We start from the raw sequence: 42,584 nt of genomic DNA, 5'->3' as shown, positions 1-42,584 counted from the left end.
GAGTCCGCGATCTGCTGAGACGCCCCCTCACCCGGATCGCTGCGCGATCCGACCTCTCCCCGCGCGCGGGGAGAGGTTTGGGCGGTCGTCTGCGACAGCAGCCGCAGCCACAGATACTGCGCGACGTTCGTGTCCTGATACTCGTCGACCAGGATGAACTTGAAGCGGCTTTGATACTGCCGCAGCACGTCGGGGTGCTCGCGGAACAGCCTTATGTTTTCCAGCAGCAGATCGCCGAAATCGGCGGCGTTGAGGACCTTCAGCCGCTCCTGATAGGCGGCGTAGAGCTTGCCGCCGCGGCCGTTGCCGAAGCTCGCGGCTTCGCCGGCCGGCACCTGCGACGGCGTCAGGCCGCGGTTCTTCCAGCCGTCGATCAGCCCGGCCAGCATCCGCGCCGGCCAGCGCTTGTCGTCGATATTGTCGGCGGCGAGCAGCTGCTTCAGCAGCCGGATCTGGTCGTCGGTGTCGAGTACGGTGAAGTTCGAGGTGAGCTGCACCAGCTCGGCGTGATAGCGCAGGATGCGGCCGCCGATCGAATGGAAGGTGCCGAGCCACGGCATGCCCTCGACCGCCTGGCCGAGCATCTGGCCGAGCCGCAGCTTCATCTCGCGCGCGGCCTTGTTGGTGAAGGTCACCGACAGGATCTCGGCGGGGCGGGCGCGGCCGGTGGAGAGGATGTGGGCGATCCGCGTGGTCAGCACCCGGGTCTTGCCGGTGCCCGCGCCGGCCAGCACCAGCACCGGGCCGTCCAGCGTCTCGACCGCCTCGCGCTGCTCCGGATTGAGCCCTGACAGATAGGCCGGCGCCGCCGAGGCACGCGCCCGCGCGGCGATGCCGCCGGCAGCGGGCTGATAGCCGGAGAGGTCGAGATTGGCGCGCTTGTTCGGTTCAGTCATGCGAATCGTCTTTGACCCACGTTGGCACCGCGGGCATGCGATGGGGAGCCTTCATAACAGGATTATCGGCGGATATGGGGTCTGCGAGCCCGAAACGACAGGTTGTCCCGCGCAAGGCGGCTGCGCGAACCGGCGCGGCCGCGCGCTTTTGTTCCGCGAAACGGCTGCAAATTAAGCCCTTGCGGAGGCTGGAACACGCCGGAACTTTCGTTCCAGCGACGGATTGGTTTGCCAGATGGCGCGGCTTCTCGCAGCCGAGCCAAGGTCCTCGGGGACGTCGTTCACGGTCACGTCCCAAGCGAAAGGAGAGCGTCCATGCTGGGTTGGGTTGTCACTTTTCTGGTCGTCGCACTGATCGCGGGTATTCTCGGCTTCGGCGGCATCGCCGGCGCCTCGATCGAGATCGCCAAGATCATCTTCTTCATCGCGATCGTGCTGTTCCTGATCTCGGCCGTCGTCGGGCTGGTCCGCGGTCGCACACGAGTCTAGCGCACGGGCTCCGCGCGCTTCGAGGGCATCGCGATGCTACGTCCGATGCCCTCGGGCCGCGGCGCCGCGCGATGCGCCTCGGCGACGCGCTCGATCCGGGCGCGGATATCGGGCGGAAACGGCGCGACCTTGCGGACGCCCATGTCGACATGCATCGTCATGTTCTCCGACGTCGCCGACAGCCAGCCTTCGTCGGCGTGGCGTAGTTCCTCGAAGGTGTGAATCCGCTTCTCGTCGGCAGCGACCAGATAGACGTGCACCCGCACCGGGTCGCCGAGATGCACCTCGCGCAGATAGCGGACGTGGCATTCGGCCGTGAAGGTCGAGCCGCCGCGGGTTTTCAGATAGTCCGGCCCGATCCCCAGTTCGAGCCACATCTGATCGATCGAGCGATCGAACAGCACATTGTAGTAGGCCATGTTGAGATGGCCGTTGTAGTCGATCCAGGCCGGTTCGATCTGCATCACCGTGGTGACGAAAGGCGCGGCGACGCTGCCGGCGTCGATGCTGCGATCTGCTTCCAAAGTCAAATGCTCCTCCCTTGACCCCTCCGGTATCCTTTGCCACGGTCGATCCGATCCGGAGGATTTTTATCGTGGGCCTGACCATCACCAACACGCCGAAGCGCGCCGAGCCGCAGGACGTGGCGAGCGCCATTGAAGCGCTCGCGGCGCGGTTCGGCAACCGTCTCGTCACATCGCTGGCGGTGCGCGAACAGCACGGCCACACCACCACCTGGCTGCCGAACCAGCCGCCGGACGCGGTGGTGATGGCGCAGGAGACGGCCGACATCCAGGACGTGGTGCGGATCTGCGCCAAATACAGCGTGCCGGTGATCGCATTCGGCACCGGCACCTCGCTGGAGGGCCACGTCAACGCCCCGGCCGGCGGCATTTCGATCGACCTGCGCGACATGAACAAGATCCTCAGCGTTCATGCCGAGGATCTCGACTGCGTGATCCAGCCCGGCGTCACCCGCAAGGCTCTGAACGAGGACCTTCGCGACCAGGGCCTGTTCTTCCCGATCGATCCGGGCGCCGACGCCTCGATCGGCGGCATGGCGGCGACGCGCGCCTCCGGCACCAATGCGGTCCGCTACGGCACCATGCGCGACAACGTGCTGGCGCTGAAAGTCGTTCGCGGCGACGGCGAGATCATCACCACCGGCACCCGCGCCAAAAAGTCCGCCGCCGGCTACGACCTGACGCATCTGTTCGTCGGCAGCGAGGGCACGCTCGGCATCATCTCGGAACTGACCATCAAGCTGCGCGGCATCCCCGAGGTGATCGCGGCCGCCTCGTGCTCGTTTTCGTCGGTCACCGACGCCTGCCAGGCGGTGATCCTGGCGATCCAGACCGGCATCCCGCTGGCGCGGATCGAGCTGCTCAGCCAATCCCAGGTCAGGGCCGTCAACGCCTATTCCAAGCTGACGCTGCCGGAGACGCCGCTGCTGCTGCTGGAATTCCACGGCAGCGAGGTCGAGGTCGGCGAGCAGTCGAAGAATTTCGGCGCGATCGCCAAGGATTGCGGCGGCGGCGACTTCACCTGGACGACGCGGCCCGAAGACCGCAACAAGCTCTGGCAGGCCCGGCACGACGCCTATTGGTCGGTGCGGGCGCTGCGGCCCGGCGACGGCGTCGGCGTGGTCGCCACCGATGTCTGCGTGCCGATTTCCCGGCTGGCCGATTGCGTCGCCGAGACCGAGCAGGACATGGCGCGGCTCGGCCTGCTCGCGCCGATCGTCGGCCATGTCGGCGACGGCAATTTTCATTGCTCGCTGCTATGCGACGTCAACGATGCCGACGAGATGGCGCGCGCCGACGAATTCATGCACCGGCTGGTCGAGCGGGCGCAGGCGATGGACGGCACCTGCACCGGCGAACACGGCATCGGCCAGGGCAAGCAGAAGTACTTGAAGGCGGAACTCGGCATCGAGGCGTTGCAGGCGATGCGCGCGATCAAACAGGCGCTTGACCCGCAGAACATCTTCAATCCCGGCAAGATCCTGCCGCAAGCGCTTTGAACGGCTGAATTTTCCGCCGCCCGGGCAGGCGCGGCGGAAAATGCTGTGAGTTCGCCATCATTCGTTGTTATGCGTTGAAAATACGGAGCTATTGATCGTTGGCCGGGGCGGCTGATCGCCCGGGGGGAAACCGCGTTGCAGACGACCTTGCTCGGCCTGGCCATTGCGCTGATTCTGGCGCTGCTCGCCGCCCTGGTGGGGCCGTTCGTGATCGACTGGAACCAGTTTCGTGATCAGTTCGAGGCCGAGGCGACGCGGCTGGCCGGCGCGCCGGTGCGGGTCGCGGGCGAACTCGACGCCAGGCTGCTGCCGACGCCGACGCTGCGGCTGCGCGACGTCACCATCGGTGGTGCCAATGATCCCGGCCGGATTCGCGCCGCCAAGCTCGACGTCGAGTTCAGCCTCGGCGCGCTGATGCGCGGCGAGTGGCGCGCCGACGAGCTCTCGATCAACGGCTTTGCGCTCGACCTCGGGCTCGACGCCGATGGCCGGCTCGACTGGCCGGCCTCCGGCCTGTCCGACCTCGCGGCGCTGTCAATCGACCGGCTCAACCTGACAGGCCGGATCGCGCTGCACGACGCCGCCAGCCGCTCCACCTTCGAGTTCAACGATATCGCCTTCGCCGGCGATCTGCGGGCGCAGGGCGCCTCGCTGCGCGGCGACGGCAATTTTCTGATGGACGGCACGCGCTATCCGTTCCGGCTGTCGGCCGGGCGCGCGGCGACTGGCGATGGCACGCGACTGCACCTCACGGTGGATCAGGCCGGGCGCGGCGTGTCCGCCGATCTCGACGGGGTGTTGGCGTTCGCGGAGCGCTCGCCCCGGTTCGATGGCGCCGCCCTGCTGTCGGCGACTGCCGGCCCCGACGGGGGGCGCACGCCATGGCGGATCGCCGCCAAGGTGAAGGTCGATCCTGCCGCGGCGGCGCTGGATCAGGTCGAAGTATCCTGGGGCGCGGACGAGCGTGCCTTGAAGCTGGCCGGCTCCGGCGATGTCCGGTTCGGCGCGTCGCAGCTGCTCTCGGCCAATTTGTCCGCCCGCCAGCTCGACGCCGACAGGCTGCTGGCGAAGGATGGCGACGACCCTGCGGCCTGGCTGCCGCAATTGCGCGAGCGCATCGGCATGATGCCGCGGCCGCCGCTGCCGATGCGGATCGTGCTCGGCGCCGAGCAGATCATGCTCGGCGGCCGGCCGCTCACGGAGATCGCCGCGGAGCTGCGGTCGAACGGCGACGCCTGGCGGATCGACCGCCTCGCGTTGCGGGCGCCGGGCGGTTCGCGGCTGGCGCTGAGCGGCGGCGCGGAGCCGGCGGGCGCGTCGGATCGGTTCAACGGCGCGCTGACGATCGAGTCCGCCGACCCCGATCTGCTCACCGCGTGGCTGCAGGGGCGTGCGCCGGTCTCGGCCGGTCCGGCGAAGCCGCTGCGCGTGCAGGGTCGTGTCGTCGCCTCCACCGAGAGCGTCACGATCGAGCCGCTGACCATCGAGGCCGATGGCGGCACGCTGCGGGGCCGCATCGCCAGCAGCCGGACGGCAGATCGCGGCGGACGGATCGAGGCGGTGCTCAGTGGCGATCGGGTCGATCTCGACGCCGCCACGGAGCTGTGGAGTTCGCTCGCCGGACCGCGTGACAATTGGCCGGAGCAGGCCAGCGTCGCGCTCGATCTCGCGGAGGCGAGGTCCGGTGGCCAGACCTGGCGACCGCTGCGGACGCGGTTCGGCTATGGGCCGGGCACGGTGTCGCTCGACCAGCTCGAAGCAAAGAGCGCGAGCGGCGTCACGCTGCAGGGCGACGGCGCGCTCGATCGCCGCAACGCCACCGGCAAACTCAATCTCGCGGCGCTGGCGCCGTCGCTGCGGCCACTGGTCGACGCGCTCGACCCGCTTGCGCCGACGATGGCCGCCCGTCTGAGGACGATCGCGGACGGCTCCGGCGGCGCGCAGGGGGCGACGCGGCTGTCGCTCGCGCTGACGCTGGCCGCCGACAAGACCAGGGCCGGGCAGGTCAACGCTGGCGCGGTGGTGCAAATCGACAGCCGACCGCTGAAGGGCACGGTGACCCTGACGGCGACGCCGAACAGCGCCGACATCGGCGACCTCAGGACGGACGCGTTCGGGCGCAGCGACATCAGCCTGAACGGCAAATTGTCGGCAGAGCGAGGCGCATCGTTGCTGACCTTGCTGGGGATCGAGGGGGCGGTCGCTGCCGGCGAGGGCAGTGGGACCCTCGACGCCTCGGCGACGGGCGTGTGGGGCGCGCCGCTGAAGCTGAAGGCGCGGCTTGCCGGGGCTGCGTTCGATATCGAGGCCGACGGCCGGATCGAGCCTTGGGCGGACCAGCCGAAGGCGGCGCTGGCGCTGAATGCGCGCCGGATCGATCTGGCGCCGCTGTTCGACCTTGCTGCGGCAGGCTCCGACGCAGCCAGGATCAGCGCGAGTGCGCGGCTCGCGGTGGCTGGCCGGCAATGGACTTTCAACGAGATCGACGCCGGCCTCGGCGGCGCCCGGCTGCGCGGGCGGCTGGCGCTGACGCTCGGCGACGAGATCGCGGTCGACGGCGAGGCCGGGCTCGACGCGCTCGCGCTCGGGCCGACGCTGCAATTGGCGCTCGGTGTTGCCGGCCATGATCCGACCGAGCCGCTCGGTCGCGGGTTGCTGCGCGGCTGGCGCGGCAAGCTGGCGTTTCAGGCATTGCGCGCGTCGCTGCCGGGCGGCGCCGAATTGCAGCCGTTCGGCGGCGTGCTCCGACACGACGGGCAAACGCTGACGCTCGACTCCAAAGGCAAGCTCGGTGGTGGCGACGCCAAGGTGGTGCTGCACGCCAGGCCGGGCGACGCCGGCGTCGCCTTCGATGCCAATGTCGCGCTGACGGGTGCGGACGCGGCCGCGCTGCGCTACGGCGAGCAGAGCCTGCCGGCGGCGAAGGCGTCGCTGCAGATGACGCTGGACAGCGTCGGCCGCAGCGCCTCCGCCTTGAGCGGGGCGCTGGCGGGCGGCGGCACGCTGACACTGGAGCGCGCGCAGATCCCGGGGCTCGACCCCAGGGCGTTCGAGGTCGCGTTGCGCGCCGGCGAGTCGGGCAGGCCGATCGATGATTCGAGTCTCACCAGGATGATCGAGCCCGTGCTCGCGGGCGGGGCGCTTTCGGTCGACAATGTGCAGTTTCCGATCAGCCTGGCCGATGGGCGCCTGCGGGTGGCGGCCACGACACTGACCACCAAGGCTGCGCGGGCGGTGATCTCGGGCGGCTACGACATTCCCGCCGGGCAGGCTGATCTGCGCGCCACGCTGGCGCTGACCGGCACCGGCTCGGGCTTGCCGCCTGAGATCCGGATATTTGCGGCCGGGCCGCCGGAGCGGCTGACGCGCAATGTCGATCTGTCGTTGCTGTCGTCCTGGCTCGCGGTGCAACGGATCGATCGCGAGACCAAAAAGCTGCAAAGCCTGGAGCAGGAGGCGAAGCCGCCGGTGATGCCGGCCTCGCGGGCGGCCGACAATCCGTCGCCGGGGCCGCCGGTCGACAGAGCGGGCAAGGACACGCTGCCGGCAGGACGGCCGGTTGGATCAGCGGCGACGCCAGATGCGTCGACGCTGTCGCCGCCCGATAGTCCTGGAGCCGGCAATGGCGCGACCTCGACGCCACGGTCGGGGATGCCCGGGTCGGCCGGAACCGCGGCCGGCGGAGTAGGGCCGGCTCCGTCCGCCTCGACGAATCCCGCACCGAACGGCCCAGCACCGACAGCGCCGTTGAGTGGCGACGCGTCGCCCGAACCGCAGCAGGGCACGGCGCCTCCGCTCGTGCCGCTGCCGGACGCCGACCCGCGCCGCGGCGCATCGCCGCCGCCGCGCGCTGCCACACCGAAGCCAGCGCCCGTTCCGCCGCCGCCCCAGACCTTGAACAACGACAAGCCGGGCGCACCCGAGAAGCTCGCGCCGCTGCCGCCGGCTATGGAAATCAGGCCCGCACCGGGCGACGCGCGACCGTCTCGCCCGCGCCCGCCGTTGGTCCTCACGCCCCCGACAAACTCGCGGGCCGCCCACTGAGCGTGATCCCGAAAAGTGGATACCGGCCCTCGGAAAAGTCGATGCTCAACCGAGAAACCAGAGCACGAGAAACGAGCACGAGAAACCAGAGCAGCTGACGATTTGAAGATAGCTACTCTGCTCTCGAGCCATTCCGGGTCTGAACAAATCCGAACCGGAGCTGCAGCATCCTGAATCGATGCGTTCCCGTCACGCGAACCGGTAGCCGCTTCGCTGGAAAACGCCTGATCTGCGCACCAATCAACAACGTCGATCAGTGCGCCACGATGCTGCTATCGACCTTGGTTTCAACCGCGGGCTGCTGCTGCGGTTGCTGCATCGCGCGGCTGCGGAAGTAGTCCAGCACGAACAGACGGATCGCCGACGACAGGTTGCCCTGCTGACGATTGCCGTCGATCTCGCCGACGAGCTCGGACAAAGTCATGTCCCGCACGCCGGAGATTTCCTTCATGCCGTTCCAGAACGCCTCTTCGAGGCTGACACTGGTCTTGTGGCCCGCGACCACGATCGATCGTTTGACGACCGGCGACTTCATGACGCGTCCTCGCCACCAAATACATGTTGATCGAGCAGTTCATTGGCGCGGCTGACCCGATGATCGTCGACCGCACGCTGCGATTTGGTTCTGCCAAATCGCGCACGATTGACGTCGGCGTGCTTCGCGGCTGCTTCCCGCTCCGCCCGTTTCTTGAATCGTCTCAAATTGACCACATCCACCATAACGGGCACCATTATCGACTAAATCGGCAACGGGCGTCGCTTAGGGTCGGGCACGAATGCACGAAGCCATAGGCGGCTCGATCACCGTCAAGAATACAGTCCTCACCGCTACAGGTTACTGCTGACTTCCTTCCGCCGACGGCGGAATAAAATTAGCAAATCGCAACACTGCGAGATCAAGTTGATCAATCTGCACGCGCAAGGGATATGATTTACATCAATTTCCAGAAGGGCATTTTTGATCAGTCTGCGCGACGGTGCGGCTCAGCCGGGATGCGTCATATTGTCCGGACGGACCAGCCGGTCGAACTCGACTTCAGTCACCAGACCGAGCCGCAGCGCTTCCTGTTTCAGCGTGGTGCCGCGCTGATGGGCGGCTTTGGCGATCTTCGCAGCGTTGTCGTAGCCGATCTTCGGCGCCAACGCGGTGACCAGCATCAATGAGCGCTGCATCAATTCGCCGATCCGGACTTCGTCGGCGCGGATGCCGTCGACGCAATGGGTGGTGAACGACCGCGCGGCGTCGGCGAGTAGTCCGATCGATTGCAGCATCGCCTGCGCCATCACCGGCTTGTAGACGTTGAGTTCGAAGTGACCCTGGCTGCCGGCGACGGTGATCGTGGTGTGATTGCCGAACACCTGGCAGCACACCATGGTCAGCGCTTCGCACTGCGTCGGGTTGACCTTGCCGGGCATGATCGACGAGCCGGGCTCGTTCTCCGGCAGAATCAGTTCGCCGAGGCCCGAACGCGGCCCGGAGCCGAGCAGGCGGATATCGTTGGCGATCTTGAACAGCGCGGTCGCGGCGGCATTGATCGCGCCGTGCACCGAGACATAGGCGTCGTTACTCGCCAGCGCCTCGAATTTGTTCGGCGCGGTGACGAACGGCAACCCGGTGATCTCCGCCGCGCGCTTGGCGAAGGCTTTGGCGAATTTCGGATGGGTATTGAGGCCGGTGCCGACCGCGGTGCCGCCCTGCGCCAGCGGATACAGTTCCTTCACAGCGAGCTTCAGCCGGGCCAGGCTGCTCGCGACCTGCGCGGCGTAGCCGGAAAACTCCTGGCCGAGCGTCAGCGGGGTGGCGTCCTGGGTGTGGGTGCGGCCGATCTTGACGATTTTCGCGAACGCCTTTTCTTTGGTGCGCAGCGCATCATGCAGCGTCGTCAGGCCGGGGATCAGGTCGGCGGCGATCGCCTGCGCCGCGGCGATGTGCATCGCGGTCGGGAACGAGTCGTTCGACGACTGGCTCATATTGACGTGGTCGTTGGGATGGACCGGCTTCTTGGCGCCGCGCTCGCCACCGAGCATCTCGTTGGCGCGGTTGGCGATCACCTCGTTGAGGTTCATGTTGGTCTGGGTGCCGGAGCCGGTCTGCCACACCACCAGCGGGAAGTGATCGTCGAGCTTGCCGTCGATCACTTCGCGGGCGGCGCGAACGATCGCGCCGGCGCGGCGGGCGTCGAGCAGGCCGAGTTCGCGGTTGGTCTCGGCGGCAGCGAGCTTGACGATGCCGAGCGCGTGCACGAGGCCGATCGGCATCCGCTCCAGGCCGATCCGGAAGTTCTGCCGCGAGCGCTCGGTCTGCGCCCCCCAGTAACGGTCTGCGGCGACCTCGATCGGGCCGAAGCTGTCGGTCTCGCTACGGGTCGTGCCGGAGCCGGCGGCATTGGATTTGGCGGCGCCGGGTTTGCGGGCCATGGCGGTCGTCCTGTCGGTCTGTGATGGGCTCTCGAACGAGTTCCGCGGGTCGCGCCGGAGGAGCGGACTCGCCGCCGGTCGCGTGAACTCTATTTCTTGCGGAAGCGATCGAGCCGGACCACCTCGGCGCCTTCCGACTTCACCGATTCGTCGGCGGCTATTTCGGCCGGACCGGACTCGACCGCTGCGGGCAGAGCGGGGCTCGGCGCCGGCGGCGTGATCTCGGCTGCGCCGGCGTCGGCGGTTTCGGCGGCGCCGTCATTGGCCTCGAACTGCAGGCCGAACTGTACCGAAGGATCGAAGAAGCTCTTTATCGCCGAGAACGGCACCACCAGCCGCTCCGGAATGCCGCCGAACGACAGCCCGACCTCGAAACGATCCTCCGTCACCACCAGATCCCAGAACTGATGCTGCAGGATCACGGTCATCTCTTCCGGATACTGCGCCAGCAGACGCGTCGACAGTTTCACGCCATCGGCCCTGGACAGGAAGGTGATGAAGAAGTGGTGTTCGCCGGGCAGGCCGTGCTGGGCGACGTCGGTCAGGACCTGTCGCAGCACGCCGCGCAATGCTTCCCGCGCGAGGACGTCGTATCGGATGTGATCGGTGGCCATGACCTGTCCTGTGCCCGCCTTGTCCTGTGCTCGCTGGTGCCGTCGCCGGGCCTTTCGATACTGACCGCCACCGGCGTCAGGGTTCGACTCGCGCCGACCGGGCGGATCGTAACCCGGCAATGGTCCGGGGTCAGCAGGCATCACGGCTGAATATTGTGCGCCCCGGCGCCGGCGGAAGGGCATCAAGGGACGCGGTTGAAAAGTAAAGTGGAGGCTTCTGTTGCCAGGTGCCTCCGAACCCCGCCAAACGGAGCTTAACCCGTCAGGACTTCAGACTTGGTCTTTCAAACTGCGTTACGCAGCCTGAGCAACCGGAGCATAGTTGTCGTTGGCAACTATTGCATAGCCCGATAACGGCGGAACAATACCGGGAAAAAGCAAGCCCTTTACGCCCTCGTCGATCCTATTTCGCCCCCGCCGAAACCCGCGTTCCCGAAACTCCGAGAACCCACAGGCTTTGGTGGAGGCGCCGGGTACTGCCCCCGGGTCCGAATGGTTTATTACGACGGCCATTTATTTCCATAGTCGGGTTGCCCCGACGATTCCAATATAGGGGGCAATCGCTTGCGGCGGAAGGGCGATCGCCGGCAAAACGTCCATTATCCGGTCAGCCCGGCCTGACGGGAAAAGGCGGCCGGCAAAAATGCCGGTGGTCGGTGGTATGGAGCCGTTCTACAGCTCCCCTATGGCACTCGACCATTCCGCCTCTGTCGCACACTCTGTCGCACACTCTGTCGCACACAGCGCTGCAATTCGCCGACGCCTATGCGATCGCTCAATTGTCGCCCGGTCCGAACGTCCTGATCGAGACGCTGATCAATTATCATGTGGCGGGGATCGCCGACGCGATGGTGACGACGCTGGCGATGCTGTGGGTGCTGATCGCCGGCGGCGTTCTGGGTTTCGCTGGCGTTATCTGAGGAAACTGGGTAGGCAGAACGGCCACGCTGCGACAACAGAAACGGGCCACGAAGCCCGGCAACGGGGAGGAAACGATGAGCGACACGCCGAGCCGCCTCTCGGACAAATCCGTCTTTCCGACGTGGATTCGCGGACCGCAGGACTTCATCGGCGGGCTCGCGCTGGTGGCGGTGGCGGCCTTCGCGCTGTGGGCGTCGAGCGATCTTCAGGGCATGCAGGGCTTTTCGTTCGGCGCGGGGACCGCGCCGCGGATCTTCGCGCTGCTGCTGCTCGGAAGCGGCGTCGTCCTGATGGTGACCGCCATCCTCGTCGACGGCGAGCCACTGGCGAAATTTCACTGGCGCGGGCCGCTTTTCGTCGGCCTCGCGATCCTGTCGTTCGCCGTGTCGATCCGCCCGCTCGGACTGATCTTCTCCGCCTTCACGAGCTTTCTGATCGCCGCGCTCGCAACCCCGGAGACGCGCTGGAAGGAAACGATCATCGTCGGCATCGCGCTGACCATTGGCTGCAGCCTGCTGTTTCCCTATGCGCTGGGGCTGCCTATGCCGCTGTATCCGTCGTTCCTGATCCGGTGAGCGCCCGCGATGCTTGATCTGTTCTCCAATCTCGCGCTGGGCTTCCAAGTCGCCGCCTCGCCGATGAATCTCGGCCTCTGCCTGATCGGCGCTCTGGTCGGCACGCTGATCGGCGTCCTGCCGGGGATCGGCACCATCGCCACCGTGGCGATGCTGCTGCCGATCACCTTCGGCCTGCCGCCGGTCGGCGCGCTGATCATGCTGGCGGGCATCTATTACGGCGCCCAGTATGGCGGCTCGACCACCTCGATCCTGGTCAATATTCCGGGCGAGGCGACCTCGGTGGTCACCACGCTCGACGGCTTCCAGATGGCGAAGCAGGGCCGCGCCGGTCCGGCGCTGGCGATCGCGGCGATCGGATCGTTCGCCGCCGGCTGTTTCGCCACCGTGCTGATCGCGGTGCTGGGCGCGCCGCTGTCCGAGCTGGCGCTGAAGTTCGGACCCGCGGAGTATTTCTCGCTGATGGTGCTCGGCCTGATCTTCGCGGTGGTGCTGGCGAAGGGCTCGGTGCTCAAGGCGGTCGCGATGATCCTGCTCGGCCTGCTGCTGTCGATGATCGGCTCCGACATCGAAACCGGCGCGTCGCGGATGACCTTCGGCATTCCGGAATTCGCCGACGGCCTCGGTTTCGCGACCGTGGCGATGGGCGTGTTCGGCTTCGCCGAGATCATCCGCAACCTCGACGGCGGCACCGAAGCCGACCGTCAGCTGGTCCAGCAGAAGATCACCGGCCTGATGCCGACCCGCAAGGATCTGCGCGACGCCGCGCCTGCGATCGCGCGGGGGACGGTACTCGGTTCGCTTCTCGGCATCCTGCCGGGCGGCGGCGCGGTGATCTCGTCGTTCGCTGCCTACACGCTGGAAAAGAAGATCTCGCGCACACCGTACCGGTTCGGCCGGGGCGCGATCGAAGGCGTGGCGGGGCCGGAAAGCGCCAACAATGCCGCTGCTCAAACGTCCTTCATCCCGCTGCTGACGCTCGGCATTCCGCCGAATGCAGTGATGGCGCTGATGGTCGGCGCAATGACCATTCACGGCATCGTGCCGGGACCGCAGGTGATGCAGAATCAGCCGGAACTGGTCTGGGGGATGATCGCCTCGATGTGGATCGGCAATCTGATGCTGCTGATCATCAACCTGCCGCTGGTCGGAGTCTGGGTGCGGCTGCTGCGCGTGCCGTACCGGCTGATGTTTCCGGCGATCGTGGTATTCTGCGCCATCGGCATCTACTCGGTGAACAACGCGCCGACCGACGTCGTCATGGCGGGGATCTTCGGACTGATCGGATACTGGCTGGTCAAACACGATTTCGAGCCTGCTCCCCTGCTGCTGGGGATGGTGCTCGGGCCGCTGATGGAGGAAAATCTGCGCCGGGCGCTGCTGATCTCGCGCGGCGATGCTACAATCTTCGTGACCGAGCCGCTGTCGGCGGCGCTGCTTGCGGTGGCCGCGGGACTCCTGGTGCTCGCGGTGCTTCCCTCGCTGCGGCGCAAGCGCGACGAGGTCTTCGTCGAGTCCGAGAACTGATCGATTTGCGCTCGGCGCGGGCGCGCCGGGCGTCGTGATTGTCTGATATATTCGATCGGGGCATTCGTTCCCGATCATCTCGATACTGGTAAGGAATTTCTGCCGGAGGCGGGAAAATGCATTGCATTGTGCGGGCGGTCGCGTTCAGCCGCGTCGCCGCTGTCATTGGTCTTGTCGTCGCGGTTTCGACATCGCTGCCGTACGATCCTGCGATTAGTCAAACCCGGATCAGCTACCCGTCGCGTCCGATCACGGTGATCGTTCCGTTCGCCAAAGGCGGCCCGACCGACGTCGTGGCGCGGATCGTCGCCGTCGAAATGTCGAAGACGTTGGGGCAGCCGGTCGCGATCGAGAACGTCGTCGGCGCCGGCGGGACCACCGCGACACAGCGGGCGGCGCGGGCCGAGCCCGATGGCTATACGCTGATCGTGGGCCACATGGGGACCCATGCGGCGGCGGTCGCGCTTTACCCCAATCTCGGATACCGACCGGATGCCGATTTCGCGCCGGTCGCGCTGTTGTCGCGGATGCCGGTGCTGGTGGTGGCGCGTCAGCATTTCCCGGCGGCGGATTTCGGCGAATTCGTCTCTTACGTGCGAGGCCACACCCATCTGCTCAATATGGCGCATGCGGGGGTGGGGTCGGTGTCCTATGCGTCGTGCACGCTCCTCAATCATCTGCTGGGCATCGATCCCACCGGCGTTCCGTTCAATGGGACGGCGCCGGCGATGGAGGCGCTGGCTGCCGGGCAGGTCGATTATATGTGCGACCAGATCGTCAACGTGGTGGTCCCGCTGCGCGACGGTGCAGTCAGGGCCTATGTCATCGCCAGTCCCCAACGCGATCCTGCTCTGCCGACAGTGCCGACAGCCGCCGAAGCCGGCCTGCCGGCTTTCGAGGTCGAGGCCTGGAACGCGCTGTTCGCGCCGAAAGGCACGCCCGATTGGATCGTCGCCATGCTGAACACGGCGGTGGTGCGGGCGCTGGACCAGCCCGAGGTGCGCAATCCGCTCATCGGCCTCGGCGGCATCGTTCCATCGCCGGATCAACGCACCCCAGACGCGCTGCGCGCGCGGGTGCAGGCGGAACTGCAGAAATGGGGGCAGGTTCTGAAGCGCTCGAGCCATTGAGAAAGCGGTTGACGGCGAGAAAGCGGTTGACGGCGGCGACGCGGCCGCGATCAAGCCTTGTTGTTTCGACCGGCAGGGGTATTTTCGGCATGGATTCCGCATATCCGCAGCCTTGCGCAGCGGCCGCTGCCCGCGGCTGCGACGCCGGCGTCATTCCGGGCACCGCCGACCGATGATCCAGTATCACGACCTGCTCGAACGCATCCTCAGCGACGGTGCCGAGAAGCACGACCGCACCGGCACCGGTACGCTGTCGGTGTTCGGCCATCAGATGCGGTTCGATCTGGCCGCCGGCTTCCCGATGCTGACCACCAAGCGGCTGCCGCTCAAGGCGATCGTCCACGAACTGCTGTGGTTCCTGCAAGGCGACACCAACATCAAATATCTGCACGACCACGGCGTCACGATCTGGGACGAATGGGCGGATGCCAACGGCGATCTCGGCCCGGTCTACGGCGCGCAGTGGCGGTCCTGGCCGACCGCCGACGGCCGCAGCATCGATCAGATCGCCCATGTGGTCGACATGATCAGGCGCAATCCCGACTCGCGCCGGCTGATCGTCACCGCATGGAATCCGGCGGATGTCGAGAAGATGGCGCTGCCGCCGTGTCACTGCCTGTTTCAGTTCTACGTCGCGAACGGCAGGCTGTCGTGCCAGTTGTATCAGCGCTCGGCCGACGCGTTTCTCGGCGTGCCGTTCAACATCGCGTCCTACGCGTTGCTGACGATGATGGTGGCTCAGGTCACGGGTCTTGCGCCCGGCGACTTCATCCACACGCTCGGCGACGCGCATCTGTATTCCAACCACCTCGAACAGGCGCGACTGCAGCTGACCCGCGCGCCGCGCGCGCTGCCGGTGATGACGATCAATCCCGCCGTTACCGAGATCTTCGGCTTCCGCTACGAGGACTTCACCCTGCAAGGCTACGACCCGCATCCGCACATCAAGGCGGAGGTGGCGGTGTGAGTAGCCCGGGAGTTAGCTCGCGCCTGTCGATCGTCCTCATCGTCGCGGTCGCCGACAATGGCGTGATCGGGCAGGGCAACGCGATTCCCTGGCGGCTCAAATCCGATCTGCAGCGCTTCAAGCAGCTGACGCTGAACAAACCGGTGATCATGGGCCGCAAGACTTATCAGTCGATCGGCCGGCCGTTGCCGGGACGAACCAACATCGTGGTGACCCGTGACCCGTTTTTTCAGGCGGACGGCGTGGTGATTGCGCCGTCGTTCGATGCAGCAGAGCAGGTCGCAGCCGGCGATGCGCTGCGGCGTTTTGCCACCGAAATTGCGGTGATCGGCGGGGCGGAAATCTACGCGCATTGGCTGCCCTACGCCTCGCGTCTCGAATTGACCGAGGTACATGCGAGCCCGCCAGGAGATACCACTTTTCCAGCGATCGACCCGGCGCAGTGGGAGGAGGTCGGGCGGACACGCCACGCCGCTGGACCGCAGGACAGCGCCGATGTCTCGTATGTGACCTATCGACGCTGCACTGCACGTTAACCTTGGGCACCCCGCGCGCCACATTGACAAAATTGCGTCAGGGCTTAGCTCGCGACAAGTGACGACGCGCGTTGTGCCTGCCGGGCCTGTCCCCTATAAAGCCGTTCACGAATTGGGGTCCGCACGATCGCCGGACCGCTGAGGAGACTATTGATGCCGTGGAAGAATCAAGGCGGAGGACCGTGGGGTTCTGGCCCGAAGGGGCCCTGGGGCTCCGGGCCGCAATCATCGGGATCGGGACCGCGGCCGCCTGACCTGGAAGATCTGCTCCGTCGCGGCCAGGACCGGCTGCAGCAATTGCTTCCCGGCGGTTATTTCAGCAGCCTCGGCATCGCCATCGCGGTGCTCGGCGCCTTGACGATCTGGGGCCTGTCCGGCTTCTTCCGGGTGCAGTCCGAAGAGCTCGGCGTCGTCCTGCGTTTCGGCAAGCACGTCCGCACCGTGCAGCCCGGCCTGAATTATCATTGGCCGTATCCGATCGAGACGGTGCTGCTGCCGAAGGCGCTGCGCGTGTCGACGATCAGCATCGGCATGACGCTGATCAACGATCCGGCCCGGCGCGGCACGACGGCACGCGACGTGCCCGAGGAAAGCCTGATGCTGACGGGCGACGAAAATATCGTCGACGTCGATTTTGCCGTGTTGTGGCGGATCAAGCCCGACGGTGTCGGCAACTTCCTGTTCAACATCCAGAACCCGGAAGGCACCGTGAAGGCCGTGGCCGAAAGCGCCATGCGCGAAGTGATCGGCCGCTCCAACATCCAGCCGATCCTCACTGGCGCCCGGACCACGATCGAAAGCGGCGTGCAGGAACTGATGCAGAAGACGCTCGACGGCTACGGCGCAGGCGTGCTGGTGCAGCAGGTTCAGATGCAGAAGGTCGACCCGCCGCAGCAGGTCATCGACGCGTTCCGCGACGTCCAGGCTGCGCGCGCCGACCTCGAACGTCTGCAGAACGAAGCGCAGACCTACGCCAACCGCGTCATCCCCGACGCCAGGGGCCGCGGCGCGCAGATCATCCAGGCCGCCGAGGGCTACAAAGGACAGGCGGTCGCCGAGGCCAAGGGCCAGAGCGCGCGCTTCCTCGACGTCTATGAAGAATACAGGAAGGCGCCCGACGTGACCCGTCAGCGGATCTATCTCGAAACCATGGAGCGCGTGCTCGGCCCCGCCGAGAAGCTGGTTTACGATTCGGGGTCGGGCCCCGGGGGAGGCCAGGGCATCGTGCCGTATCTGCCGCTGAGTGAGTTGAGCCCGCGCCGCACGGCGCCGGCCACCCCGACGCAGCCGCAGAACCAGCAGACCCAGGGCGGAGGCAACCGATGAAGACCGGAATCGCAGGTATCGTCGCCCTGATCGTCCTCCTGGTCGCGATCATCGTCGGCTGGTCGTCGCTGTTCACCGTCCGCCAGACCGAGCAGGTACTGCTGGTCCGGCTCGGCGAGCCGGTGCGGGTCGTCACTGAACCGGGGCTTCACTTCAAGGCGCCGTTCATCGACACCGTGATCAGCATCGACAAGCGGATTCTCGACCTCGAAAACCCGTCGCAGGAAGTGATCGCTTCGGATCAGAAGCGGCTCGTGGTCGATGCGTTCGCACGCTACCGCATCAACAATGCGCTGCGCTTCTACCAGAGCATCGGGTCGATTCCGGCCGCCAATATCCAGCTCACCACGCTCCTGAACTCGGCATTGCGCCGTGTGCTCGGCGAGGTCACCTTCATTCAGGTGGTGCGCGACGAGCGCGAGGGCCTGATGCAGCGGATTCGTGCCCAGCTCGACCGCGAGGCCGAAGGCTACGGTATCTCGGTCATCGACGTCCGCATCCGCCGCGCCGATCTGCCGGACCAGAACAGCCAGGCGGTGTATCAGCGGATGCAGACGGAACGTCAGCGCGAGGCCGCCGAGTTCCGCGCTCAGGGCGGACAGAAGGCGCAGGAGATCCGCTCGAAGGCCGACCGTGAGGCCACGGTGATCGTCGCCGAGGCCAATTCGCAGGCCGAAGAAATCCGCGGTTCCGGCGACGCCGAGCGCAACCGTCTGTTCGCGGCTGCCTACGGCAAGGACCCGGAATTCTTCTCGTTCTATCGGTCGATGACGGCTTACGATCAGTCGCTGAAGAGTTCGGACACCCGCTTCCTGCTGCGGCCGGATTCGGAATTCTTCCGCTTCTTCGCGAATTCGTCCGGCAGGCCCCCGGCAAGGGCGACGACGACAGCGGCGCCGACTCCCGGCATTCCAGGACAGGCAACGCCTGAACCGGCTGCTGCGCCGCGCTAGCGTTTCCGGTTCTGATTCCATCAGGACCGGAATTGCTCTAGAACATAGCCGAAATCAGAAGCGCGGGCTGTGGCCTGCGCTTCGTCGATAGTGGCTGTCGGGCGATACGCCCGGCCGGGGGATACAGTCGAATGGGGTCTTTCGCGTTCGCCGACCTCCTGATCGGGGTGGGTGTGTTGTTTGTGTTGGAAGGCCTGATCTTCGCTGCGAGCCCGAGCTGGATGCGGCGCGCCATGAAAAGCGCGATGGCTACTCCCGACAATGTGCTGCGCGTGGTCGGCATCGCCTCGGCCGTGCTGGGCCTGATCCTGATCTGGATGGTCCGTCGCTGAGCTCGCGGTTTGCATGCGATCGGATGGTTTTCAACGGCATCGTGAGCAGGGACGTCCGTTTTTCGCCGCAATCGATGCGGCGGATGGGATAGTTTCGAACGATTACGATGCTTGCCCCGGTTCCCGGATCGGGCGCAGGGTTTTCAAGCGGCAGCGCCCAAGGCGCCCGGCCTCGATGCAGGAGACGCCCTTATCATGCCCGTTGCGATCACCGCCTTGAGCTTCCGGATCAGACCTTTGCTGGCGGCATTGTGCCTCGGCGCTGCCGCCTTGACCGCGGCGCCGGCGCAGGCCCGCGGCCCCGATGGCATCGCGGACGTCGCCGAGAAGGTCATCGACGCCGTGGTCAACATCTCGACCACCCAGACGGTCGAGGCCAAGAGCGCGCCCAGCGAGGGCAACAGCGCCAAGCCGAATCTGCCGCCGGGCTCGCCGTTCGAAGAATTCTTCGAGGACTTCTTCAAGAACCGCCGCGGCGAGAAGGGCGGCGGCCCGCGCAAGACCAATTCACTCGGCTCGGGTTTCATCGTCGACACCGCCGGCATTGCCGTGACCAACAATCACGTCATCGCCGATGCCGATGAGATCAACCTGATCATGAACGACGGCACCAAGATCAAGGCCGAGCTCGTCGGCGTCGACAAGAAGACCGATCTCGCGGTGCTGAAGTTCAAGCCGCCGGCGAACAAGCCGCTGGTGGCCGTGAAGTTCGGCGACTCGGACAAGCTGCGGCTCGGCGAATGGGTGGTCGCGATCGGCAACCCGTTCTCGCTCGGCGGCACGGTCACCGCCGGCATCGTCTCGGCGCGCAACCGCGACATCAATTCCGGGCCGTATGACAGCTACATCCAGACCGACGCGGCGATCAATCGCGGCAATTCCGGCGGCCCGCTGTTCAACCTCGACGGCGAAGTCATCGGCGTCAACACGTTGATCATTTCGCCGTCCGGCGGCTCGATCGGCATCGGCTTCGCGGTGCCGTCGAAGACCGTGGTCGGCGTCGTCGATCAGCTTCGGCAGTTCGGCGAGCTGCGCCGCGGCTGGCTCGGCGTGCGGATCCAGCAGGTCACCGACGAAATCGCCGAGAGCCTCAACATCAAGCCGGCGCGCGGCGCGCTGGTTGCGGGCATCGACGACAAGGGTCCGGCCAAGCCCGCCGGCATCGAGCCCGGCGACGTCGTCGTCAAGTTCGACGGCAAGGACGTCAAGGAGCCGAAGGATCTGTCGCGCGTGGTCGCCGACACCGCGGTCGGCAAGACCGTCGACGTGGTGATCATCCGCAAGGGCAAGGAAGAGACCAAGCAGGTCACGCTCGGCCGCCTCGACGACGGCGCCAAGCCGCAGCCGGCCTCGGCCAAGTCGCAGCCCGAACCGGAAAAGCCGGTGACGCAGAAGGCGCTCGGGCTCGATCTCGCCGCGCTGTCGAAGGATCTGCGCGGCAAGTACAAGATCAAGGACAGCGTCAAGGGCGTGGTGGTGGTCGGCGTCGACACCGGCTCCGATGCCGCCGAGAAGCGGCTTTCGGCGGGCGACGTGATCGTCGAGGTGGCGCAGGAGGCGGTCACCAGCGCCGCCGATATCAAGAAGCGGGTCGACCAGGTCAAGAAGGACGGCAAGAAGTCGGTGCTGCTGCTGGTCTCGAACGGAGCCGGCGAACTGCGCTTCGTGGCGCTCAGCCTGCAATAGACGATGGCCGCGGCCGGCCGATCCGCGCTCGCCATCGACTTCGTCGGCGGCGCGGTCGGCTACAAATTGCGCTCCGGCGCCGCCCGCAGCCACGCGCTGCTGAAGGCGACCGGCATGGCGCCCGGCCGCGCGCTGCAGGTCATCGATGCCACCGCGGGGCTCGGTCGCGATTCCTTCCTGCTCGCCTCGATGGGCGCAAGCGTGACGCTGATCGAGCGCTCGCCGCAGGTCCACGCGCTGCTGGCGCAAGCGCTCGCGGCCGCGCGCGCCGAGAGTGAGGACATCGCGGCGGTGGTGGCGCGGATGACTCTGATCCACGGCGACGCCCGCGACCTGCTTCCGACCCTGCAGGCCGATGTCGTGACCGTCGATCCGATGCATCCGGAGCGGACCAAGACGGCATTGGTCAAGCAGGAGATGCGGCTGCTACGCAATCTGGTCGGCGCCGATCCCGACGTCTGCGAACTGCTGCAGGCGGCGCTGACGGCGCGCTGCGGCCGCGTCGTGCTGAAATGGCCGCTGCGTGCCGAGCCGCTCGTCGGCGTGCGCAAACCGTCCTACCAGATCGCCGGCAAGACGGTGCGTTACGACGTGTTCGTGATGCCGCGCGCTGCGGCCGAGGACGCGCCCGGCGGCGACGTCGTACTCAATCCTTGAGCGGCTTTTCCAGATAGATCTGCGTCGGCACGAAGCCGACGCGGGCCAGCACGCCCTTCATCGGCTCGTTGGTGGCGCGGGTGCGGAACACCACATGATCCAGCTTCTGCGCCTTGCACCAGTCGAACACCGAATTCATCAAGAGGTTCGACAGGCCGGAGCCGCGCTGCGACGGGTCGATGTAGATGCTGTGATAGTCGCCGTAAGGCTGCTTGGTGATGAAGTTGCGGCGGATGCTGACATAGGACCAGCCGACGATCTCGCCGTCGCGTTCGGCGACGAAGGTCGCGGCTTCCTTGTCGCCGAACAGCTTCTCCAGCTTCTTCACATAGAAGCCGACGTCGGTGATCGGATCGTCGGGGAACGAGATCTTGGCGATCTCGGCTTCCATCCAGCCGATCTTTTCGAGGTCCGCGCGCTCCAGCGGGCGCAGCGTATGCAAGGGCTTGTCGTTCATCGTTCAACTCCAGAATTCAGCCGCCGCGTTCGCACGAACGGCTGCGGCGGGCAAGTCCGTCTTTCCGCTGGCCGGTCAGGTCCCGCCGGTCTTGCGGCGGAAGCTGTGCCCGCCGCAATTCGCGCATCCCTGATCCTTCAACGCCTCGATCGTCTCCGGCGTCGAGCCGCGCCCCAGCACGGCCTCGCGGCCGCATGACGTGCAGACATAGGCGCGGACCCGCGGATTGATCTCGGCGGTGTACAGCGGCCCCTGCCACGCCGGCAGCGCGGCGGCTGCGGGGCCGGCGGCGGCGAGTTCGATCAGTTGCCCGACATTGCCGAGCACGGTCGCGCCCGCATAGGCGTTGAAGCCGGGCCGGATCGTCTGCACCGCGAGGCCGAGATCGAGAAACACCCGCTGCAGCGCCAGCATCTGCCGCGGCGGCCATTGCGCGAACGAGAAGTAGCACAGCCCGTCGCCGGCCAGCGCCTCGCGGCCGCGCGTCAGAAACAGCTTTGCGCCTTCGAGCGTGTAGGGCGGGTCGGTCTCGATGGTGTCGAACGCGCCCTGCAATTCGGCGGGCAGCGGCTGGCGCAGATCGTGATGCAGCGTGCGCAGCGCGATGCCTTCGCGTTCTGCATTGTCGCGCAGGAACGCGAGCCGGCGCTCGTCGGCATCGATCACCACGACGCCGCGGGTGAGGTCGGCCTTGCCCAGCGCCTGGCCGATCAGGCCGATCGCCAGTGACACCGAATCGTCGTCGCCGAGCAGCAGCACGCGGCGGCCTTCCAGCGCGCCGGCCTGCAGCATCAGGAGCGCGCGCAGCAGCGACGTCTCCGGCGTGCACGGCGCCTGATCGAGCGTGACGTCGACCGATGGCGCCTGCGCGATGATGGCGGCCAGCCGCGCGACCTGCGGGTGGAAATTCTCCGGGATCACCACGCCATGGCCGGTGCAGGCCGGGCAGGTGACGTCGATGGTGATGCCGAGCCCGAGTTCGCGCTCGACGAAGTCGCGGCCCTCGGGGCTCAGCGCCAGACCCTGCCTGCGCTCGAGCAGCCCGGCCTTTTCCAGCTCGCGGCGGACCGCGGTGGCGATTGGCATCGGCAGCCGCGCTTCACGCGCGACGTCCTGCAGCCGCAGCGAACCCGAGCGGTACACCGCGCGCAGGATCGCCTCGACGCCGGCCGGACCTTCGCGCAGCCTTGTCGCCTCGGCGATGGTTCGCAGGATTGCGGGGTCAGCCATTGCGGCGCGCCCCGCAAAAGGACGGGCCGCGCCGCGGTTGGCCCGCGCCGCTATCCGTGCCAAACAGGCGCTGAAACTGAACCGCCATTGAGGACCGATCGCCGATGTTGATGACCCACGCGCTGGCGGAACTGTACGACTGCCTGCCGGTGATCGAGGATGAAGCCGCCTTGGTAGCGGCCGCGCGCGCCGCGGTCCAGAGCGTCGGTGCGACCATTATCGGGTCCTACGAGGTGCGCTACGTCCCGCACGGGCTGACCATCGCGCTGTTCCTCGCCGAGTCGCACATCGTGCTGACCACCTGGCCGGAATACCGGCTGCTGCTGCTCGACGTGCTGCTGTGCAATCCGGAGATGGATTTCAACCGTGTCCTCGCCGAGGTGAAGCGCAGTGTCTGCCCCGACGGCGAAATGACGGTGCACCACGTGCCGCGCAAGATCGCCGCGAGCGCCTGAGCCGTTCGCGGCGGTCGTCCAGTCCGGCTTGCCTTAGGCCGCCGGAGGATCGGCGAAGGCCCGCCCGCGGGCGGATGCAATTCCCAACGTCTTGATCCGCGACGCCAGCGTGGTCGGCTTGATGTCGAGCATCGCGGCGGCGCCGTCGTCGCCGAACACCTTGCCGCTGCAAGCGCGCAGCGCCGCGACGATGTTGGCGCGCTCGAGATCGCGCAACTCGCCAGCCGTCATCACCGCCGGCCTGGTTTCCGCCTTCTGCCGTCCGGCGTTCGGCGCCGGATGGTGGCCGGACGGCTCCGGCAGGTCGATCCGCAGCCGGCCGTTCTGCGCCAGGATGGTGGCGCGCTCGATCACGTTCTGCAACTCGCGGACGTTGCCCGGCCAGTCGTAGCGCATCAGCCGCCGGACGTCGCCCTGCGATAACCGCAGTCCGGATTTCAGCTCGCGCCGTTCGCTGGCGAGGAAGTGCTGCGCCAGCAGCGGAATGTCCTCGCGGCGATCGCGCAGCGGCACCGACTCGATCGGGAACACGTTGAGCCGGAAGTACAGATCCTCGCGGAAGCGGCCACGCTGCACCTCCTGCTTCAGGTCGCGATTGGTGGCGGCGATCAGCCGGACGTCGACATTGCGGGTGCGCTCGTCGCCGACCCGCTCGAAATTGCCCTCCTGCAACACGCGCAGCAGCTTGCCCTGCAACTCCAGCGGAATCTCGCCGATCTCGTCGAGAAACAGCGTGCCGCCGTCGGCCAGTTCGAACCGGCCGATGCGGTCGCGCACCGCGCCGGTGAAGGCGCCGCGGGCGTGGCCGAAGAATTCGCTCTCGAACAATTCGCGCGGGATCGCGGCGCAATTGACCCGGATCAGCGGCCGGCCGCTGCGGGTGCTGGCATCGTGGATGGCGCGCGCGATCAGCTCCTTGCCGGTGCCGGATTCGCCGGTGATCAGCACCGCGGCGGTGGTCGGCGCCACCAGCTTGACCTGGCGCAGCGTGGTCTGGATCGCTTCGCTCTGGCCGATGATGCCGCGCGGATTGGTCTCGATCCGGATTTCTTCCTGCAGATAATCGTTCTCCAGTTGCAGGCGCTCGCGCAGCCGGTCGACTTCGGTGAGCGCGGCGTGCAGCTTCTCGTCGGCCTCGCGCCGCTGGCTGACGTCGCGAAACACAACGACGGCGCCGACGATCACGCCGCTGCGGTCGCGGATCGGCGTCGAGGTGTACTCGACCCATACCGGCCTGCCATCCTTGCGCCAGAACACCTCGCCGTCGACCGTATGCACCGCGCCGTCGCGGAACGCGGCGTAGATCGGGCAGTCGTGATCCGGGTAGGGCCGGCCGTCGTGATGGGTGTGATGCATCACCGCGTGGATCGACTGACCGACCAGCTCCTCGGCCGACCAGCCGAGCATCCGCTCCGCCGCCGGGTTGACGAAGGTGGCGCGACCCTCGGCGTTGACGCCGTAGATGCCTTCGCCGGCGGCGCGCAGGATCAACTGGTTCTCGCGCTCGATATCCTCGAACACCCGCTCGACCCGCTGCCATGCCGGCAATCCGTCGCGCATGTAGTCGTCGGCGGCGGCGTCGATATGGCGGCGGCGGCGCTGCTCGAGGTCGCTCATCGTCAGCAGCAGCAGCGTGCGCCCGTCAAGGCGGAGCGCCCGGCCGGCATATTCGACACGCAACGGTGTGCCGGCGCTGTTGTTTGGCGTCAGCGCGTGGGTCCAATAGCTGCCGCGGTCGAACACCGCCTGGGTGAACACGATCAGCGCCGGAAATTGCCGGTCGTGCAGGGCGCTGATCCGGGTCTGCAGCAGCGTGGCCCGGTCATAGCCGAGCAGGGCGCAGGCCGCGGGATTGACGTCGAGGATCCGGTCGGCGGCCGGATCGAGCAGCAGCGCCGCCTCGATCAGGCCGTCGAATACCCACGCACGCAGATCGGTGTCCATGGCGGAACAAGATACCGAAAGGTCCATGGAATTCTCCGAAATTTCGTAATTCGACTACGAAAATTCGTATACTACGAGATTTCGTAATTCGCAAATGCGCAAACTGGACGGCGTCCATTGGCAAAGTTCGCCGCGCCGAGCTGGCATGCTCCTTGCGTTAACGAGGGTGAAATCGCGCAGGAGGTCCCATGTCCACGTTCGACAATCCGTTTGATCCCAACCGCCGCCTGACTGCAGGCGGATGTAGCTGTGGCCGGCATGTCAGCGAAGCCGAGCATGCCGCAGACCCGTCCTCGTCGCTGCAGCCGGCGATGCTGGAGAGCGAGGACAAGCGGTTCGAGGGCGTGGTCGCCTCGGCGGTGATGCGGGCGATGTTTCCGCACGACGCCTCGCGGCGCGCCTTCCTGAAATCGGTCGGAGCGGCCACCGCGCTTGCTGCGGTTTCGCAGTTCTTCCCGCTGCAGACCGCCACCGAGGCGTTCGCCGCCAGCGGCCCGCTGGAGAAGAAGGATCTCAAGGTCGGCTTCATTCCGATCACTTGCGCCACGCCGATCATCATGGCCGCCCCGATGGGGTTCTACTCGAAATACGGTCTCAACGTCGAAGTCATCAAGACCGCGGGCTGGGCGGTTATCCGCGACAAGACCATCAACAAGGAATACGACGCGGCGCACATGCTGTCGCCGATGCCGCTCGCCATCACCATGGGCGTCGGCTCGAATCCGATCCCCTACACCATGCCGGCGGTCGAGAACATCAACGGCCAGGCCATCACCCTGGCGATGAAGCACAAGGACAAGCGCAATCCGAAGGACTGGAAGGGATTCAAGTTCGCGGTCCCGTTCGACTATTCGATGCACAACTATCTGCTGCGCTATTACCTGGCCGAGCACGGCCTCGACCCCGACGTCGACGTCCAGATCCGCGCGGTGCCGCCGCCGGAGATGGTCGCCAATCTGCGCGCCGACAACATCGACGGCTATCTCGCGCCCGACCCGATGAACCAGCGCGCGGTCTATGACGGCGTCGGCTTCATCCACATCCTGACCAAGGAGATCTGGGACGGCCATCCGTGCTGCGCCTTCGCCGCGTCGAAGGAATTCGTCACCACGATGCCCAACACCTACGGCGCGCTGCTGAAGTCGATCATCGAGGCCACCGCCTACGCCCACAAACCGGAGAACCGCAAGGAGATCGCCGCAGCGATCGCGCCGGCCAACTATCTGAACCAGCCGGCGATCGTGCTGGAGCAGATCCTCACCGGCACCTATGCGGACGGCCTCGGCAACATCGTCAAGCAGCCCAACCGGATCGATTTCGATCCGTTCCCGTGGCAGTCCTTCGCGGTCTGGATCATGACCCAGATGAAGCGCTGGGGACAGGTCAAGGGAGACGTCGACTACAAGGCGATCGCCGAGCAGGTCTATCTGGCGACCGACACCGCGAAGCTGATGAAGGAAGCGGGCCTCACCCCGCCGACCACGACCTCGCGGTCGTTCTCGGTGATGGGCAAGTCGTTCGACGGCTCGAATCCGGAAGAGTATCTCGCGAGCTTCAAGATCAAGAAGGCCTCGTGATGCCCGGGGATGCGTGCGCCTCTCGAACGTCCTTCCCACGCAGGGAGGGCGCCGTATCGCGGAGCGGCATGGTGAGGCGCCGCATCCTCGTTGCGAAATCATCGTTCCATTCCTTCATTCCACCTCTCTCCCGGCGAGCGGGAGAGAGCAGAGAGTCGTCATGACGAAATCTCTTCGCATTCGGGCCGCCATGGTCTCCTTGGTGATCTTCGCGGCCTTCATCGGCACCTGGCATCTGGCAACGCGCGGCACCGGCGCCGTGGCCCAGATGAGCCCGGAATACGCCGCGCTGATGGGCGCGACCGCGACCCAGGGCAAATCGGCGATGCCGGGCCCGCTGGATGTCGGCGCCAAACTGTGGGAGCACATCCAGCAGCCGTTCTACGACAACGGTCCGAACGACAAGGGGCTCGGCATCCAGCTCGGCTATTCAATCGCGCGGGTGGCGATCGGCTATCTGATCGCGGTCGCGGTGGCGATCCCGCTCGGCTTCCTGATCGGGATGTCGCCGCTGATGAACAAGGCGCTCGACCCTTTCATCCAGGTGTTGAAACCGATCTCGCCGCTCGCCTGGATGCCGCTCGCGCTCTACACCATCAAGGACAGCAGCCTGTCGGCGATCTTCGTGATCTTCATCTGCTCGGTGTGGCCGATGCTGCTCAACACCGCGTTCGGCGTCGCCTCGGTGCGCAAGGAGTGGATCAACGTCGCGCGCACATTGGAGGTCGGCAACGTGCGGCGCGCCTTCACGGTGATCCTGCCGGCCGCCGCGCCGACCATCCTCACCGGCATGCGGATATCGATCGGAATCGCGTGGCTGGTGATCGTCGCCGCCGAGATGCTGGTAGGGGGTACGGGTATAGGGTACTTCGTCTGGAACGAATGGAATAATTTGTCGATCGTGAATGTTATTATTGCGATCCTGGTGATCGGGGTGGTGGGGATGCTGCTCGACCAGATCCTGGCGCGGTTCACCCGCATGGTCACGTTTCCGGAGTGAGCGCGATGATCGACAAGTTCATTTCGATCGAGGGCATCGCCAAGCGCTATCCCGGCGCGGCCGGCGGTGGCGACACCACGATCTTCGAAAACCTGTGGCTGTCGCTGCCGCGCGGCGAGTTCGGCTGCGTGATCGGGCATTCCGGCTGCGGCAAGACCACGGTGCTCAACATCCTCGCCGGGCTCGATCAGCCGAGCGAAGGGGCGGTGATCGTCGACGGCCAGGCGATCGAGGGCACCAGCCTCGACCGCGCGGTGATCTTCCAGAGCCACGCGCTGCTGCCGTGGCGCACGGTGATGGGCAACGTCGCCTATGCGGTGACGTCGAAATGGCCCAAATGGGACAAGGCCAAGGTCCGCGCCCACGCCCAGCAATTCATCGACCTCGTCGGCCTGACCGGCTCGGAGCACAAGCGGCCGTCCGAACTCTCGGGCGGCATGAAGCAGCGCGTCGGCATCGCGAGAGCCCTGAGCATCACCCCGAAGATCATGCTGATGGACGAGCCGTTCTCGGCGCTCGACGCGCTGACCCGCGGCTCGCTGCAGGACGAGGTGCGCCGGATCTGTCTCGAGACCGGCCAGACCACCTTCATGATCACCCACGACGTCGACGAGGCGATGTATCTCGCCGATAAAATCTTTCTGATGACCAACGGCCCCGGCGCCGTGGTGGCGGAGATCGTCGAGAACCCGCTGCCGAAGGATCGCGCAAGGATCGATCTGCACCGGCATCCTTATTACTACGCGCTGCGCAACCATATCGTCGACTTCCTGGTGACGCGCAGCAAGACCTTCGCCACCGCCAACCCCGGTCACGATCCGCTCAACGTGCCGGTGGTGCGCCCCGGCCTCGGCGAGCCAGCGCTGGTGCCGGCCGCGAACGGCGCGGCCGCGTCGGCGCCGGCGCAGCTCCGCGCGCGCTGACGCCATCGTCTTTCATCATCACCACCTCACGGAGAACTCATCATGAAGCGTGCGCAACTCACCGAAAAGCTGCTCGACCTCAAGCGCGAGAAAGGCTGGACCTGGAAACACATCTGCGAAAAGATCGGCGGCCATTCCGAAGTGCTGGTGGTCGGCGCGATCCTCGGCCACATGAAGCTGACCAAGCCGCAGGCCGCCAACGCCGCCGAACTGTTCGGCCTCAGCAAAGTCGAGACCGCGATGCTCAACGAAGTGCCGATGCGCGGCGAGGGCATCCAGATGCCCCCGACCGATCCGTTGATCTATCGCTTCTACGAGCTGGTGATGATCAACGGCCCGGCCTGGAAGGCGCTGATCGAGGAGGAATTCGGCGACGGCATCATGTCGGCGATCGATTTCGACATGGTGATGGACCGCCTGCCCAACCCCAAGGGCGACCGCGTCAAGATCACGATGTCCGGCAAGTTCCTGCCCTACAAGTATTACGGCGCGACCGGCAACAACCAGGAATACGGCTTCAAGGAGGAGTGAGGCGGACGCGCTGCGCGACGTTCCACCTGCCGCAGACTCCGTCATGCCCGGGCTTGTCCCGGGCATCCACGTCTTTGCCGCCTCGATGCGCGGCAAGGCGTGGATGGCCGGGACAAGCCCGGCCATGACCTGCGGAGATGCCGAGGACGAAAATGCCCGGCTGATCGCCCCAGGGCCCGAGTCTGCGAAAATTGCATGACCCTGCGTGGTCGAGCCTACATCTCGGCGCCGGCCGGAACTGTATGTTGGGTACTGGCGACCCCTGCGGTCGTGAGGCAGAGCAACCGTCAGCATCGCGCAGACGATGCGGTGAGGGAGGAAGCACGCATGAGACTCGTTCGGCGAATGTCGACCACGCGAGCGGCGAAGCTATGACCGAACCGACCGGGCCGCTCGCCGGCATCCGCATTCTCGATCTGACCAGCGTGCTGTTCGGCCCCTATGCGGCGCAGATTCTCGGCGACTGGGGCGCCGACGTGATCAAGATCGAGTCGCTGGCCGGCGACATGTGGCGCTATGCCGGCGCGTCGCGCCATCGCGGCATGAGCGGGCAGTTCATGGCGGTGAACCGCAACAAGCGCAGCCTCGCGCTCGACCTCAAGCATCCGCACGGCAAGGCGGCGTTGCGGCGGCTGATCCCCCGGGCGCCGACGTGCTCATCACCAATGTGCGCCCCGCCGCGATGGCGCGACTCGGCTTCGGCTACGAGGATTGCCGCGCACTGAATTCGCGGCTGATCTATGCGGCGGCGACCGGCTTTGGCCAGGATGGGCCGTGGGCGGCGCGGCCGGCGTTCGACGAGATCATCCAGGCCGCCTCGGGCCTCGCCTCATCGATCGGCTCGGACGACGAACCGCAATTCGTGCCGAGCCTGATCGGCGACAAGATCTGCGGCCAGGCGCTCGCCGGCGCGGTGTCGGCGGCGCTGTTCAGCCGCGAGCGTTCGGGCCGCGGCCAACTCGTCGAAGTGCCGATGCTGGAGACGATCGCGGGCTTCAACAGCATCGAGATGCTCGGCGGCTACGCGTTCGATCCGCCGATCGGCCCCGCCGGCTACAAGCGGATGAAGGAGCGCAGGCCGGTGCGTACCAAAGACGGCTGGATGACGATGCTGCCGTATTCCGGCGACAATTGGTGCGCGTTCTTCACGGCAGTCGGCCGACCCGAACTGATCGACGAATTGCAGGTGCGTGACCCGGTGGCGCGGGCGGAGAACATCGACAGGATCTACGCGCGGATGGGCGAGATCGCGCCGAGCCGCACCACCGCCGAGTGGGAAGATCTGCTGCTGCGGCTCGACGTGCCGCACACCGCGTTCGCGCGGATCAGCGAGATCGGCGAGCAGGAACATCTCAAGGCGGTCGATTACTTCGCCGCGATCGACCATCCGAGCGAAGGCCGCATCCGCCAGGCGCGCCCCGCGACCAAATTCTCCGACGCCCCGCCCAGCCTGCACCGCCCGACCCCGCGCCTCGGCGAGCACTCGCGCGAGGTGCTGCTCGACGCGGGCTACAGCGCCTCAGAGATCGACGCGATGATCGTAGCGGGCGCGGTCGGGGAGGGGTGAGAGACGGGACTGTCGCTTGCGGTGAAACGTTCAGGCGCTGCATCCGGTGCCTGTCGTCCCCGCGCAGGCGGGGACCCATAACCCCTGGCTGTTCGAGTCGAGGAACGGCCTCTGCTGCAGTGCCTGAAACGAGATACTGCGGCGTATGGGTCCCCGCCTGCGCGGGGACGACATGCCGACAGATAAGGTCCACGTCGACACGCTTCGCTGAGTCCATCCTACGCGCTGAATGCCGGGCAGCACACGCCATCGTCATCCTGAGGTGCGCGCGCGTGAGCCTCGAAGGATGATTGTCGCGCGTGCCTTGTCCATCCTGCGATTAGTTTCGTCATGGCCAGGCTTGTCCCGGCCATCCACGCCTTTCTTACGACTCCATCAGCAAGACGTGGATGCCCGGCACAAGGCCGGGCATGACGGGTTGAAACGAAAGTGCCTTGCTCCGTCAGTCGCCCGCTGCCGAGCCGCGATGCGGCTGGGACTTTGTCTGCCGCCAGTCGCGCGGCGAGGTGTGGAAGCGTTTCCGGAACAGCGTGGAGAAATGCGAGAAGCTGCTGAAGCCGTTGCGCAGCGCGATGTCGCTGACGGTGAGCCCGGCCTTGCGCCGGTCGGTCAGTTCATCCGCCGCCATCTGCAGGCGCGTTTCGCGAATGACGTCGCTCGCGGAGGTCGCCTGCGTGGCGAAGATCTCGTTGAGCCGGCGCACCGAGACGCCGACGGCCTCGGCGAGTGCGACCCGATCGAACTGCGCTTCCCGGAAATGGCGCCGGATCGCCGACTTCGCCCGCAGCAGAACAAGTTGCGTCGACGACGACAGCTCGCTTGCGCCGGTGGTCGACGTGCTGGAGAGGGCGGCGGAGAACAGGCTCGCCAGAATATCCGCGACGTGATCGTTCAGCAGATCGTTCGGCGCCGGCGTGTACTTGCCGAACTGCATGATGCTCTGGCCGATCAGATGCCCGGCGCCGGTGCTGCCGTCGATTCGCCTGCCGAGCGCCAGTTCCGCGTCGGGCATCCGCAGCAGCAGCGATGCCTTGGGGATCTGCAGCACGATCTGGCGGAAGCCGCTCGCCATGCTGAGTTCATAGGGCTCGGTGCTGCTGTAGGCGGCCATGTCGCCGGGGCGTAGCGTGGTGATCTCGCCGCGTTGGCTGACCGTCGTCACCTGTTCGAGCTGCAGGCTGAGCAGGAAGAAGTCTTCCGTTGCACGCCGGATATCCCGCGCGCGGCGCCGCACCTTGCCGCCGGTTCCGCTGATCTCGGAGACCGAGACGTTGGCGAGGCGTCTGATCTCGATGGCCCCGCGAACGTCGCTGGTGTCCGCGATCTCGCATTCGAGCTGAACATAGTTGGCGCACACCACATCGTGCCAATAGGCGACGCGATCCTGGGGTGGGACGAGGGCGGTATCGTATCGTGCGAGCATCGCCGGGATCGCCTGCAACAGACCTCTGCCACGATATCCGGCTCCGCGCGGATTCACAACAAATCACGCTCAAACGCGAAAGCCCGGCGTTGCGGCCCTCGCTAGACTTCTCGGCATCCCGATCATCCATGGAGGCTGACAATGCAGATGTCGAAGCAATTCAAGGTCGCGGCCGTGCAGGCCGCGCCGGCGTTCCTCGATCTTCAGGCCGGCGTCGCCAAGGCGGTCGGGCTGATCGAGCAGGCGGCGCGGCAGGATTGCAAGCTCGTGGTGTTTCCCGAAGTGTGGCTGCCGGGCTATCCGAACCACATCTGGCTCGGGCCGCCGGCCTGGGCGATGCAGTTCGTCGGTCGTTACTTCGAGAACAGCGTGCAGGCCGGCGGCGACGAGGATCGGGCGCTCGCCGAGGCCGCGCGCCGCAACGGCATTCAGGTCTCGATCGGGCTGTCGGAGCGCGACGGCGGCAGCCTGTATATCGCGCAGTGGCACTATGCCGAGACCGGCGAGGTGATCAAGCGCCGTCGCAAGCTGAAGCCCACCCATGTCGAACGCACCGTGTTCGGCGAAGGCGACGGCAGCGACCTCGCCGTGCTCGATACTTCGCTCGGCCGCGTCGGGCAATTGTCGTGCTGGGAGCACCTGCAGCCGCTCAGCAAATACGCGATGTACAGCCAGAACGAACAGATCCATTGCGGCGCCTGGCCGGCGCTGTCGCTGATTGCCGACGAAGCCTATGCGCTCGGCCCCACCGTCAACAACGGCGCCAGCATGATCTACGCCGTCGAGGGCGGCTGCTTCGTCGTCGCCGCGACCGCTTTGGTCGACAAGGCCCAGCGGGATCTGCTGTGCCAGGGCGATCCGATGCTGGAAGCGATGTGCCAGCTGGGCGGCGGCTTTTCCCGGATCTACGCGCCCGACGGACGCTCGATCGGCGCCAATCTCGATCCCTTCGAGGAAGGGCTGGTCGTCGCCGACGTCGATCTCGGCCTGATTGCGTTCGCGAAGGCATCGGCCGATCCGGCGGGCCACTATTCGCGTCCGGACGTGACCCGGCTGCTGTTCAACAACAAGCCGGCGCGCCGCGTCGAGTATTTCTCGGTGCCGGCAGAGAGCTCGGTGGTCTCTTCGTTCGAGCTGACCGAAGATCGGTAAGGCACAGCGCGCTCCCTCTCCCGCTTGCGGGAGAGGGTTGGGGTGAGGGTGACGCGGGCACCGTGCCTGTGGACCCCCACCCCCGACCCCTCCCCGCAAGGGGGAGGGGAGAACAGCGCCGCATGCCGCCGTTGTTATCACCGCCGCCGCTTCCTCGCCTTCGGCGGCCGCAACGCCGGGTGATCCTCGGCCGGACGTTTGGCGGCGATCAGCAGATCCATCGCCTGCGGCGGGACGTGGTCGAGGTCGACGCCGAAGCTGCGCATCTCTTTCAGGGCGGTGCGGATGGCTTCCTCTTCGGACAGCCAGTCGTTGCCGGTGCGTGCACGGAAGGCGGGGTCGCGGCGGCGGCGCCGGCGGCCCATCGCTTCCATCCGCGCCATCTTCAGCACCTGCAGCGCCTGCATCAGCCGGTCGACATCGGTGCCGGCGTCGGCTTCGAGTTTCTCGATCATCTGTTCGGCGAGCAGGCGCAGCCGCTCGGCGAGCTTCCGCAGCTTGAGTTTCTGGCCGGCGCGCGCGGTCGGCATCCGGTCGGTGGCGCGCGGCGCGAAGGGCGGGCGCGCCCAGGCGCCGTCGCGGCTCCAGCGGCTGATGCTGGCGCGGCCGACGCCGGTCTTGGCGCTGATCTGGCTGTAGGTCAGTTCGGTCTGTTCGATCAGCCGGCGCACCTCCGCCGCCTTGGCATCGGTATGCGGCCGCCGCGATCCGCGCGGGCGCCCGCCGGGGATCGGCGGCGGCGAGTCCGAATTCGGGTCGGGCGTGACGCGGAGACGGACGATGGTGGGGATGAAGGGATATCTCATGAAAAGGAATATAAACCTAATCTGGGTGCCTGACAAGTCCGGCTGACGGGCACCCGCGCTTGCGGCCGGACGCCGCCTGCGTGTGTCGCGTAGAAATGCTCTTCCAAGTTGCGTATTTTTAGCCTATACAATCATGGGTTGTATTATCGACCCGCGCAAACTCATGGAGGACACGATGTCTGGCAGTGCGGAAGAAGGCGTGCAGATCGAACGGTCCAAGGAGCATCTCGAGGGGCTGCAGCAATTCCATTCGGCGCTCGAGAAGCTGCACACCGCCGAAGCGGATCTCGCGCGACTGCGCGTCGACCTGCTGTCGCGCGGCGTCGACCTCGACGTCTGCGACGAGCTCCACTGGTAGAGCGGGTTTCCCGCCGGCGGCGCCACGCGCCGGCTGTCGCCCGCTCGCGCGGGGACGGCTGCGGGTGGCGCCCTCCGGACGGCCCCTTCGCGGGCCCTGCTCATCGCCCGCCGCGATGATCACCGAAACGACGCGCCATCCGATGCTGCGCAAGAATTGGTGGAGGAGTTCGTCATGCCCGGCCGCGCCTCGTCCCAGTCGCATGCGCCGCTCAGGCTCGCCGCCTATGTGGGCGCGGTCGCCGCGCTGCTGGCGGCGATCGTCGTCGTGCCGGGAACGGCGGCCGGGATCGCAGCGGCGCTGCTGCTGGGGATCGTCTACGCCCACGGCCTCGAACTGCAGCACGAGACGCTGCACGGCATCTTCCTCGCGACCGAGGCCGGCAACCGGCTCGCCGGCTCGCTGCTCGGCCTGCCGATGCTGACCACCTTCACCGATACCCGCATCCGCCATCTGCATCATCACCGCTATGTCGGCACGCCGCAGGATGTGTTCGACCGGAGCTGCGCGGATTTCTCCAGCCGGCGCGCGCTGCTCGGCCATGTCTTCGCGGTGACGCGGCTGCGCGATTTCGCCGGGACGACGGCGACGCTGCTGTCCGGGCGCAGGCACGATGTGCTCAAGGCCCATGCGCGCGATCGGGCGCGGACCGAGTTCGTCGCGACCGCGCTGATCCTGCTTGCGCTGCTCGTGCTCGCGGCGTGGATCGAGCCGCGGCTGGTGCTGTGGGGCTGGATCGTGCCGGCGCTGATCGTCGCGCCGGTCGCGCACTTCCTGATGACGGTGCACGAACATATCGGCCGGCCGCGGCTGACGCGCCGGATCACGGAGAATTCGCGCAGCTACCGGGCACCGGCGTGGTGGAGCTATCTGGTCCACTACGACAATTATCACATCGAGCATCATCTCGAGCCCGGCCTGCCGTTCCCGCAATTGCCTGCCTTCCACGCCGAGCGCCGCCGCGCCGGCGCCGACAGCCTGACCTTGTCGCAGGCGATGGCCGAGACCGCGCGCGGCATCGCCGCGTGCCTGCGCCCGGCCGTATCCACCGCAACTCGAACGGAGCCGCCGCGATGTGCGCCATAGCCGGACTCGTCTCGCTCGATGCGCCGCCGGACGTGCGGCCGATCCTCGACGCCATCCGCCATCGCGGCCCGGACGGTCTCGGCACGCATCGCGACGGCGCCTGCGAGATCGGCGCGGCGCGGCTCGCCATCGTTGATCCCGAACACGGCGCGCAGCCGATGCGCGATCCGCTGTCGCAGACCGCGGTCGCGTTCAACGGCGAGATCTACAACGCGGACGAATTACGCCGCGTGCTGATCGCGCGCGGGCACCGCTTCGCGACGCGCTGCGACACCGAGGTGGTTCTGCGCGGCTTCCTCGAATGGGGCTTCGATCTGCCGGCGCATCTGTCCGGCATGTATGCGATCGCGGTGCTGGAAAGCGGACGGCTGACGCTGATCCGCGATCCGCTCGGCATCAAGCCGCTGCGCTATGCGCAGCACGGCGCGCGGTTCGCGTTCGCATCCGAAGCCAAGGCGCTGCTGCGCTGGTTCGGGCCGCCGTCTCTCGACGAGACCGCGCTGGCCGATTTCATCGCGATCGGCTATCCGACCGGCCGCCACACCTTCTTCGCCGGGATCTCGACGCTGCCGCCCGGCCATCTGCTGACGGTGAACTGGGGGCAGGGGCTGCACGTCGCCGAGCCGCGGCCGTATCAGCTACGCACCCCGCCGCCGCAACCGCTGCTGTGTGAGGACGAGGCCGAGCTGGCCTTTGTCGACGCGCTGCTCGCCGCCACCAACAGCCATCTGCAGGCCGACACAGAGGTCGTCGCGGTGCTGTCCGGCGGCATCGATTCCGCGATGCTGGCCTGCACCGCGGCGGAACTATCAGGCCGCCGGCTGCGCACCTTCACCGTCGCCGACACGGCGGACCATCCCGACGCCGTCGCAGCCGCACGCGTCGCGCGGGCGATCGGCGCCGATCACACTCTGCTGACCTTCGGCTTCGACGACTATCTCGCGGCGATCCCCGCGACCATCGCGGCGGTCGAGGCGCCGGACCTGCACGCCGGGCCGTTCTTCCATCTGCTGTGCCGGGTGATCGGCGGCCGCGCGAAAGCCTGCCTCAACGGCGAGGGCGCCGACGAGACGCTCGGCGGTTACTACGATCCGGCCGGCACGATCGCCACGCTCACCGACGGAGCCCGACGCGCGACTGCGGTGGGGCTGACGCCCAGCGACCGCGCCTGCGCGATTCGCGACGGCCTGCTCGAAGCTTCGGCCAAGGGCGCAGCCGGCGTCCGCGCGACGCTCGACATTTCGCTGCAGGATCTGCTGGAGCGCGCCCAGCTCGATCCGGTGGATCATCTGTCGATGGCCGCGGGCGTCGAGATGCGGGTGCCCTATCTCGATCCCGCGGTGCAGGCGGTGGTGAGGCGCGTGGCGCCGGGCGAGATCGTCGACACATCGCTCGGCATCACCAAGCGGCTGCTGCGCCGCGCTGCGGTGCGCCGTCACGGCGCGCATCTGCTCGACAGCGCGCTGCGCGCCAAGATGATGATGCCGCACGCCTCCGGCGGCCACGCCGCGCGCTTCGCCCGCGCCTGCGATCACGCGGTGCCCGACGACGCGCTGCGCCGCTCGCGCTTCGGCGCGGGCTTCGCCAGCAAGACCGACTTCGTGCTGTTCGAGCTGTTCCGCCGGATCCATCTCGACGGCGGCGGCGCTGCCGTGAAGATCGACGACGTGTTCGCCGAAATCGCCGGCTCGTCGCGCGCCGCCGCCTCCGCAGTCGCGCAGGCGGCCGCGTCATGACCGCGGTGCTGTTCGACCTCGACGGCGTGCTGATCGATAGCTGGCAGGCGGTCGAGGCGGCCTTCCTCGCCGCCGCGGCCGACCACGCGCTCGACGGCCGCGCCCGGCTCGGCGATTTTCGCGCGCGGATGGGAATGCCGCTGGAGGCGATCGTTGCCGAGTTCGGCTTTCCCGCAGGTTTTCCCGCCGCGTTCCGCGCCGCCGCGCGCAACCATGATCACAAGGCGCGCGCATTCCCGGGCGTCGCCGCGATGCTGCAGGGCATCCGCAACGACGCGATCAAGATCGGCGTGGTGACCGGGAAGGATCGGCCGCGCACGCTGTCGATCCTCGCCGCCACCGGACTGATCGATCTGATCGACGCCGTCGTCACCGCCGACGATGCGCCGGGCAAGCCCGCGCCCGACGGGCTGTGGCTGTGCGAGCGCCGGCTCGGCGCCGGTCCGGCGCTGGCCTTCGTCGGCGACACCGCGATCGATCTCGCCGCCGCGCGCAATGCCGGGCGGCCGGCGATGCTGGCGCATTGGGGTGGCGGGCCACAGGTAGCCGACCGTGCCGGCGTCATCGAGGTGGCCACGCCCGGCGACGTCGGCGAACTGATCGCCGCGATGGCGCAGGGCGCGCGTAGGCTGGAGCCGGCGCGATGACGGCGCTGCGGCAGAGCCGGTTGCGGCTCGGCCTGTGCGGCTGCGGCTGGGTGATCCGGCATTGCTATCAGCCGGCGCTCGCCGAGTTGCCGGCGCTGTTCGAGGTGGTGGCGCTGTTCGATCCCGATCCGCAGGCGCTGCAGCGGGCCGCAGATGCGTGGCCGGCGGCGCGGCGCTGCGGTTCGTTCGACGAATTTCTCGCGGCCCGCCCGGACGCGGCGGTGGTCGCCTCGCCGAATGCCTGTCATCTCGATCACGCCGCGGCGCTGCTCGCCGCCGGCATCTGCTGCCTGGTCGAGAAGCCGGTGGTGCGCGGCCCGGCCGACGCCACGCGGCTGCACGCGGCGGCGCAAAGCGGCGCGGTGCTGGTCAGCGGCGTCGCCTGCCGCTTCCGCGATGATACGCGGCTGTGGCTCGATCAGGTCGCGTTGCTCGGTCCGCTCACGGAGCTCGATCTAGTCTGGCGCCGGGAGCACGGCGTGCCGTCGGCGCCGTGGCATCTGCGCCGCGCGGACGGCTGGACCGGCGTGTTCGCCGATCTCGGCTATCATCTGCTGGATATTGCCGGCGCCGCGTTGCACTGGCGTGCCGATCGGATCGACGTCGCAAAGGTGCAACGCTCGTCGCAGCGTCGCGGCACGGGCGCGTCGTGGTACGTCGAGGGCAGCGTTATTCGCATCGCCGCGCTCGACTACGACACCGACGATCGTTTCAGCGCCGCGCTGGTGCTCGACGGCTGCCGCGTCGGCCTGCGCGTCGCCTGGATCGACAGCGCGCGCGGCGATCTGGTGCGGCTGGTGGCGCGCAGCGGGCGGGGCGAAGCCGTGCTCAGCGGCCTGTTCGGATTCTCCGACAATCGCCGCGAGCCCGAGCAGCAGGTGGTGCTGCGCCTGCACGGCCGCGACGAGATCCGCACGACGTTTCCCCCGGGGCCGGCGCTGCAGCTCCGCGCTTTCGCGGACCTGCTGCGGCATTTTCATCGCTGCGTCCGCACCGGCGCGGACGAGGAAGCCGCCGCGCTGCGCTTCGCCGCTGCGCTCGGCGGCGCATTGCGGGAGGCGGCGGCATGAGTGCGATCTTCGCCGTCGATCTCGGCGCGACCTGGCTGCGCACCGCGCTGATCTCGCCGGACGGCCGGCGGATCGACCGCAAGGCCCGGGTGCCGACGCCGGAGAATGCGGCCGACGCGGCGCGGTCGATCGAGGCGGCATGGCGACACGCCGGATGCGCGGGGGCGGTGGCGCTGGCGACCGCGCCTGAACTCGACGGCGACGGCGTGGTGCTTCGTTGGCCCAACCGCCGCAACTACGAAGGTGCAGCGCTGCTGACCGACGCGATCCGCCGCCTTGCGCGGCTCGCCTTGGTCGACGACGCCACCGCGGCGGCGCTGTCGGCGCATGATTTCGACGGCGCCGCGGACGAGATCACGGTGTGCCTCAGCATCGGCAGCGGCATCGGCGGCGGCGCGGTGATCGCGGGGCGGCCGCTGATGGGCGCGCACCATGCGGCGATGGATGTCGGGCACGTGCCGGTGCCGTCCGCGGTCGGGCTGCGCTGCGCGTGCGGCCGCGACGGCTGCCTGCAGGCGGTGGCGTCCGGCCGGGCGCTGCGCCGGCAGTATGGATACCACGATTTGTTCGCCGACCCGGCGGCAGAGTCGGCGCTACGTCTTGCGACTGCGGCGCTGGCGGAGGCGCTGGCGATCCTGCAGGCGATGTTCGATCCGGAGCGCGTGGTGATCGCGGGCGGCCTCGGCCTGTCGCCGCTGTTCGACCGGATCGCGGCCGAATTGAAAAGAAGCGGCGTCGCGCTCGCGATCGCGCCGCATCGTCATGGCGACGATGCCGCGCTGGTCGGCGCGGCGATCGGTCTGGCGCGGGGCCTCGCGCCGCGCGCGTCAACCTCGGCAGCAATGTCCCCACCAGCAGCGAGAGGCGATCCACGATGCAAGATCAGTTCTCCGAGCGGATACCAGCCTGGCCGCGTTTCGACGAAAGCTGCGAGCGGCGCCTGATCGACGTCCTCCACTCGCGCCGCTGGTGGCGCGGCAACGGCGGCATCGGCGACGCGTTCGAAGCCGCCTTCGCGGACTCGCTCGGCGCGGCGCATGTCCGCGTCGTCGCCAACGGCACGCTGGCGCTGGAGCTGGCGCTCGATGCGCTCGGCGTGCAGCCGGGCGACGAAGTGATCGTGCCGGCCTGCACCTTCATCTCGACGGCGTCGGCGGTGCTGCGGATCGGCGCCTGGCCGGTCCCGGTCGACGTCGAGCGCGACACGCTGAACATCGACGTCGAGGCGGTGGCGGCGGCGATCACGCCGCGCACCCGCTGCATCGTCCCGGTGCACATGGCCGGCCACGCTTGCGATCTGCCGCGCCTGATCGCGCTCGCCCGCAGCCACGGCGTCGCGCTGCTCGAGGACGCGGCCCATGCGCATGGCGCGCGCGCCTTCGGCAAGCCGCTGGGCACGTTCGGCGACGCCGCGATCTTCAGCTTCCAGTCCGGCAAGCTGATGACCTGCGGCGAGGGCGGCGCGATCGCCACCGACCGGCCCGACATCGCCGCGCGCAGCTTCGCGCTGCATTCCTGCGGCCGGCCGAAGGGCGATACCGACTATCGGCACCTGATGCCCGCGACCAATATGCGGCTCAGCGAATTCCAGTCGGCGCTGCTGCACGGCCAGCTCGCGCGATTGCCCGCGCTCGCCGCACAGCGCGAGCGCGCCGCGCCGCGCTTCGAGGCACATCTGCGCGCCGCCGGACTGTCGCCGCTGCCGCGCCTGGACTATGTCGAATCCCACGGCCGCTACATGACGATGGCGTGGTTCGATCCGGCGGAGTTCGGCGGCCGCGATGCCGGACAATTGGCGGCGGAACTGCGCGCCCTCGGCATTCCGGCGTATCGCTGCTTCCCCGAGGTCCACCGCACCGGGATGTTCGATGCGCAGGCGTTGAGGCGGTTGCAGCGATCATCCACGCCACCGCCGGACTACGCGCGGATCGCGACGCTGGCCGCCGCCGCTGCGGCGCGCGCGGCGATCTGGTTCGCGCATCCGATCCTGCTCGGCGACGACGAATTGTTCGCCGACATCGCGCGCGCGATCGGCGCGTTGCGCCGACCGCATCGCGACTCCGTGCTTGCGTCCGTGTCGGAGACCGCATGAGCACGCCGCGCGCCGTCGCTGATCTGATCGGGACGATCGCGCCCGGTCGGCTGCGGCTGCCCGACGGCGGTGAGGCGACGATTGCAGAACTGTGGCACGCGGTCGAGGCCGATCCGGCGGCGCGATGGATCGCGCCGGGCGACCGCGTCGTGCTGCCCGACCTCGTCGGCGCCGATCTGGTGCGCGCCGCGTTGGCGGCGTGGGCGCGGGGCGGCGTCGCTGTGTTCGGCGTCGATGCGCGGCGCTGCGGCGACTGGCCGGCCGCTGTTCGCGTGCGGAGCTGGCCGGACGGCGCGGTGTTGCACGATGCGCCGTCGCGCGCCGACGAGGTCGCGGCGATCCATGCCTCGTCGGGATCGACCGGGCGGCCGAAGCTGGCACGGCGCTCGTTCGAGAGTCTCGCGGCCGAGGCCGAACGCTATGTCACGTGCTACGCGCCGGCTGCCGGCGCACGCGCTCATCTGGCGGCGCCGATCGCGCATTCGTTCGCGTTCGGCGCGATGCTCGGCCTGCTCGCCGCCGGCTGCGTGGTGCAATTCGCGCCTTTGTTCCGGCCGCGCGCGCTGGCGGACGCATTGCGCGGCGGCGCCGATATCGTCGTGCTGACGCCGCCGATGGCGCGGCTTGCGATCGAGGCGGCGCGGGAGGATCACCAGCCGCCGCGGCGCGCGCCGCACCTGGTGATCGCCGGCGCCGGCGCCGTGCCGGACCGGCTCGACGTGGAATTCCGCCGCGCCTTCGGCTGCGGCCTCGCGCGCAATTACGGCGCATCGGAAACCGGCGCGAGTTTTGGCGCGGCGCGGTCGCTGCCCGCGGGCTGTCTCGGCCGGCCGTTGCCCGGCGTCAGCGTCGTGGTGCCCCGGGCGGGCGAAGGCATCGGCGAACTCATCGTCGATTGCGGGCACGCGGTTCTCGGCTGCGAAGGCGAGACGGCGACGACGCAGATGCAGCGTGGCCTCTGGCGCAGCGGCGATCTCGCGGAGGTCGATGATGATCAGAGGGTGTGGCTGCGCGGACGGTGCGACGATCGCGTCAAGATCAACGGCCATCTGATTGATTGCGCCGCGCTGGCGGCGCAGGCGCGGGCGATGCCGGGCGTCAGCGATGCGGTGGCGCTGGCGCTGCCGCGGCCGCAGCGCGCCGAGATTCACGATCTGGTGCTGATCTGCGAGTGCCGCGATCCGGCGGCTGCGGCGTCAGCCGCTGGCATTCTGGCGCCGGTGTTGCACACGCCGGTGATCGTCCTGACGCAGTCCGAATTTCCCCGCACGGCGGCCGGCAAGCCGGATCGCGACCGATTGCGCAGCTTCGCCGAAGCGCGGCTGCGCCGCGTGGCGGCGCGAGGCGAGATGCAAGGGGAGCCGCGATGAGCGCAGCCGGGCGCAGCATCGAAATCGATCGCTGCGCGCGCGACGCGGTGGCGCTGCTGCCGCATG

General features: G+C 67.6%; 41 protein-coding genes, 1 other RNA gene and 1 pseudogene (1 of these 43 only partly in view). 31 read left to right on the top strand and 12 right to left on the bottom strand.

Going from position 1 to position 42,584, the window contains the following annotated elements; all coding sequences use genetic code 11:
* On the bottom strand, positions 1 to 896 hold an 896-nt coding region (locus tag ACTZWT_RS08435; protein ID WP_444769193.1), incomplete at its 3' end, for an ATP-dependent helicase.
* A gap of 315 nt (positions 897 to 1,211) precedes the next feature.
* Here ACTZWT_RS08435 and ACTZWT_RS08430 point away from each other — a divergent pair.
* On the top strand, positions 1,212 to 1,385 hold the full coding sequence (locus tag ACTZWT_RS08430) for a DUF1328 domain-containing protein (protein ID WP_444769192.1): 174 nt from the start codon (positions 1,212 to 1,214) through the stop codon (positions 1,383 to 1,385).
* On the opposite strand, the gene ACTZWT_RS08425 is transcribed toward ACTZWT_RS08430, so the two are convergent.
* On the bottom strand, positions 1,382 to 1,915 hold the full coding sequence (locus ACTZWT_RS08425; RefSeq protein WP_444769191.1) for a thioesterase family protein: 534 nt from the start codon (positions 1,913 to 1,915) through the stop codon (positions 1,382 to 1,384). The two genes, ACTZWT_RS08430 and ACTZWT_RS08425, sit on opposite strands and share 4 nt — an antisense overlap.
* A gap of 65 nt (positions 1,916 to 1,980) precedes the next feature.
* On the opposite strand from ACTZWT_RS08425, the gene ACTZWT_RS08420 reads away from it, so the two are divergent.
* Entirely contained in the window at positions 1,981 to 3,408 is a 1,428-nt protein-coding gene (locus tag ACTZWT_RS08420; protein ID WP_444769190.1) for an FAD-binding oxidoreductase, read from the top strand.
* 135 nt (positions 3,409 to 3,543) lie between these two features.
* Complete coding sequence (locus ACTZWT_RS08415; RefSeq protein ID WP_444769189.1) at positions 3,544 to 7,452, top strand: AsmA family protein; 3,909 nt, start codon at positions 3,544 to 3,546, stop codon at positions 7,450 to 7,452.
* Between the two features lie 253 nt (positions 7,453 to 7,705).
* Here the strand turns inward: ACTZWT_RS08415 and ACTZWT_RS08410 are convergent, their stop codons facing one another.
* The 5 genes from ACTZWT_RS08410 to ssrA all read right to left on the bottom strand — a co-directional run bounded on the left by ACTZWT_RS08410 (position 7,706) and on the right by ssrA (position 11,063).
* On the bottom strand, positions 7,706 to 7,987 hold the full coding sequence (locus ACTZWT_RS08410; protein WP_444769188.1) for a ribbon-helix-helix domain-containing protein: 282 nt from the start codon (positions 7,985 to 7,987) through the stop codon (positions 7,706 to 7,708).
* On the bottom strand, positions 7,984 to 8,172 hold the full coding sequence (locus ACTZWT_RS08405; protein ID WP_444769187.1) for a DUF4169 family protein: 189 nt from the start codon (positions 8,170 to 8,172) through the stop codon (positions 7,984 to 7,986). The genes ACTZWT_RS08410 and ACTZWT_RS08405 overlap by 4 nt, the downstream gene beginning before the upstream one ends.
* Positions 8,173 to 8,436: 264 nt before the next feature.
* Positions 8,437 to 9,870 (bottom strand): class II fumarate hydratase, encoded by a 1,434-nt coding sequence (gene fumC / locus ACTZWT_RS08400; RefSeq protein ID WP_444769186.1) that lies wholly within the window; start codon positions 9,868 to 9,870, stop codon positions 8,437 to 8,439.
* An 89-nt stretch (positions 9,871 to 9,959) separates the two neighbouring features.
* Positions 9,960 to 10,484, bottom strand: a complete 525-nt coding sequence (locus ACTZWT_RS08395; RefSeq protein ID WP_444769185.1) for an SspB family protein — start codon at positions 10,482 to 10,484, stop codon at positions 9,960 to 9,962.
* 206 nt (positions 10,485 to 10,690) lie between these two features.
* Positions 10,691 to 11,063: a transfer-messenger RNA gene (gene ssrA / locus ACTZWT_RS08390) on the bottom strand.
* A gap of 125 nt (positions 11,064 to 11,188) precedes the next feature.
* On the opposite strand from ssrA, the pseudogene ACTZWT_RS08385 reads away from it, so the two are divergent.
* From ACTZWT_RS08385 to ACTZWT_RS08335, 11 genes and pseudogenes are all read left to right on the top strand, one after another.
* Positions 11,189 to 11,353: pseudogene (locus ACTZWT_RS08385) on the top strand (chromate transporter); the annotation flags it as partial.
* Between the two features lie 126 nt (positions 11,354 to 11,479).
* Entirely contained in the window at positions 11,480 to 11,980 is a 501-nt protein-coding gene (locus tag ACTZWT_RS08380) for a tripartite tricarboxylate transporter TctB family protein (protein ID WP_444769184.1), read from the top strand.
* Between the two features lie 9 nt (positions 11,981 to 11,989).
* On the top strand, positions 11,990 to 13,507 hold the full coding sequence (locus tag ACTZWT_RS08375) for a tripartite tricarboxylate transporter permease (protein ID WP_444769183.1): 1,518 nt from the start codon (positions 11,990 to 11,992) through the stop codon (positions 13,505 to 13,507).
* Between the two features lie 116 nt (positions 13,508 to 13,623).
* The gene (locus ACTZWT_RS08370) at positions 13,624 to 14,637 is read left to right on the top strand and encodes a tripartite tricarboxylate transporter substrate-binding protein (RefSeq protein WP_444769182.1); all 1,014 of its coding nucleotides are present in this window, start codon (positions 13,624 to 13,626) and stop codon (positions 14,635 to 14,637) included.
* Positions 14,638 to 14,809: 172 nt separating this feature from the next.
* Positions 14,810 to 15,604: a thymidylate synthase gene (locus ACTZWT_RS08365; protein WP_444769181.1), complete on the top strand. Its 795-nt coding sequence runs from the start codon at positions 14,810 to 14,812 to the stop codon at positions 15,602 to 15,604.
* Positions 15,601 to 16,140, top strand: a complete 540-nt coding sequence (locus tag ACTZWT_RS08360; protein WP_444769180.1) for a dihydrofolate reductase — start codon at positions 15,601 to 15,603, stop codon at positions 16,138 to 16,140. The genes ACTZWT_RS08365 and ACTZWT_RS08360 overlap by 4 nt, the downstream gene beginning before the upstream one ends.
* Positions 16,141 to 16,293: 153 nt before the next feature.
* Positions 16,294 to 17,466 carry an FtsH protease activity modulator HflK gene (hflK, locus tag ACTZWT_RS08355; protein ID WP_444769179.1) on the top strand — a complete coding sequence of 391 codons (1,173 nt, stop codon included), beginning with the start codon at positions 16,294 to 16,296 and terminating at the stop codon, positions 17,464 to 17,466.
* Entirely contained in the window at positions 17,463 to 18,419 is a 957-nt protein-coding gene (gene hflC, locus ACTZWT_RS08350; protein WP_444769178.1) for a protease modulator HflC, read from the top strand. Before hflK ends, hflC begins: the two co-directional genes overlap by 4 nt.
* 131 nt (positions 18,420 to 18,550) lie before the next feature.
* On the top strand, positions 18,551 to 18,751 hold the full coding sequence (locus ACTZWT_RS08345; protein ID WP_444769177.1) for a DUF2065 domain-containing protein: 201 nt from the start codon (positions 18,551 to 18,553) through the stop codon (positions 18,749 to 18,751).
* Positions 18,752 to 18,946: 195 nt separating this feature from the next.
* Positions 18,947 to 20,437: a Do family serine endopeptidase gene (locus ACTZWT_RS08340; protein WP_444769176.1), complete on the top strand. Its 1,491-nt coding sequence runs from the start codon at positions 18,947 to 18,949 to the stop codon at positions 20,435 to 20,437.
* A 3-nt stretch (positions 20,438 to 20,440) separates the two neighbouring features.
* Positions 20,441 to 21,094, top strand: a complete 654-nt coding sequence (locus ACTZWT_RS08335; RefSeq protein ID WP_444769175.1) for a class I SAM-dependent methyltransferase — start codon at positions 20,441 to 20,443, stop codon at positions 21,092 to 21,094.
* Here the strand turns inward: ACTZWT_RS08335 and ACTZWT_RS08330 are convergent.
* Positions 21,084 to 21,551: a GNAT family N-acetyltransferase gene (locus ACTZWT_RS08330; RefSeq protein WP_322517711.1), complete on the bottom strand. Its 468-nt coding sequence runs from the start codon at positions 21,549 to 21,551 to the stop codon at positions 21,084 to 21,086. The two genes, ACTZWT_RS08335 and ACTZWT_RS08330, sit on opposite strands and share 11 nt — an antisense overlap.
* A 75-nt stretch (positions 21,552 to 21,626) precedes the next feature.
* Positions 21,627 to 22,781, bottom strand: a complete 1,155-nt coding sequence (locus tag ACTZWT_RS08325; RefSeq protein ID WP_444769174.1) for a bis-aminopropyl spermidine synthase family protein — start codon at positions 22,779 to 22,781, stop codon at positions 21,627 to 21,629.
* A gap of 104 nt (positions 22,782 to 22,885) precedes the next feature.
* Between ACTZWT_RS08325 and ACTZWT_RS08320 the strand changes: the two genes are divergently transcribed.
* Complete coding sequence (locus ACTZWT_RS08320; protein WP_322517709.1) at positions 22,886 to 23,236, top strand: S-adenosylmethionine decarboxylase; 351 nt, start codon at positions 22,886 to 22,888, stop codon at positions 23,234 to 23,236.
* Between the two features lie 33 nt (positions 23,237 to 23,269).
* Here the strand turns inward: ACTZWT_RS08320 and ACTZWT_RS08315 are convergent, their stop codons facing one another.
* Positions 23,270 to 25,180 (bottom strand): sigma 54-interacting transcriptional regulator, encoded by a 1,911-nt coding sequence (locus ACTZWT_RS08315; RefSeq protein ID WP_444769234.1) that lies wholly within the window; start codon positions 25,178 to 25,180, stop codon positions 23,270 to 23,272.
* Positions 25,181 to 25,368: 188 nt separating this feature from the next.
* On the opposite strand from ACTZWT_RS08315, the gene ACTZWT_RS08310 reads away from it, so the two are divergent.
* The 6 genes from ACTZWT_RS08310 to ACTZWT_RS08285 all read left to right on the top strand — a co-directional run bounded on the left by ACTZWT_RS08310 (position 25,369) and on the right by ACTZWT_RS08285 (position 30,778).
* Complete coding sequence (locus ACTZWT_RS08310; protein ID WP_444769173.1) at positions 25,369 to 26,757, top strand: CmpA/NrtA family ABC transporter substrate-binding protein; 1,389 nt, start codon at positions 25,369 to 25,371, stop codon at positions 26,755 to 26,757.
* Between the two features lie 160 nt (positions 26,758 to 26,917).
* A complete protein-coding gene (ntrB, locus tag ACTZWT_RS08305; RefSeq protein ID WP_444769172.1) occupies positions 26,918 to 27,757 on the top strand; it encodes a nitrate ABC transporter permease in 840 nt (279 codons plus the stop codon).
* Positions 27,758 to 27,762: 5 nt separating this feature from the next.
* Positions 27,763 to 28,680: an ABC transporter ATP-binding protein gene (locus tag ACTZWT_RS08300; protein WP_444769171.1), complete on the top strand. Its 918-nt coding sequence runs from the start codon at positions 27,763 to 27,765 to the stop codon at positions 28,678 to 28,680.
* Between the two features lie 42 nt (positions 28,681 to 28,722).
* Positions 28,723 to 29,211 carry a cyanase gene (gene cynS / locus ACTZWT_RS08295; RefSeq protein ID WP_444769170.1) on the top strand — a complete coding sequence of 163 codons (489 nt, stop codon included), beginning with the start codon at positions 28,723 to 28,725 and terminating at the stop codon, positions 29,209 to 29,211.
* A 371-nt stretch (positions 29,212 to 29,582) separates the two neighbouring features.
* Complete coding sequence (locus ACTZWT_RS08290; RefSeq protein WP_444769169.1) at positions 29,583 to 29,936, top strand: CoA transferase; 354 nt, start codon at positions 29,583 to 29,585, stop codon at positions 29,934 to 29,936.
* Entirely contained in the window at positions 29,864 to 30,778 is a 915-nt protein-coding gene (locus ACTZWT_RS08285) for a CaiB/BaiF CoA transferase family protein (protein ID WP_444769168.1), read from the top strand. The genes ACTZWT_RS08290 and ACTZWT_RS08285 overlap by 73 nt, the downstream gene beginning before the upstream one ends.
* 442 nt (positions 30,779 to 31,220) lie before the next feature.
* Here the strand turns inward: ACTZWT_RS08285 and ACTZWT_RS08280 are convergent, their stop codons facing one another.
* Positions 31,221 to 32,201, bottom strand: coding sequence for an AraC-like ligand-binding domain-containing protein (locus tag ACTZWT_RS08280; RefSeq protein ID WP_444769167.1), 981 nt, complete (start codon positions 32,199 to 32,201; stop codon positions 31,221 to 31,223).
* A 147-nt stretch (positions 32,202 to 32,348) separates the two neighbouring features.
* Between ACTZWT_RS08280 and ACTZWT_RS08275 the strand changes: the two genes are divergently transcribed.
* A complete protein-coding gene (locus ACTZWT_RS08275) occupies positions 32,349 to 33,353 on the top strand; it encodes a carbon-nitrogen hydrolase family protein (protein ID WP_444769233.1) in 1,005 nt (334 codons plus the stop codon).
* Between the two features lie 137 nt (positions 33,354 to 33,490).
* Here ACTZWT_RS08275 and ACTZWT_RS08270 read toward each other — a convergent pair whose 3' ends face one another.
* A complete protein-coding gene (locus ACTZWT_RS08270; protein WP_444769166.1) occupies positions 33,491 to 34,159 on the bottom strand; it encodes a hypothetical protein in 669 nt (222 codons plus the stop codon).
* Positions 34,160 to 34,334: 175 nt separating this feature from the next.
* On the opposite strand from ACTZWT_RS08270, the gene ACTZWT_RS08265 reads away from it, so the two are divergent.
* From ACTZWT_RS08265 to ACTZWT_RS08225, 9 genes are all read left to right on the top strand, one after another.
* On the top strand, positions 34,335 to 34,517 hold the full coding sequence (locus ACTZWT_RS08265; RefSeq protein ID WP_444769165.1) for a hypothetical protein: 183 nt from the start codon (positions 34,335 to 34,337) through the stop codon (positions 34,515 to 34,517).
* A 174-nt stretch (positions 34,518 to 34,691) separates the two neighbouring features.
* Complete coding sequence (locus tag ACTZWT_RS08260; RefSeq protein ID WP_444769164.1) at positions 34,692 to 35,603, top strand: fatty acid desaturase family protein; 912 nt, start codon at positions 34,692 to 34,694, stop codon at positions 35,601 to 35,603.
* Entirely contained in the window at positions 35,591 to 37,339 is a 1,749-nt protein-coding gene (gene asnB, locus ACTZWT_RS08255) for an asparagine synthase (glutamine-hydrolyzing) (protein ID WP_444769163.1), read from the top strand. Before ACTZWT_RS08260 ends, asnB begins: the two co-directional genes overlap by 13 nt.
* Positions 37,336 to 37,986 (top strand): HAD family hydrolase, encoded by a 651-nt coding sequence (locus tag ACTZWT_RS08250; RefSeq protein ID WP_444769162.1) that lies wholly within the window; start codon positions 37,336 to 37,338, stop codon positions 37,984 to 37,986. Before asnB ends, ACTZWT_RS08250 begins: the two co-directional genes overlap by 4 nt.
* Complete coding sequence (locus tag ACTZWT_RS08245; protein ID WP_444769161.1) at positions 37,983 to 39,056, top strand: Gfo/Idh/MocA family protein; 1,074 nt, start codon at positions 37,983 to 37,985, stop codon at positions 39,054 to 39,056. Before ACTZWT_RS08250 ends, ACTZWT_RS08245 begins: the two co-directional genes overlap by 4 nt.
* Positions 39,053 to 40,000, top strand: coding sequence for an ROK family protein (locus ACTZWT_RS08240; protein ID WP_444769160.1), 948 nt, complete (start codon positions 39,053 to 39,055; stop codon positions 39,998 to 40,000). The genes ACTZWT_RS08245 and ACTZWT_RS08240 overlap by 4 nt, the downstream gene beginning before the upstream one ends.
* Entirely contained in the window at positions 39,931 to 41,148 is a 1,218-nt protein-coding gene (locus ACTZWT_RS08235; protein WP_444769159.1) for a DegT/DnrJ/EryC1/StrS family aminotransferase, read from the top strand. Before ACTZWT_RS08240 ends, ACTZWT_RS08235 begins: the two co-directional genes overlap by 70 nt.
* Positions 41,145 to 42,518: an AMP-binding protein gene (locus tag ACTZWT_RS08230; RefSeq protein ID WP_444769158.1), complete on the top strand. Its 1,374-nt coding sequence runs from the start codon at positions 41,145 to 41,147 to the stop codon at positions 42,516 to 42,518. The genes ACTZWT_RS08235 and ACTZWT_RS08230 overlap by 4 nt, the downstream gene beginning before the upstream one ends.
* Positions 42,515 to 42,584 carry the 5' portion of a hypothetical protein gene (locus ACTZWT_RS08225; RefSeq protein ID WP_444769157.1) on the top strand. It continues 947 nt past the right edge of the window, so the window shows 70 of its 1,017 coding nt (coding positions 1–70); it begins with the start codon at positions 42,515 to 42,517; the stop codon falls past the right edge of the window. Before ACTZWT_RS08230 ends, ACTZWT_RS08225 begins: the two co-directional genes overlap by 4 nt.

This window comes from Rhodopseudomonas sp. NSM (genome assembly GCF_052445935.1).
Taxonomy (GTDB): Bacteria; Pseudomonadota; Alphaproteobacteria; order Rhizobiales; family Xanthobacteraceae; genus Rhodopseudomonas.
This window is presented reverse-complemented; position numbering and strand designations above follow the sequence as displayed.

Coding starts and splice junctions, on each gene's coding strand:
- ACTZWT_RS08265 (WP_444769165.1), top strand. CDS start 34,335: ATGTCTGGCAGTGCGGAAGAAGGCGTGCAGATCGAACGGTCCAAGGAG.
- ACTZWT_RS08230 (WP_444769158.1), top strand. CDS start 41,145: ATGAGCACGCCGCGCGCCGTCGCTGATCTGATCGGGACGATCGCGCCC.
- fumC (WP_444769186.1), bottom strand. CDS start 9,870: ATGGCCCGCAAACCCGGCGCCGCCAAATCCAATGCCGCCGGCTCCGGC.
- ACTZWT_RS08335 (WP_444769175.1), top strand. CDS start 20,441: ATGGCCGCGGCCGGCCGATCCGCGCTCGCCATCGACTTCGTCGGCGGC.
- asnB (WP_444769163.1), top strand. CDS start 35,591: ATGTGCGCCATAGCCGGACTCGTCTCGCTCGATGCGCCGCCGGACGTG.
- ACTZWT_RS08240 (WP_444769160.1), top strand. CDS start 39,053: ATGAGTGCGATCTTCGCCGTCGATCTCGGCGCGACCTGGCTGCGCACC.
- ACTZWT_RS08235 (WP_444769159.1), top strand. CDS start 39,931: ATGCAAGATCAGTTCTCCGAGCGGATACCAGCCTGGCCGCGTTTCGAC.
- ACTZWT_RS08365 (WP_444769181.1), top strand. CDS start 14,810: ATGATCCAGTATCACGACCTGCTCGAACGCATCCTCAGCGACGGTGCC.
- ACTZWT_RS08380 (WP_444769184.1), top strand. CDS start 11,480: ATGAGCGACACGCCGAGCCGCCTCTCGGACAAATCCGTCTTTCCGACG.
- ACTZWT_RS08245 (WP_444769161.1), top strand. CDS start 37,983: ATGACGGCGCTGCGGCAGAGCCGGTTGCGGCTCGGCCTGTGCGGCTGC.
- ACTZWT_RS08270 (WP_444769166.1), bottom strand. CDS start 34,159: ATGAGATATCCCTTCATCCCCACCATCGTCCGTCTCCGCGTCACGCCC.
- ACTZWT_RS08320 (WP_322517709.1), top strand. CDS start 22,886: ATGTTGATGACCCACGCGCTGGCGGAACTGTACGACTGCCTGCCGGTG.
- ACTZWT_RS08290 (WP_444769169.1), top strand. CDS start 29,583: ATGACCGAACCGACCGGGCCGCTCGCCGGCATCCGCATTCTCGATCTG.
- hflK (WP_444769179.1), top strand. CDS start 16,294: ATGCCGTGGAAGAATCAAGGCGGAGGACCGTGGGGTTCTGGCCCGAAG.
- ACTZWT_RS08345 (WP_444769177.1), top strand. CDS start 18,551: ATGGGGTCTTTCGCGTTCGCCGACCTCCTGATCGGGGTGGGTGTGTTG.
- ACTZWT_RS08325 (WP_444769174.1), bottom strand. CDS start 22,781: ATGGCTGACCCCGCAATCCTGCGAACCATCGCCGAGGCGACAAGGCTG.
- ACTZWT_RS08330 (WP_322517711.1), bottom strand. CDS start 21,551: ATGAACGACAAGCCCTTGCATACGCTGCGCCCGCTGGAGCGCGCGGAC.
- hflC (WP_444769178.1), top strand. CDS start 17,463: ATGAAGACCGGAATCGCAGGTATCGTCGCCCTGATCGTCCTCCTGGTC.
- cynS (WP_444769170.1), top strand. CDS start 28,723: ATGAAGCGTGCGCAACTCACCGAAAAGCTGCTCGACCTCAAGCGCGAG.
- ACTZWT_RS08275 (WP_444769233.1), top strand. CDS start 32,349: ATGTCGAAGCAATTCAAGGTCGCGGCCGTGCAGGCCGCGCCGGCGTTC.
- ACTZWT_RS08430 (WP_444769192.1), top strand. CDS start 1,212: ATGCTGGGTTGGGTTGTCACTTTTCTGGTCGTCGCACTGATCGCGGGT.
- ACTZWT_RS08250 (WP_444769162.1), top strand. CDS start 37,336: ATGACCGCGGTGCTGTTCGACCTCGACGGCGTGCTGATCGATAGCTGG.
- ntrB (WP_444769172.1), top strand. CDS start 26,918: ATGACGAAATCTCTTCGCATTCGGGCCGCCATGGTCTCCTTGGTGATC.
- ACTZWT_RS08280 (WP_444769167.1), bottom strand. CDS start 32,201: ATGCTCGCACGATACGATACCGCCCTCGTCCCACCCCAGGATCGCGTC.
- ACTZWT_RS08300 (WP_444769171.1), top strand. CDS start 27,763: ATGATCGACAAGTTCATTTCGATCGAGGGCATCGCCAAGCGCTATCCC.
- ACTZWT_RS08315 (WP_444769234.1), bottom strand. CDS start 25,180: ATGGACACCGATCTGCGTGCGTGGGTATTCGACGGCCTGATCGAGGCG.
- ACTZWT_RS08370 (WP_444769182.1), top strand. CDS start 13,624: ATGCATTGCATTGTGCGGGCGGTCGCGTTCAGCCGCGTCGCCGCTGTC.
- ACTZWT_RS08410 (WP_444769188.1), bottom strand. CDS start 7,987: ATGAAGTCGCCGGTCGTCAAACGATCGATCGTGGTCGCGGGCCACAAG.
- ACTZWT_RS08260 (WP_444769164.1), top strand. CDS start 34,692: ATGCCCGGCCGCGCCTCGTCCCAGTCGCATGCGCCGCTCAGGCTCGCC.
- ACTZWT_RS08340 (WP_444769176.1), top strand. CDS start 18,947: ATGCCCGTTGCGATCACCGCCTTGAGCTTCCGGATCAGACCTTTGCTG.
- ACTZWT_RS08375 (WP_444769183.1), top strand. CDS start 11,990: ATGCTTGATCTGTTCTCCAATCTCGCGCTGGGCTTCCAAGTCGCCGCC.
- ACTZWT_RS08395 (WP_444769185.1), bottom strand. CDS start 10,484: ATGGCCACCGATCACATCCGATACGACGTCCTCGCGCGGGAAGCATTG.
- ACTZWT_RS08405 (WP_444769187.1), bottom strand. CDS start 8,172: ATGGTGGATGTGGTCAATTTGAGACGATTCAAGAAACGGGCGGAGCGG.
- ACTZWT_RS08310 (WP_444769173.1), top strand. CDS start 25,369: ATGTCCACGTTCGACAATCCGTTTGATCCCAACCGCCGCCTGACTGCA.